Genomic DNA, 57,153 nt, shown 5'->3' with positions numbered 1-57,153 from the left:
GCAGCCGCTTCTTCGTCTCGCTCAACGAGGAAGAGATCCACATCAACGCCATCCCCGACAGCGAACGCAAGACGCAGGTGCTGGAGGAGGTGCAGGGAGTGCTGACCCGCAAGCTCTCCGACGCCATGGCGATCAAGGTGGATTTCTCCCGCCCCGACGACCTCCACGTCTTCAACAACGACACCTTGCTGGCGGATCTCCCCTCCTCCTGGGCCCGCTACACCCTGTCGCTGGAGCCGCTCAATCCACCGGTACTGGTGACCCAGATCGAGATTGAAAAGGGGGAGTGGCTCTATCTGGCGGCCCTGCTGCCCGCCCCCTACATGACCCTCGACGATACCGTGATGCCGAGCAACCAGGTGCGTTTCATCGCCCTGATGACTGTGTTCCTCTGCTTTTTCACCTTTATGCTGGTGCGCTGGCAGACCCGCCCGCTGCGCCGTCTCGCCAAGGCGGCGGTGAATCTGGGCAAGGATATCGATCAGCCTTCGCTCAAAGAGGAAGGAGCATCGGAAATCGTGGCGGCCACCCGCGCCTTCAACATCATGCAGCACCGCATTCGCCGCTATATCGACGATAGAGAGCGGCTGTTCAGCTCCATCTCACACGACCTCAAGACCCCCATCACCCGACTGCGACTGCGGGTCGAGCTGCTCGATGACGAGGTACAGATCGCCAAGTTCAACAAGGATCTCGACGAACTGGAGCTGATGGTGAAAGGAGCGTTGCAGACGGTCAAAGAGACCGACATTCACGAGAATATCGAGGAGATCGACATCAACGCCCTGCTTGAGCAGATGGCGGAGTCGATGAACCTGCACGACGAGCGGCTGACCATCGAAGGGCACTGCAAGTGGCCCTATCGCGGCAAGCTGCTGGCGCTCAAGCGCTGCATCGGCAATCTGGTAGACAACGGCATCAAGTACGGTCAGAAGGTGCGCATCATCATCATGGATGACGAGGAGATGCTGATTCTCTTTATCATGGATGAGGGCCCCGGCCTGCCAGACGATCAGTTTGAGCGCATCTTCGAACCCTATTACCGGCTCAGTACCGATCAGGCCGGCACCGGCCTCGGTCTTGGCATCGCCCGCAACATCGCCCACGCCCACGGCGGCGATCTGGTGCTGGAAAACCGTCCGCAAGGTGGCCTGCAGGCCACGCTCTCCCTACCAAGGCAGTAACCTTATGAAGTGGTTGTCTTTTTCTGTCATCGCCCTGCTCTCTGCTCCCGTTGCCGCCTCCCAGGTGGAGGTACTGCACTGGTGGACGTCCGGCGGCGAAGCGAAAGCGGTCGAAGTGCTCAAATCCGAGTGGACCAAACAGGGCAACCAGTGGAACGACTTTGCAGTGCAGGGCGGCGGCGGCAAGAGTGCCATGACGGTATTGAAGAGCCGGGCACTGGCGGCCAACCCGCCCGAAGCGGCCCACCTCAAGGGCTACGAGCTCAAGGAGTGGGCCGGGCTCGGCTTCCTGCGCGATCTTACCCCCATGGCCGAACACCTCGGCTGGTACAGTCAGATGCCGCCCATGGTGCGCGCAACCCTCAGCCAGAATGGCGCCCTGATGGCGGTGCCCACCGGCATCCACCGGGTCAACTGGCTGTGGCTCAACCGCAAGGTGTTCGAGCGCAACAAGCTGACTCCGCCCACCGACTGGGCCCAGTTTGTCATCGTCGCCGACCAGCTTAAAAAACGGGGCATCACTCCGCTCGCCATCGGCAACGAGCCCTGGCAGCTGGCAGTGTTGTTTGAAACGGTGGCGCTCGGTGAGGGGGGTAAAGAATTCTATCGCAAGGCGTTCCTCGAGCAGGACAGCGCCACCCTGACCGGCCCCGACATGGTGCGGGTGTTGACCCGCTTCCAGCAGCTGCGCGCCTACGTGCCGCAAAAATACGCCGGTCTGAAGTGGCATCAGGCCACCAATCTGCTGGAGAGCGGTGGCGCCGCCATGCAGGTGATGGGGGACTGGGTGAAGGGGGAGCTGAGCGCGGGCAACTACCGGCCGGGGGAGGATATCGCCTGTCTGCCGAGCCCGGGCAGCGCCGGACTGTTCAGCTACAACCTCGACTCCATCGCCATGTTCAAACAGCGGGATCCGGCCCAGCTGCAGGCGCAGGGGGATCTGGCCCAGCTGCTGATGACGCCGCAATTCCAGGAGGAGTTCAATCGGGTGAAGGGGTCGATCCCGGCTCTGACCAATCCCGACATGAGCAAGTTCGACCGCTGCGCCGTCCGCTCCTATCAGGATTTCCTGCTGGCGGAAAAGCAGGACAACCTGCTGCCCAGCATGGCGGAAGGGATGGCGACACCGACCAATATGCGGCAGGCAATCCTCGATGTGCTGAGCAACTTCTTCAACGACCCCAAGGCCAACCCGGAGCAGACGGCGCTGCATCTGGAGCGGGCGATGCGCTCGACCCGCTGATCCGGGCACATTGCCAAACGGCAGACATGACAAAGGCGGAATTACTCCGCCTTTGTTGTTGAATCGTCATCCGATTCAGGATTGATCGTTCTCGTCCTCATCCTCGTCATAGTAATCGCTGAGCTCGATCCAGAGCCCCAACCCGACCATCACCATGGAGCCGAACCAGGTACCGGTATTCCCGATCGGGCTGCCCATCACTATCATGGCGAAGGACAAGAACCCCATGCCTGCATAGGCTTGTAATCTGCCGTAGGAGACCTGCATATTCACCTCCTTGTTGAATATGGTTCAATTTTTATATTACTCGTCCGGCGCAAGCTGGATAGGGTTGAATAACATTTCGGTTACATATGCTGGTGAATGGGTCGTTTGTTTGATTATTTTTTAGCCCTGAGTATCATTGGCAGCCGAATAGGTTGAAGGTTGATAATAGATGAGTGATTTATTCTGCGAGGCGACCCACGAGTTGGACGCAATCGGGCTTCGTTGCCCGGAACCCGTTATGATGGTTCGCAAGAAAGTGCGGCTGATGGCGGATGGCGAGACCCTGCTGGTCAGCGCCGACGATCCTTCAACCACCCGCGACATCCCCAGTTTCTGCCGCTTTATGGATCATACCCTGGTCGCCAGCGAGACAGAGCAGGCCCCCTACCGCTATCTGATCCGCAAGGGTCAATAAGCCCCCCGTACCGGAGCACTCCATGACAACCATTACCCGAATCGGCACCACCCAGCGTTGGTCAGACGTGGTCATCCACAATGGCACCCTCTACGTGGTGGAAGTGCCCGTCAGCGAAGAGGCCGACATCCACCAGCAGACCCGCGAAGTGCTGGCAAGCCTGCAGCGCCTGCTGGAAGCCAACGGTTCCGGCGTCGACAAAATTCTGATGGCCAATATCTATCTGAAAGACATTCAGGACATCGCCGCCTTCAACGAGCAGTGGGATGCCTGGATCCCGGCTGGCACCGCCCCCGTGCGCGCCTGTGTACAGGCCCGTCTGGCCCACGAAGGCTACAAGGTGGAAGTGCAGCTGACTGCAGCTGTCTAAGCCTTTCCCGGCTTGAGCTTGAGATAGCAAAAGGCCCCGCCATCACTGGTGGGGCCTTTTCGTTACCGAAACCTGAGCGACTTAGGCGGTCGGGGTCAGGGTAATGGTCACGCGGCGGTTCTGGGCTTTGCCAGCGGCGGTGCTGTTGGTAGCAACCGGCTGATCCGGGCCCACGCCGGTGGTGGAGATGCGGCTACCTGCTACGCCCTGACCAATCAGCTGAGCGGCAACGGCATCGGCACGATCGCGGGAGAGCTTCATGTTCAGGTCGCGGGAACCTGTGCTGTCGGTGTGACCGACCACGTTCAGGCGGGTCTTGTCGAACTCGGCAACCACCATGGCCACACCGGAGAGGGTGTTGGCACCGGCCGCTTTCAGCTGGGAGCTGGAGCTGTCGAAGGTGACGTTGTTCGGCATGTTGAGGATCAGCTCATTGCCATTGCGGGTCACGCTGACGCCGGTGCCCTGCAGCTTCTCGCGCAGCTTGGCTTCCTGCACGTCCATGTAGTAGCCGATACCGCCACCCAGCGCCGCGCCAGCAGCAACGCCGGTCAGGATGCCCTTCTTGCGGTCACCCTTGCTGGAGGAGAGCGCACCTACGGCCGCACCGGCAGCGGCGCCAGCCAGCGCGCCCCAGGCACCTTTGGAGGTCTGGGATTCACCTGTGTAGGGGTTGGTGGTACAGCCGCTCAGGGCAACGGTCAGTGCCAGAGCAGGCACCAGGATCTTGGCTCGCATGAAAAAACCTCTGTGAAAACAATCCGGCACCATGCCGGGGGCCGGATTGTAACGCGCTGGCACGCCATTGTCTGACGCAAGCCTGAACAGATGGCGAGAGTGGTGTTTTTTTGGGCAACCGGCGGGTTGTCAGCGCGGTAACTGACACTCGGCGTGGCAAGGACAGCTGACCAGATGATCGTTCACCATCCCCACCGCCTGCATAAAGGCGTAACAGATGGTGCTGCCGACGAAGTTGAAGCCGAGCTTCTTGAGCGCTTTCGACATGGCATCCGACTCCGGCGAGGTCGCCGGAATATCGCCGTTGCCCTGCCGCTGGTTGACGATGGGGGCGCCGCCGACAAAGCCCCACAGGTAGTCGGCGAAGTCGATCCCCTGCTCCTGCAACGCCAGATAAGCGCGGGCATTTCTGATGATCGACTGCACCTTGAGCCGGTTGCGGATAATGCCGCTGTCCTGCATCAACCGCTCCACATCCTGCTCGTCGAAGCGGGCAATCTGCACCGGATCAAAGTCCGCATAGGCGCGGTAGTAGCTCTCGGTGCGCTTGAGGATGGTGATCCACGACAGCCCCGCCTGCTGGCCGTCGAGGCAGAGCTTGGCAAACAGCTCGCGCGAGTCATAGACCGGCCTGCCCCACTGTTTGTCATGGTATTCAATGTATTCCGGGTCCTTGGTCACCCAGGCGCAGCGCAGTTCCATTTCCTCTCCCTCGTTATTTCAGCGGTTTGCCCAACCCTGCCCACTCTGCAGGCGGCACTGCTCACATCATATACCGGACATCCCGCCCGACCAGCCATGGCACAGCACCATCCCGCGAATCCGCTGCAATTTCGCCTATTATCCGACCATGCCAGACGGTATACTCCCTCGGTTCACATTCAGTAAATCTTGCTCTGATTTTCACTTCGCGCGAAAAAAATTATGCAAAAATTCGATGTCAAAACCTTTCAGGGCCTGATCCTGCAGCTGCAGGACTATTGGTCCCGCCAGGGCTGTACCATCATTCAGCCGCTGGATATGGAAGTGGGTGCCGGTACTTCCCACCCCATGACCTGTCTGCGTGCCCTGGGCCCGGAGCCCATCGCCTGCGCCTACGTGCAACCGTCCCGCCGTCCGACCGACGGCCGCTACGGTGAAAACCCGAACCGCCTGCAGCACTACTACCAGTTCCAGGTGATCATCAAGCCTTCCCCCGACAACATTCAGGAACTCTATCTGGGCTCCCTGAAAGAGCTGGGCATGGATCCTGAAATCCACGACATCCGCTTCGTGGAAGACAACTGGGAAAACCCGACCTTGGGTGCCTGGGGTCTGGGTTGGGAAGTGTGGCTGAACGGCATGGAAGTGACCCAGTTCACCTACTTCCAGCAAGTGGGCGGCCTCGAGTGCAAGCCGGTCACCGGCGAGATCACCTACGGTCTCGAGCGTCTGGCCATGTACATTCAGGGCGTAGACAGCGTCTACGATCTGGTCTGGTCTGACGGCCCGCTGGGCAAAACCACCTACGGCGACGTGTTCCACCAGAACGAAGTGGAGCAATCCACCTACAACTTCGAACACGCAGATGTGGAGTTCCTGTTCCACTGCTTCGAGCAGTACGAGAAGGAAGCCCAGAATCTGCTGGCACTGGAAAAACCGCTGCCGCTACCTGCCTACGAGCGCATCCTCAAAGCCGCTCACTCCTTCAACCTGCTGGATGCCCGCAAGGCCATCTCGGTCACCGAGCGTCAGCGCTACATCCTGCGCATTCGCACCCTGACCAAGGCCGTGGCAGAGGCATACTACGCCTCCCGCGAAGCGCTGGGCTTCCCTATGTGTCAGCGCAGTGAGAACAAGCAAGGTTAAGGAACGGACATGGCACAACATACATTTCTGGTAGAGATCGGTACTGCTGAGCTGCCGCCCAAAGCCCTGCGCTCCCTGGCCGAAGCCTTTGCCGACAACTTCAAAGCCGAACTGACCAAGGCCGATCTGGCCTTCGGCGACGTCGAGTGGTTTGCCTCACCGCGCCGTCTGGCGCTGAAGGTGAGCGAGCTGGCCGGCGAACAGCCGAGCAAGAGCGTCGAGAAGCGCGGCCCGGCCGTAGCGCAGGCGTTCGATGCCGAAGGCAAGCCGACCAAGGCTGCCGAAGGCTGGGCCCGTGGCAACGGCATCACAGTTGAGCAGGCCGAGCGTCTGGTCACCGACAAGGGCGAGTGGCTGGTTCACACCGCCAAGGTCGAAGGCCGTCCGGCCGTCGATCTGCTGGGTGAGCTGGTTAGCCAGGCGCTGGCCAAGCTGCCGATCCCGAAAATGATGCGCTGGGGCGACAAGACCATCCAGTTCGTGCGTCCGGTCTTCACCGTGACCCTGCTGCTGGATGGCGAGCTGGTCCCCGCCCACATTCTGGGTATCGACTCTGCCCGCACCATCCGCGGTCACCGCTTTATGGGCGAGAGCGAATTCACCATCGACAACGCCAGCCAGTACCCGCAGATCCTGCAGGAGCGCGGCATGGTGATTGCCGACTTCATGGCGCGCAAGGCCAAGATCAAGGCTGACGTCGAAGCGGCCGCTGCCGCCTTCGGTGGCGTGGCCGATCTGGACGACGCCCTGCTGGAAGAAGTGACCGCACTGGTCGAGTGGCCTGTGGTGCTGACCGCCAACTTCGAAGAGAAGTTCCTGGCCGTGCCGGCTGAAGCGCTGGTTCACACCATGAAGGGTGACCAGAAGTACTTCCCGGTCTACGACAAGAACGGCAAGCTGCTGCCGAAGTTCATCTTCGTCACCAACATCGAGTCCAAAGACCCGAGCCAGATCATCAGCGGCAACGAGAAGGTGGTTCGCCCCCGTCTCTCTGACGCCGAGTTCTTCTTCAAGACCGACCTCAAGCAGACCCTGGCCTCCCGCCTGCCGCGCCTTGAAACCGTGCTGTTCCAGCAACAGCTGGGCACCGTCAAGGCCAAGGTCGAGCGTATCGAGACCGTCGCCGGCTTTATCGCCGAGCGCATCGGCGCCGACGTGGCTCAGGCCAAGCGTGCCGGTCTGCTCTCCAAGTGTGACCTGATGACCAACATGGTCGGCGAGTTCACCGACACCCAGGGTGTCATGGGGATGCACTACGCCCGTCACGATGGCGAAGACGAAGCAGTAGCTGTGGCCCTCAACGAGCAGTACATGCCGCGCTTTGCCGGTGATGCCCTGCCGTCCGGTCTGGTTGCCTGCGCCGTCGCGCTGGCCGACAAGTTCGACACTCTGGCCGGTATCTTCGGCATCGGCATGCTGCCGAAGGGTGACAAGGACCCGTTCGCCCTGCGTCGCGCCGCCATCGGTGCCCTGCGCATCATGACCGAGAAGCAGCTGGATCTGGATCTGGTTGAACTGGTTGAAGAAGCGGTACGCGTCTACGGCGACAAGCTGACCAACAAAACCGTCGTCACCGACGTGGTCGACTTTATGCTGGGCCGCTTCCGCGCCGCCTATCAGGACGAAGGCATCGGTGCCGACGTGGTGCTGGCCGTACTGGCCCGCCGCCCGACCCGTCCGCTCGACTTCGATCGTCGCGTCAAGGCCGTCAGCCACTTCCGCACGCTGGATGCCGCCCTGGCATTGGCTGCCGCCAACAAGCGCGTGAGCAACATTCTGGCCAAGGTTGAAGGCGAGTTGCCGACTGCCGTCAAACCGGAACTGCTGGTCGATGCCGCCGAGAAGGCGCTGGCCACCCAGGTTGCCGAACTGCAAGCCGAACTGGCCCCGCTGTTCGCTGCCGGTGACTATCAGGCGGCCCTCACCCATCTGGCCGCCCTGCGCGAGCCGGTCGATACCTTCTTCAACGAGGTAATGGTGATGGCCGACGACGACGCCCTCAAGGCCAACCGTCTGGCACTGCTGAACAACCTGCGCAACCTGTTCCTGCAAGTCGCGGATATCTCCCTGCTGCAGTGATCTTGGTTGGGTTGAGTGATAGTAAAAACGGCGCCGTAAGGCGCCTTTTTTATTTTGACGTATGTCATACATATAGAACTACATTATTGACACATCAAACACCTAGTGTTTATTTAAAAAACACCATGATTTTAGGGGTATGTTCACGTGTCCAAAATAAAAGCTCAAGAAAAATTCTATGAATTTTTAAAGGAGAAGCAAAAAGCCAACCTTTATTTTTCTAAGGAAGATGTAATATCTGCTACTGGTTGGAAATCTTCAACATTTAAATCATATTTAGGAAAGGGGTGGATAAGCAGTTTTATTGTTCAAGTAGAAAAGGATTTATTTGAAGCACAGAATACATTAAATATAAACTTCACCGAATTTAGAAAAAAGCAGTCTCAAAGTAAAAACTATAGGGAACTGGGTCATAATTGTAAAAACAATCTTGCGAGAGCATTACTGAAAAAATCTCGAGACAATATGATGCTAGCCCTAGAGTTATACAACAGGCCTTCACTAGAAAATAAATTAGATGGTTTTGTAATGCTCTTTTCAACTGCTTGGGAACAATTACTAAAAGCTATCATCATCGAACGCCAAGGTGAAAAAGGAATTTATACCACGGTGAGTAAAAAAGGGATTAAGCAAACTATATCTCTGCGCCAATCATTAGATAAAATATTTCCTAGCACCGAAAATAAAACCAGGAAAAATATCGAAAGAATTTCTGATTGGCGTGACAATGCTGTTCACCTTTTAATGCCAGAGATTCAAGGCTTAGCATCGAGAGTTTTTCAGGCCGGCGTTATTAATTACTCAACTCAATTCGAAGAATTTTCTGAGGTTCCCTTTCTATCTTATCAGCATGCTGGAATGCTATCTCTTGTTGGAGACTTCAATATTCCTCCTATATCTATCCTCAGAGATCAATATGGTGACTCTTGTGATGAAATTTTATCACTAGCAAGAACATTACAAGATGAGATTGAGGAAAATAATGATATTGATTTTGCGATACCAATAAATGTTTCCCTCGTCTATGCAAAAAAAGATAGCACAGGTCTTAAGATACTTGCTAACGCAAATGGTAGTAAAGAAGATTTAGAGAATTTAAGAAATGCATTAATTGTAGAAAAAGCTGTAGACCCAGAGAAAACACATCCATATCCTCAAGGCGTAGCAATCAAAGAAATAAACAAAATATTGCAAGAAAGCTACTCTACAGAAAAGCTGTTTGCTTGTTTACCTGCACGAGATAAGAATGATAAACCAACACTAAATAATCACTGCTTTTTATCATTGGTAGAAAAAACAGGATGGAAGAAAAACAATAACGACTTCCACCATTACCAAGCTATTTCGAATAGACATTTATACTCTGATTTATGTATACAAGAATCAGTGAAGAAAATAACTGAAAACGATTCTTTCCTAAAAAATGCAAAAAAAGAAAAAGGAAAATAACCTAGTTCTCTAATCTCTAGCCCGTAGGTTCGATTAGCCGTCAGGCGTAATCGGACGTTAGCGTAAATGGATTCTCCCACCATCACGGCCAGCCGAATTTCCCCTCCGGCTGGCCACCCCTGTTGCACGGCAACAACCGCAATCAAAGCTTCTCGTTCGTCCGATTACGCTTCGCTAATCGAACCTACAGGGGGTAATGAGCTGTTATCATTTGAGACAGATCCCAGCGCCGCCACGGCCAATCAGAGGAACGTCATGGACATACCAGCCGCCCCATCCCCCGCCATCTGCCAACAGTGTCAGGAGCAGGCGGATCTCGACTTCGACTTCACCATGGCCTTTCAGCCCATCGTCGATTGCAGCAAGCGCACCCTCTTCGGCTACGAGGCGCTGGTGCGGGGGCTCAACAACGAGCCGGCGCAGAGCGTGATTGCCAGGGTCAACGACGACAATCGCTACCGCTTCGACCAGCTGTGCCGGATCAAGGCCATCGCGCTGGCGGCACGGCTCGGTATGAAGGGGATGCTGAGCATCAACTTTCTGCCCAATGCGGTCTATCGCCCGGAGCGCTGCATTCGCACCACCCTGCAGGCGGCCCGCGAGCACCTCTTCCCCATCGAGCAGATCATGTTCGAGCTGACCGAGGTGGAGCAGGTGCAGAATAGCCAGCATCTTCGCGGCATCGTCGATCACTATCAGGCGCTCGGCTTCAAGACGGCGATCGATGACTTTGGCGCCGGTTACTCGGGCCTCAACCTGCTGGCCGATTTTCATCCCAACATCGTCAAACTCGATATGCACCTGCTGCGCGGCATCGACCAGGACCCGACCCAGCAAGCCATAGTGCGCCACTGTCTGGCCCTGTTTGCCGAGTTGCAGATCACCCCGCTGGCGGAGGGGGTCGAGACCCGCGAAGAGATGGCCTGCCTGCGGGAGATGGGCATCAGCCTGATGCAGGGCTACCTGTTCGCCCGCCCCGGCTTCGAAATCCTGCCCGAAGTAGATTTCGCCAGCCTGTAAGCCATATCAACCGCGGCTGCGTAAACATCCGGCTCCATAGCGCTGGATGACAAGCGGTTTAGCCAGCACCACTGCTATGATGCTGGCACCTGTTCATCAACGACCGAGATATCATGAAACGCAAAACCATGGCCCTGCTGCTGGGCACCCATCTGCTGGTCGCGGCGGCAGGCTTTGCCGCCGGTGTCTACACCCTGCCGATCCTGATCGCGCCACCCGCCCCTGATACCGAGCAGGTAGCGGCCAGCCAGCAGCAAGCGAGTTTCCACGGCACCTTTCGCCGGGATCTGAAAGACAGCGATCGGCTGCACTGGGGAGAAGGCAAGGTGAGCATAGGGCAGGATGCCATCAGTCTGATGGGCAAGCTGGCCCCCGGGCCGGACTACCAGCTCTACCTCTCCCCCGAGTTTGTCGAGACCGAAGCCGATTTTGCCCGCCTCAAGGATCAGATGGTGCGAGTCGGGCCAGTGAAGACCTTCGACAACTTTATCGTGCCGCTGCCCGCCACGATCGATCCGGCCCGCTACAGCAGCGTGATCGTCTGGTGTGAAACCTTCAGCCAGTTCATCACCGCCGCCCGTTATCAGGATCTGCGCCCGGAGCAGTAACCTCGCCCCAGACCCGCACCATGAAAAAGGGCTGACATCGCTGTCAGCCCTTTGGCTATCCGCCCCTTCGTCATTAACGCTCCGGCTTGGTCATCTCCTGCAGCAGCTGATCGATGCAGCCCACTACCTGTTCTGAGTTCTGCTCGATTTCGCGGTAGAGCGCCTCCGCCTCTTCATGCTTGTGCTGATTTTTCAGCTCGATAACCTGCTGGATCACCTGATGCAGTCTGGCGTGGGGGGCGGCCATCGCCCTGAAGGCGGGTTGATCGCCGCAGCATGCCAGCCCTTCGCTGAAGTACCAGTGGCCAAGGCGGCACTCCTTGTCACTGACCGCCTCGCTGCGCGACAGCCCCTCCTGCCCATCCAGATAGGCACGCACCCGGGTCTTCCAGCCCATGTGAGCGGCGCGGGCGCGACTCAGCACCATCCGCACGTTGGAACCATCCTGGAACTGCCCGGCCAGATCCCCCAGCTTGTCCACCAGGGTCGCCACATGGCTGGCGATATGGGCGGTATCCCGCGCCACCAGAGTGGTGGCCTGGGAGATCTCGTGGACGCTGACGATATTGCGGGTGATCTCGTCGCTCACCGAGGACTGCTCCTCCGAAGCGGCGGCGATCTGGGTATTCATGTCGCGAATGCTGTTGACCGCCCCCTTGATCCGGCCGAGGGCTTCTCCCGCCTGATTGGCCCGCTCCACCGACTCCCCCGCCCGCGAGACACTGTGTTCGATCATGGTCACCGTGGTGCCCACCGCCCGTTGCAACTGCTCTATGGTGCCGCGGATCTCGGCAGTGGAGTGCTGGGTGCGCCCGGCCAGCGAGCGCACCTCGTCGGCCACCACCGCAAAACCGCGCCCCTGTTCACCGGCCCGGGCCGCCTCGATGGCGGCGTTGAGAGCCAGCAGGTTGGTCTGCTCGGCGATGGACTGGATCACCGCCAGCACAGAGCCAATCTGCTCGCTGGCCTTGGCGACCTCTTTCACCGTGTTGCCCGCGCTGGCGATCTCCTCGGCCAGCTGTTCGATCATGTTGACGCTCTGCTGCACCACCTCATCGCCGGTGACCGCCTGATTGTCCGCTTCGTTGGCCGCTTCGGCCGCCTGTGCCGTGTTGTTGGCTACCTCGTGTACCGTGCTGGTCATCTCGGTCATGGCGGTGGCGAGCTGGGTGGTCTGCTCCTGCTGGCGCGTCATGCTGCCAAGGTTGCCCGCCGCACTGCGCGACAGCCGCTCGCTCTCGCCAGCCAGTTCGCCCAGAGTCGCGGTGAGCTGGCTGATGGTGTCGCGGATCTTGGCAACAAAGCCATTGAACGCCGACCCGAGCCGGCGGATCTCCTCCGGCCCCGCCACCGGCAGCTTGCTGCCGAGATCGCCGGAGCCATTGGCCAGCGCCTCCAGCGCCTTGACGCTGTCGAGCAGCGGTCTATTGATACGACTGAGTGCGAACGCCATCACCATGGCAATCACCAAAGCCCCTACCAGAGAGATGATCGCCATCTGCCAGCCCTGACGAACCAGATCGGCCGCGACCAGGCTGTGATCCCGGGTCAACTCGATGATACCGACCGCCTTGCCGGAGTAATCACGCAGGGGCGCCGCCATCACCAGCAAATCACTCCCCTGCTGCGTCATATTGACGAAACGTTCCTCACCGGCCAGTACCGGCTGATACCACGCCATCGCCTCACCAAGCCGGGGTGTACCAACCAGCGTCACCAGCTTGCCCTGCTCAAACAGATAGATGGCGAGCTGCACCTGCTTGTTCAGCAGTTGACCAAACAGCTTTTCATCCAGGGCACGACCAAACTCCACCGAACCGACCGGCTGCCCGTTGAAGGTGACCGGTACCACCCCGCGCAAACCGGTACCAGCCACGCCAATCTCCAGCCCGCCAACGGCATGATGCTCGCGATTCGCCTCAACCACAGTGGGGCGGATGGCAGAGAGGTCATCACCGTGTTTTTCCGGCTTGTGTACCCGATAGAGGGAGGTGGCAGGCGGCAGGTGGAACTGGAACTGCTCGATCCCCTGCGCCTTGATAGCAGGCCAGAGCGGATCAAAGAGGTTGGCGAGGGTCTGCCAATCCTTGTCGGCCACCGCTTTGGCTGCATCCGGCCGCTGGGCGATCAGGGTCGCCGCCAGCACGGTTTCATGGCTGGTGTTTTTGATCACCGCTTCCACATTCTGGAGCTGGCTACGCAGTGCAGCCTGCTCGGCCGCGAGCGCCCGCTGGCGATTTTCAAACAGATTAAAGGTAAGCAGCACCACGGCGAGCAATACGATGCCGCCGATTGCCAGCAGCGTGATCTGGTGACCCAGCTTGCGAGGGGGGAACATAAGACACCATCCTTGACAGTCATATCCAACCTACAGGATGGAACGGTTAAGTCGGGAGTCCATCAGAACTTAACCCTTTGTTGATATTGATCAAACGATTAACAAGCAAAATGCGAGGCAGCTCAAACGGGGGGAATATTCACTCACAAGGCCGAGATCGGCACTGCGAGCCACAGGTTGAAAGTAAACCGCCCATAAACAAAAACCCCCTCGTGACAGAGGGGGTTTTTCGTTTTGGCAACGGGTGCGGATTAACGCAGCGGTTTGACCGAGCGACGGACGATCAGCTCGGGCTGTACCGTCATCGATTCCACTTCCAGCTCCTTGTTGCGGATCCGGCTGACCAGATGCTTCACCGCCAGCTGGCCCAGTTCGGCCTTAGGGTGACGGATGGTGGTCAGCGGCGGGCTGGAGAAGCGCGCCATCTCCACATCGTCGTAGCCGATGATGGAGATATCGTCCGGCACCTTGACTCCCGCTTCCCAGGCAGCGCAAATCGCGCCGATCGCCATGGGATCGTCGAAGGCAAAGACCGCGGTCGGACGAGGCTGCAGGGCCAGAATGCGCTGCATGGCATCGAAGCCACTCTGGCTCTCGTAATCCCCTTCAAAGACCTGTTCATCTTTGAGGGTCAGACCTTGTTCGCCCAGCGCATCACGTACTCCGTCCAGTCGCTGCTGGGTGGTCGGCTTGGAGAGCTGGCCAGTGATGCAGACGATGTCGCGGTGCCCCAGCTCCAGCAGATGGCGAACGGCCATGCGGGCGCCGATGCGGGCGTTGTCGTTGATGACGTTGGCGAAATCGCACTCCGTGCCCCAATCCAGTACCACCTGTGGCACGTTCTTGTGGATGCGCAGCATGTCGCGCAACGGGGTGTCGATATCGGTACCCAATACCAGCAGGCCATCCACCCGTTTTTCCATCAGCATTCTCAGGTAATGCTGTTGGCGAGGCGGCTGGTTTTCGGTGTTGCAGAGGATCAGGCTGTAGCCCTGTTCGAAGCAGTACGCTTCAACCCCTTGCACCACTTCTGCGAAGAAGGGGTTTACGCTGGTGGTGACCAGCATACCAATGGTCTTGGTCGAATTTATTTTAAGACTGCGCGCTACCGAGTTGGGCGCGTAGTTGAGTTCTGCCACCGCCTCAATCACTTTCTGGGTCGCGTCTTCGCTGACCCGCCGAGTGTGGTTGAGCACATGTGAGACGGTGGAGATGGATACGCCTGCGCGCGAGGCGACATCCTTGATAGTGGCCATCTCTGTCTCCTGACTGTCAAAGGCGGAACATTAGCAGATTTCCCGAATAAAGGCTTGGTTTTAACGAGCTCTGCCACGGAATTGTCAATGCCGGCTAATTTAGGCGCTCATTTCTGTTTGCGCAAATGGATTCTGGTCAAAATGGGAGCACTGTTAGAGTAAAATATCGCCAGATTAATCCTCTGGCGTTTGTCAGAACCGCCTCTCGTTACCAAGATGTTAAGTCAACAAATCAAAATTAAGCTCTGATTAGCCGAAAATAACAGGTCATTTATTTCAAAATCCACCCATCAAGCCCCCTCTGGTTAGTATCTTTAACAGCTTGTTATTGCCCCGTGAGGAATGATAGAACCATACCTATAGCCGGATGCACGGGATGTAGATCCGGAATGGCACACGGAAATGAAACAATCCACTGATTAAGGGACGAATCAATGCATAAGTTGAGCAAAATCACAGTTGGCGCAGCGGTTTCTTTGGCTCTGTTTGGATCGATCTCCATCGCCCACGCGGCAGACACCATCAAGATCGGTATCGCAGGCCCGGTCACCGGTCCGGTAGCCCAGTACGGGGACATGCAGTTCACCGGCGGCAAGATGGCGGTCGAGCAGATCAACAAGGCTGGCGGCATCAATGGCAAGCAGATCGAAGCGGTCGTCTATGACGATGCCTGCGATCCCAAGCAGGCGGTGGCCGTTGCCAACAAGGTGGTGAACGATGGCGTCAAGTTCGTGGTCGGCCACCTCTGCTCCGACAACACCCTGCCTGCCTCCGACATCTATGAAGACGAGGGGATCCTGATGGTCACCCCCGCCTCCACCAACCCCAAGATCACCGAGCGCGGTTACCAGCTGACCCTGCGCACCATCGGCCTGGATAGCGATCAGGGCCCGACTGCCGCCAAATACATCATCGAGCAGGTCAAACCCCAGCGCGTGGCCGTTATCCACGACAAGAAGCAGTATGGCGAAGGGATCGCTTCCAGCGTCAAAGCAGCGCTCGACAAGGCTGGCGTGAAAGTAGTGGCCTTTGAAGGGATCACCGCCGGTGACAAGGACTTCTCCGCCCTGATCGCCAAACTGCAGAAAGAGAACGTCGATTTCGTCTACTACGGCGGCTATCACCCTGAGCTGGGTCTGATCCTGCGTCAGGCTGGCGAGAAGGGGCTGAAAGCCAAGTTCATGGGCCCGGAAGGGGTGGGTAACAAGGATATCTCCGCCATCGGCGGCCCGGCTTCCGAAGGCCTGCTGGTGACCCTGCCGAACAAATACGATCTGGTTCCTGCCAACGCCCCGCTGGTGGCGGCGTTCAAGGCCAAGGGTCAGGACTCCTCCGGCCCGTTCGTCTGGACTACCTATGCCGCGGTGCAAACCCTGGCCGCCGGTATCGCCAAGGCGGGTGAAGATGACCCGGCCGCCGTTGCCGCCGCCATCAAGGCTGCGCCGATCGATACCGTGATGGGCCCCCTGACCTGGGCACCGAACGGTGACCTGAAAGGCTTCGAATTCGGTGTGTTCCAGTGGCACGCTGACGGTACTTCCAGCCAAGTCAAATAATCTGCCGATCGGGGGTGAGTACGCTCACCCCCTCCTCTCTTTGCGGGCAAGTACAGGGAACGCAGTATGTCCGAACACCTCCTCTATCTGGTTCAGCAACTGCTGAACGGATTAACCATAGGCAGCACCTATGCGTTGATCGCCATTGGCTACACCATGGTCTATGGCATCATCGGCATGATCAACTTCGCCCACGGCGAGGTGTACATGATCGGCTCCTATGTCGCTTTTATGGTGATGGCGGGGCTCATGATGATGGGCATCGACAGCACCTTTCTACTGCTGGGAGGCGCCTTCCTGGTCAGTATCATCATCACCGGCACCTACGGCTGGAGCATCGAGCGGGTCGCCTACCGGCCACTGCGCGGTGGCAACCGGCTGATCCCCCTTATCTCCGCCATCGGCATGTCGATCTTCCTGCAGAACATGATGCGGATGGCGCAGGGCTCGCGGGATATCGCCATGCCCAGCCTGATCTCCGGTGGCTGGACCCTGGGGGGGGAGGATGGTTTTCAGGCCAGCCTCTCCTATATGCAGCTGATCATTTTCGTGGTGACTTTCATCACCATGCTGGCGCTGACCCAGTTCATCGGCCGCTCCCGCATGGGCCGCGCCTGCCGCGCCTGTTCGGAAGATATCAAGATGGCCAACCTGTTAGGGATAGACACCCATGTAGTCATCTCCATCACCTTCGTACTGGGGGCTGCGCTGGCCGCCGTCGCCGGGGTGCTACTCGGCATGTATTACGGCGTCATCAACCCCTACCTCGGCTTTATGGCCGGTCTGAAGGCCTTCACTGCCGCTGTATTGGGCGGTATCGGCAGCATTCCGGGCGCCGTACTGGGCGGCCTGCTGCTCGGTGTGGTTGAAGCCCTCACCGCCGGTTATCTCAGCACCGAGTACAAGGATGTGATGGCGTTTGCCCTGCTCATTTTTGTGCTGCTCTTTATGCCGACCGGCATCCTGGGTCGTCCGGAAGTGGAGAAAGTGTGATGAAACATCAATTTATCCACGCCTGTATCGCCAGCCTGGTGTTGCTGGTGCTCTCTTTCTGGCTGCTCGGCTTCAAGCTGGAGACCGATGGCTCCAGCCTGCAGGTAGTGAGCCGCCTCGATGTGTCGCTGGCCTGGCTACTGGGGGGAGCCACCATTGTTTTCTGGTTCCAGATGCTGCGCGGCCAGATCGCCAAGCTGTTTCAGGCCTCCATCAGCGGCTTCTCGGTCGGCTTCACCAAGCTGGTGCTGCCGAGCCCGGAAGAGGCGCCCAAGCTCTATAACCTCACCGCCGTGCTGGTGCTGCTGTTTGCGGTGAGCTGGCCCTTTATGGCCTCTCGCGGCGCCATCGATCTCGCCACCCTCACCCTGATTTACATCATGCTGGGGCTGGGGCTGAACGTGGTGGTCGGCCTCGCCGGTCTGCTCGATCTCGGCTATGTCGGCTTCTATGCGGTCGGCGCCTACAGCTATGCCCTGCTCAACACCTACTTCGGACTGAGCTTCTGGGAGTGCCTGCCCATCGCCGGGCTGATGGCCGCTACCTTCGGCTTCCTGCTCGGGTTCCCGGTATTGCGGCTGCGGGGGGACTATCTGGCCATCGTCACTCTGGGTTTTGGCGAGATCATCCGCATCCTGCTCAACAACATGACCACCCTGACCGGCGGCCCGAACGGCATATCCGGCATTCCCAAGCCGACGCTGGGGGGTCTGGAGTTCAACCGCACCGTCAAGGATGGGGGCTTTGATACCTTCCACAACTTCTTCGGCATTACCTACAACGCCAACCACAAGGTGATCTTCCTATACCTGATGGCGCTGGTGCTGGTGGTGGTGACCCTGTTCGTCATCAACCGCCTGCTGCGGATGCCACTGGGCCGCGCCTGGGAAGCGCTGCGGGAAGACGAGATCGCCTGCAAATCGCTGGGGCTCAACCCCACCATCATCAAGCTGACCGCCTTCACCATAGGCGCCACCTTTGCCGGTTTCGCAGGCAGCTTCTTTGCCTCGCGGCAGGGCTTTATCAGCCCGGAATCCTTCGTCTTTATCGAGTCGGCCATAGTGCTGGCGATTGTGGTGCTGGGTGGCATGGGCTCCCAGATCGGGGTGGTGCTGGCTGCCATCGTGATGACGGTGCTGCCGGAGCTGGCCCGCGAATTCAACGAGTACCGCATGCTGATGTTCGGCCTCTTGATGGTGTTCATGATGATCTGGCGGCCACAGGGATTGCTGCCGATGACCCGTCCGCATCTGGAGTTGAAGAAATGAGTACACATCAGAAGTTAATGGAAGTCTCTGATTTGTCGATGCGCTTCGGGGGCCTGCTGGCCGTCAACGGGGTCAAGCTGGATATCGACAAGGGCGAGGTGATCTCCATCATCGGCCCCAACGGTGCGGGCAAGACCACCATCTTCAACTGCCTGACCGGCTTCTACAGCCCGAGCGGCGGCACCATCCGCTACAAAGGTGAGGAGATCCAGGGGCTGCCCGGCCACCTCATCGCCCGCAAGGGGATTGTGCGTACCTTCCAGCACGTGCGGCTGTTCAAGGAGATGACGGCGGTGGAGAACCTGCTGGTTGCCCAGCACCAGCACCTCAACACCAGCTTTATCGCCGGCCTGTTCAAGACCCCGGCCTTCCGCCGGGCGGAGCAGGAGGGGCTGGAGCGGGCCGCCTTCTGGCTGGATAAAGTGGGCCTCAAGGATCTCGCCAACCGCGCCGCCGGCAACCTGGCCTACGGTCAGCAGCGCCGACTCGAGATCGCCCGCTGCATGGCGACCCGTCCCGAGCTGCTGATGCTGGACGAACCGGCTGCCGGCCTCAACCCGAAGGAGACCGACGAGCTGGATGAGCTCATCATGAGCCTGCGGGACGAATTCGGGGTCTCGGTGCTGCTGATCGAGCACGATATGAAGCTGGTGATGGGCATCTCCAACCGCATCTTCGTGGTCAGCCAGGGCACCCCGCTGGCCCATGGCAAGCCGGATGAGATCCGTAACAACCCGGCAGTGATCAAGGCCTATCTGGGCGAGTCGTAAGGACAAAAAGATGTTAGAACTTCGCAACGTATCGACCCACTACGGCAAAATTCAGGCACTGCACGATGTCAGCGTCGAGGTGAAAGAGGGGGAAATCGTCACCCTGATCGGTGCCAACGGCGCTGGCAAAACCACCCTGCTGATGACCCTCTGCGGCGAACCCAAGCCCAGCAGCGGCTCCATCTGGTTTGAGGGGGAACAGATCAGCTCCCTCTCCACCGCCCGCATCATGCGCAAGGATATCGCCGTGGTGCCGGAGGGGCGTCGCATCTTCGCCCGCCTGACGGTGGAGGAGAACCTGCTGATGGGCGCCTTCTTCGTCGACAAGGCCGAGCAGCATGGCCTGCTGGATCAGGTGTTCACCCTGTTCCCGCGCCTGCACGAACGGCTGGAACAACGGGCAGGCACCATGTCCGGCGGCGAGCAGCAGATGCTGGCCATCGGCCGTGCCCTGATGAGCAAACCGCGCCTGCTGCTGCTGGATGAACCCTCGCTGGGGCTGGCCCCCATCGTCATCCAGCAGATCTTCGACACCATTGAGCAGTTGCGGCAGAAGGGGATGACCATCTTTCTGGTGGAGCAGAACGCCAACCAGGCGCTCAAGCTGGCCGACCGCGGCTATGTGCTGGAGAACGGCCACGTGGTGCTGCAAGACACGGGCGCCGCCCTGCTGGCCAACCCGGCAGTGCGGCAGGCCTATCTGGGCGGTTAACCCACTGACCCGCATGCCATATCAACAAGGGAGCCGCTGGCTCCCTTATCTTTTGTGGGGTTAGTTTGCGCCCAAGCTTGCGGTACACTGGCCCGTAATCAACCTATTCGCAGGACATCCCGATGGACCAGTTTGCCCATATCAATGCCCATGATGCCCACCAGAAACTGAGCGCGGGTGAAGCCCGTCTGGTGGATATTCGCGACCCGCAATCCTTTGAAGCGGCCCACGCGGTCGGCGCCTTCCACCTCACCAACGGCACCCTGGTGCGCTTTATGAATGAAGTGGATTTCGATACCCCGGTCATCGTGATGTGCTATCACGGCAACAGCAGTCAGGGGGCGGCCCAATACCTGCTGCAACAGGGTTATGACGAGGTCTACAGTCTGGATGGCGGCTTCGAGGCGTGGCGCCGGGAGTTTCCCATCGAGGCAGGCGAGGCATGATCCAGCTGCTGGTGCTCGACAACGCCCGCATGGCGCAGGCGCTGGTGGACTATCTGGCGACGCTGGGGATCTCCTGCGAGCTGACCCAGTCCGAGCTGGGGGTCACCATCTGGCTGGCGGACGAGCTACGCCTCGCCCAGGCCCAGCTGGAGGTGAAGCGCTTTCTGGCCGAGCCGGGCCACCCACGCTACATGGAGGCCTCCTGGCAATCAGGTAGCGCAGATGCCCGCATCGACTACAGCAAGGGGATGACGGATCCCATCACCGACTTCCTCCATCAGGCGGGGCCACTAACGCTGGTGGTGATCATCGCCTGTCTCGCCATCTACGGGATCGAGGCCATCGGCCTGCCCATTTTTGATCAACTGGCATTCCACCCGACGCTGGCCCAGTTCACCGACTGGCAGGCGTGGCGCTATTTCACCCCCGCCCTGATCCACTTCTCAGTGCTCCATCTGGTGTTCAATCTGCTCTGGTGGTGGTATCTGGGGGGCCAGATCGAGCAGCGCCTCGGCAGCGGCAAGCTGCTGATCCTGCTGCTGGTGGGCGCCGCCCTGCCCAATATCGCCGAGTTCTTCGCCAGCGGCCCGCTGTTTGGCGGCCTCTCCGGCGTGGTCTATGCCCTGCTCGGCTACTGCTGGCTGCGCAGCAAGCTGCAACCGGCCTGCGGCCTGACTCTGCCGCCGGCGCTGATGGGCTTTATGCTGTTCTGGATGGTGCTCGGCTTCTTCGACATGCTCGGCACCAGCACCGCCAACATCGCCCACCTGACCGGTCTGCTGGTCGGCCTGCTGCAAGGCTGGCTGGATCGCAACCACCAGCCGGGCTGATTTTTCAGCAGCCGCAGAAACGAGAACGCCGCCCCGAAGGGCGGCGTTTTTTTACGCGATAGGCAGTTACTGCTTGATCAGGGTGTCATCGGTTACCTTGACCGCCGCACCGCCACTCATAAAGAAGCTGGCGAACTGGGTCTGGATCTCGGTGGTGACCGCGCCAACCTGATCGAAGTTCTCGTCAGGAGCCAGCAGCGAGCTATGGCCCCCTTTCAGGAAGCGCGCAGCATGGTGACCCGCCGGGAGCACGCCGGACCCTTTCAGCTCTTGCAAACCCAACACCCGGAACAGCGGCTCGGTGCCACCCAGCGGCGCAGAGGCGATGCTGTTGGGGATCACCTGATCCGGCAGATTGAGGGCGCCATCACCCACAATTTCGGTGGCGAACAGCGGGAAGCTCTTGGCGACGCCACTGCCCAGATTGATCGGGTCGGCAGAGTCCAGCACTGACTGGGCGGCAAAGGTATAGCTCTGCAAGGTGCTCGCCGCACCCGCCTGCGTGGCCGCATCCAGACTGGGCAGGTACTCGTTGACGAAGCAAGTGGCGGCAGCCGTTTTGCAATTCGGTGCATAGGCGGTAAAGCCCGCTTTCAGCGCCGGACTGCCCGAGGTAAGCACGCTCATCTTGATGGTCGGCCCGAAGCTCGGCGAGTTGAGCAACAACGGCGCGATGCCGCCACCCGGCATAGCCAGACCACCGGTATCGAACTTGAACAGGGCATCAGCCTGAGCACTGCCGGTGGTCTGGTTGGCGACAGCCAGCAGATTGGCCCCGGTAATGGCACCGAGTGAGTGACCGAGGAAGTGAACTTTCAGACCGGCACCACCCAATTGGCCACCCAATCCCTGGGTGTTGGCCAGACCGACAGCCAGTCGCAGTCCCAGCAGATCGGCCACGCTCTGTTTCAGATTGTCCCGCGCCACCGTCAGATAGTTGAGGTTCAGATAGGGGAGCGGGTTCTCCGATGTGGTCACCGTCGCCATGCTGTTGCTCAGGGCATAACCACGCTCGCCGTGCAGCGGATGATCGATCACCACCACAGCGACATTTTTGGCTGTTGGTGTGACTTGCAGACCAGCACCAATCTGGCTCAGCGCCAGCGCATAGGCGTTCTCCTTGATGGAGGTGACCCCGTGCTGATAGATGATCACATCAGTGACAGTGCTCAAGTTGATCGTCGGTGCAAAGATCCGCAGCGGTACCGATTGTACTTCGGTCAGAGTCGGCAACGGGTTGAAACGACCGATATTGCGCTCGGCATCCAGCGGCTTGCCACCGGAGGTGAGGGTCACCCCGATCAGCTTGCTCGCCTCGGTCAGCAGTTCACTCTGACGGCTCGGGTCGGCGATCAGCTCACCCAGCAATGCTGGGTCCACGCCCGCTCCGACCAGTCCACCGATCACCTCGGTATCGCCCGCTTTCAGCGCGTTGGCGATGGCATAGAGGCTGGGAATGACGCCGTGCCAGGATTGGGTCTTGGCCTTGTCCCAGGAGCCGGCTATCGCTGGAGTAGAGAGGAAGTAAGGGAGCTTGACGGTACCGGTATACACCTTGGTCACCGCTGCAACTCCGTTTAGGGTGGTATTAGCCGCCACAGCGGCAGCAATCGCATCACGATCTTTCTGCGGCAAAAATGGCTCATTCGCCAGCTGGGTCAGAAAATCCACCCCGCCATTAAGACCATTGATGGTATAGGTTGCTGGCAGGCTGGTGTTGCCCTTGGCATCCTGTTTCCACAGCGCCGCGGCGTCCAGGCTCGGGCTCTTCAGCACGGAAGCGGCGGCACTCTTCACCGCCAGCAGCACATCGGCACCAGATTGGGTGGCAAACCAGTCGGAGAAGATCACCCGATCGCTGGTGATCCCGGTGGCCGCCTTGAACAGACCTTCCTGCAGCGAGATCAGGCCGTTAATGGTCTGCTCCTGGGTGGTTGCGCCAGCTGTCGATTTGAAGCTGCTGTAATCGCCGCCCGCCTTGAGCGGTGTGCCACGACTGTCCTTGAGGGCATCGGTCGCCACGATCATGTAGTAAGAAGAGGGATTGAGCGGCTTGAGCGGAACCAGATTGAGCTTGCCGTCCCCGCCAGTGACCACAAAGTCGGTCCCATAAACCAGTGGCTTGCCGCCCTTGACTCCGTTGGGTTGCAGAGTGACCGGATCCAGCGTGAGCTCGAGCAGGTAGAGGGGCGCAACGGCAGAAGCATACTCGCTGGCCGCCGGTGCCGGCACAGAGACACCGGTCACGGTCGCCGGTACCAGCTGGACAGGTTGGGTGGTTGACCAGCCATCCAGGGTGGAGAGGGCAGATACCGGGTTCGACAAATCAGCCGTTTCTGTCGAAAACTTCAGGGTACCATCGCTAGCACGGGGGGCCAGCACGCTCGGGCGCACCCCGTTGGCGCCACTCAGGACGTAGTCGAGGGAGCTGGTGGTGTCTCCCTTGTTGTCATCTCCACCACATCCGGCCAGCAGGGCGCTGACAACAGCTGCATAAATTAGCTTCTTCTTCATTTTTTATTCTCTTTTTATAAGGTTGTTATCCATCACAAGCCAACGGGGTCATCACGACCTCGACTGCAAAACGTTAACATAAAACCAACACAAAATAAGACTCATGCCGGACAGTTCTGGCTCAGCTTTGTGGTGCATGTCATGGTTTCAGGTTAACAAAGGGGCGCAAGGGTAGCAGTTGTGGCCCCATCACCAGACCCGACCAGCCAGCGGGCACCATCACGACTAAAAAGCCGCCGCGATCTCGGCAAAGTGAGGGAATTGTCGGTAGAATGTCCGCCAACGCTTAAGGAGGACATCATGATCGACCCGAAGAAACTGGAAGAGATCGCCAAGCAGGTGCACAACTCCCTGCCGCCCGGCATTCGCAGCATGGGTGAAGAGGCCGAGAAGAAGATGCGTCAGGTACTGCAAGCCCAGCTGGGCAAGCTGGACCTGGTCAGCCGCGAAGAGTTCGACGTGCAGACCAAGGTGCTGCTGCGTACCCGTGAAAAACTGGCCGCCCTCGAAAGCAAGCTGGCTCAGCTAGAGCAGCAGCTCGGCGCCAAAGGCGAATAACGAAAACCCCAGCTCGGCTGGGGTTTTTGCTTTGTATTGAACCTGTAAAAAACATCACACCTGAAGCAGATACCAGGCCCGCTTGCCGCGTGCCTTGGCCTCATACATGGCACGGTCGGCCACCTCCAATGCCTGCCGGAAGCTCAATGGCTCCTCCTCCCACAGGGCGATGCCGATACTCAGCCCCACCCGTTGCGGGCAACCGGGTTTGGGCACATAGCCGTGCATCCGGCTGATCAGGGCGTCAGCCAGTTGCGCCAGGCCATGGCTCGACACATCCCGGTGCAGATGCACCACAAACTCGTCGCCGCCGTAACGGCCACATAGCGCCGAGCCCGGCATAATGAGGCGCAGCCAATCCGCCATCTGCTGCAACACCAGATCGCCGCAGGCGTGGCCCAGCTGGTCGTTGATCCCCTTGAAATCATCCAGATCGATAAAGAGCAGCGCCCCCGCTCCTTGCGGCTGCAGCTGGGCAAACGCCTTGCCAAACCCCTGCCGGTTGAGCAAACCGGTCAGCGCGTCGCTGTTGGCACGCTCCGCCAGTCGCTGCTCATAAGCCTTGCGCTGGGTGATATCGATATGGGAGCCCATGATCCGCAGCGGCTTGCCATCGCCATCCCGATCGACGACCCGTCCCCTATCCCACAGCCAGGTGACCTCGCCTTGCGGATTGATGGTGCGGTATTCGGCTTCATAGAAGGGGGTTTTGCCCTCAAGGTGGGCAAAGTAGCTGCCCATGGCATGGGCGCGATCGTCGGGATGGAGCTTGGCGCTCCACTGATCGAAATGAGGGGCCATGTCACCGGCCTGAAAGTTCTGCAGATTGAAGACGCGCAGCTCGCCGGTGGGAATAGTGCCCTGCCAGAGACAGATGCCGGTGCCATCGAGGGCGGCATTGAGCTTCTCCTGCAACAGGCCGTTTTCATGCTGCAAAGCGGCGATCTCTGCCTGCAAACGAGCCATTTCACCGCCATGAGGGGACGGGATCAGCGTTGCGACCCGCTCGACAGAGCCGGTCTCTCCCCTGTCATCCTCCGCAGATGCCCTGCCCTCTTCACTCAACACTGCGCCTCCTTGTGCTTGCTCTATGGATGATCTTGTCAATCCCTCACAAAGATGCCATCAGCTAGGCTCGATTAGTAGCCATTCATAGCCAAAATATTGAAAAATAATGGGATAACGCCGTGATAATCCAACCATTCGGTACGATCAGGTACTGCGGCAGCCACAAAAACAAAAGCCCCCGGCAAAACCGGGGGCTGCGTCATCCAAGCGGGGATCCCGTCAGATAAATTCGTAGGCATCACCAAAGATGCGCTCCGGCTCGGCGCCAAGGATCTTGAACTCCTCCCGCGCGGCACCCGCCATCTCGAAACGGCCGGCGACATAGATGTCGTAGTCGTGGAGACTGACGAAATCATCCATGATCGCCTTGTGCACCAGCCCGCTCTTGCCGGTCCAGTCAGCCTCAGGCTCCTGCACCACCGGGATAAAGGTGAGCGGCGCATAGTCACGCTCCCACTGCTGCATCTGCTCCAGCTCATAGAGCCAGTGAGCCTGACGCACACCCCAGTAGAAGAACACCGGACGCTTGCTGCCCGTGTCGATCAGGTACTCCAGAATGGAGCGGGCGTAAGAGAAGCCGGTGCCGCCCGCCATCAGGATCAGCGGACGGGGGGATTCATCGCGCAGGAACGCCTTGCCAGCCGGCAATTCGACCTCGATCTCCCCCTGCTCGCGCATGCGGGCCAGCACCTGACCGGCGTAGGCGTTCTCGGGAGTAGCACCGATTTGCAGCTCCAGCACGCCCGGGCGGGTCGGCGAGTTGGCGATGGAGAAGGGGCGCTTGTCCGAATCGCTCATCACCACCAGCAGATACTGGCCCGGCTTGAAGCTGATCGCTTGCTGCGGCGTCAGGGCCACATGCCAGATGGTGTCGACATATTCGCGCAGTTCCTCTACGCGGCATTTGATACGTTGCATTCTTGTCCTTGTGGCGGGCTCGCTCGGCCCGCTTCGCTCATTGTTTCACTATGGAGTGACGACCAGCAGCCCTGGCCCCGTCAGTCGAGAATACTCAAATCAGTGCGGATCGCATCACTTTTTGCAGCAAAGCTGTCATGTTTGCCTCATCCGAGGATATTGAGCTCATCCCAGATGGCATCGACCTTCTGCTTTACCGCCTCATCCTGCACTATGGGCTGACCCCACTCCCGATTGGTCTCGCCCGGCCACTTGTTGGTAGCATCCAGCCCCATCTTAGAGCCGAGTCCGGAGACCGGCGAGGCGAAGTCCAGATAGTCGATCGGGGTGTGCTCGATCAAGGTGGTGTCCCGTGCCGGATCCATCCGGGTGGTGATGGCCCAGATCACATCCTTCCAGTCGCGGGCGTTGACGTCATCGTCACACACCACCACGAACTTGGTGTACATGAACTGGCGCAGGAAGGACCAGACCCCAAGCATCACCCGCTTGGCGTGGCCCGGGTAGCGTTTCTTGATGGTCACCACCGCCATCCGGTAGGAGCACCCCTCCGGCGGTAGATAGAAGTCCACAATCTCGGGGAACTGCTTCTGCAGCAGCGGCACGAACACCTCGTTCAGCGCCAGACCCAGCACCGCCGGTTCATCGGGCGGACGGCCAGTGTAGGTGCTGTGATAGATGGCATCGCGCCGCTTGGTGATGTGGGTGATGGTGAAGACCGGGAACTCGTCCACCTCGTTGTAGTAGCCGGTGTGGTCGCCATAAGGACCTTCCGGCGCCATCTCACCCGGCTCAAGATAGCCTTCCAGCACGATCTCGGCGCTGGCGGGCACCTCCAAATCGCAGCTGATGGCCTTGATCACTTCGGTACGGCTGCCGCGCAGCAGACCGGCAAAGGCATATTCGGAGAGAGTATCCGGCACCGGCGTCACCGCGCCGAGAATGGTCGCGGGATCGGCACCGAGCGCCACCACCACCGGGAATCGCTCGCCCGGGTGGGCCTCCTGCCACTCGCGAAAATCGATGGCACCGCCACGATGATCCAGCCAGCGCATGATCAGCTTGTTTTTGGCGATCTTCTGCTGGCGATAGATGCCGAGGTTCTGGCGCTTCTTGTAGGGGCCACGGGTGATGGTGAGGCCCCAGGTGACCAGCGGTGCCACATCGCCGGGCCAGCAGTGCTGGATCGGGATCTGGTCGAGATCGACCGCATCTCCCTCCTGCACCACCTGCTGGCAGGGGGCAGAAGAGAGGCGTTTGGTCGGCATGTTGAGCACCTGCTTGAAGATCGGCAGCTTCTCCATCAGCTCCTTGAATCCCTTGGGCGGCTCGGGCTCCTTGAGATAGGAGAGCCAGACCCCGACCTGACGCAGGGCGCCCACATCGGGCTGGCCCATGCCCATGGCAACCCGATCAGGTGTACCGAACAGGTTGGTCAGCACCGGCATGGTGTAGCCTTTGGGATTTTCGAACAGCAGAGCCGGGCCACCCGCACGCAGGGTGCGGTCGCTGATCTCGGTCATCTCCAGATAGGGATCTATCTCGCGGGTAATGCGCTTGAGTTGTCCGTTTTGTTCCAGCTGCGCGATGAAATCACGCAAATCCTTGTATTTCATGCAAGTTCCCAACCGGGTTCAGGAGGTCACGCATTATAACCCTGGCTGCCCATCGGGTGTACCCGAATCGGGCAGAAGACTCGGTGCAATGGGTGGCATGTCACGCTGGCCGAGGCGTCTGGCCAGTGCAGAGAGCAGCTGGGGCTCGTCCACCTCCATCAACAGACCGGCCACCAGCGCCCCGTATTGACGGTTGGAGAGTTCCGCCAGCAGGTATTTCTGGGCTTGCGGCGGCAAGGGGGAGAGCGCGCTCAGCTGCCGCAGGGCGGCTCCCTTCAATCCCTCATTGCCACTGGCGGCAATCAGCAGATCGCTGGCAGCACTGCCGTGATGAAAGCGATTGATGGTGGAGAGTGCGCGCAGCGCATCCTGATCTGCCGGCCGCCGCCACAGCATGCTATAGAGCGCCGGTTCGCCAGTGCGCTGCAACAGATGGAACAACAGATGATTGTCGGGCAGATAGATATTCTGGCTGGCCAGCGCTTGCGCCTCCCGCATCCAGATCGGTTGCGGCAAGGTGTCGAGAGCCAGCAACAGGGCTTGCTGCTGCATGGCGAGATCGGGGTTACTGCTGTAGTAGATGGACTTTAGCTGGAAGCTGCCCTGGGCAAGCTGCTGCCGATAGCGCTGCATCAATGATTGCAGCTGCCACTCCCCCAGCAACTGACGGGCCTGCGCGGCAAAATCATAGACAGGTTGCTGCACCAGAAAACCGTCGACCTGCTGCTCCATGAGCCACTCGGGGGCCTTGTCGGCCTGAGCCTCGACCCACTGTTGCAACGCAGGGGATGCAGGGGTGGTCGCGGGAATATCCCGCAGCAGCTGCAACAGCAGGAACTCCCGCCGCTCGCGACTCAGGGTCGCCAGCAGAGAGTCAATGGCGGCAAATTGCCCCTCCTGCAGACGGCCCGCCAGATAGAGCTGGTGAGTCTGCAACGTCTCGGCTGTCACCGCGACCGGAGCACTCTGCGCATAGACTGGCATTGCACTCAGCAACCCCAGCAATAACCAGAAAACAGGCTTCATGACGTCTCCATCCATGTGACATCGGGATCTCATACTACTAGGGCGACCGGAAAACAGATAAACAAAAACCGCGACCAGGGCCGCGGTTTCGTCATTTTCTGACCGGACTTACTTCTGCTGGCGCCGCATGGCGTCGAAGAACTCGTCGTTGGTCTTGGTCATCGCCAGCTTGTCGATGAGGAACTCGATACCGTCGATCTCGCCCATCGGGTGGACAATCTTGCGCAGGATCCACATTTTCTGCAGCTCGTCACCGGAGGTGAGCAGCTCTTCCTTACGGGTGCCTGAGCGAGTGATGTCGATGGCCGGGTAGACACGCTTCTCGGCAATCTTGCGCGAGAGGTGCAATTCCATGTTGCCGGTACCCTTGAACTCTTCGTAGATAACCTCGTCCATTTTGGAACCGGTATCGATCAGCGCGGTGGCGATGATGGTCAGGCTGCCGCCCTCTTCAACATTACGCGCGGCGCCGAAGAAGCGCTTGGGACGGTGCAGGGCGTTGGCATCCACACCACCGGTCAGTACCTTGCCGGATGACGGGATAACGGTGTTGTAGGCACGGGCCAGACGGGTAATGGAGTCCAGCAGGATCACCACATCTTTCTTGTGCTCGACCAGACGCTTGGCCTTCTCGATCACCATTTCGGCAACCTGAACGTGACGGGAAGCAGGTTCGTCAAAGGTGGAAGCGATCACTTCACCTTTCACCATCCGCTGCATCTCGGTTACTTCTTCCGGACGCTCGTCGATCAGCAGAACGATCAGTTCACAGTCCGGGTGGTTGTAAGCGATGCTCTGGGCGATGTTCTGCAGCAGCATGGTCTTACCGGCCTTGGGCGGCGCCACGATCAGGCCACGCTGGCCTTTACCGATGGGGGAAGCCAGGTCCAGTACACGGGCGGTGATATCTTCGGTAGAGCCATTACCCCGTTCCATACGCAGACGTTCGTTGGCATGCAGGGGGGTAAGGTTTTCAAACAGGATCTTGTTGCGGGAGTTTTCCGGACGGTCGTAGTTGACCTCATTGACCTTGAGCAGTGCGAAGTAGCGTTCGCCCTCTTTCGGTGGCCGGATCTTGCCGGAGATGGTATCGCCGGTACGCAGGTTAAAGCGGCGGATCTGGCTCGGGGAGACGTAGATATCGTCAGGGCCTGCCAGATAGGAGCCGTCTGCACTGCGCAGGAAGCCGAAACCATCGGTCAGGATTTCCAGCACACCGTCGCCAAAGATATCTTCACCACCCTTGGCGTGCGCCTTGAGGATTGCAAAAATAATATCTTTCTTGTGCGCCCGAGCCAGATTTTCCAACCCCATGGATTCGCCAAGCTTGACCAGCTCGGACACAGGAGTGTTCTTTAATTCAGTCAGATTCATAGTGGTGAAAGTCTGTAAGCAAGGATTGAAATGAGGAGACAGTCTGCTGGATTGATGCTGATCGGATTTGATTGCCAGGCTGTGGTTAGCAAAGAGTCAGGCAAAAAGGTTAGCAAACGAGCGATAAACTAGCACCAATCGGGATGAGCGTCTAGGTGATAAAACACAAGGAGCGCATTATTGCAATGCGCTCCTCTTTAATTATTACAGGTTGCCGTCCAGGAACTCTTTCAGCTGAGTCTTGGACAGTGCACCGACCTTGGTCGCTGCCACTTCGCCATTCTTGAACAGCAAGAGGGTCGGGATACCACGAATGCCGTACTTGGGCGGAGTATCAGAGTTATGGTCGATGTTCAGTTTGGCTACGGTCACGCGACCTTCGTACTCTTGGGCAACTTCTTCCAGGATCGGGGCAATCATCTTGCACGGACCACACCACTCGGCCCAGAAGTCGACCAGAACGGCGCCATCGGCTTTGATTACATCTGCCTCGAAGCTGGCATCGCTCAGCTGAACAATCTTGTCACTCATCTCCAACTCCAGTCAGTAATTAAGGCTTTATTGACATATCAACAAAGGCAATAGTTGCCCTATTTGAAATGATCCTGTTTATTATTGCAAGCCTAACCTGATAACCTACCGCCATGAGCAAAACACACTTAACGACCGACAAATTCGCCCAAATGGGCCTCGAACCCGAAGTTCTGGCTGGTCTGGAATCAAAGGGATTTCACTATTGCACGCCCATCCAGGCACTGTCTCTGCCACTGCTGGTAGAAGGTCATGACCTCGCCGGTCAGGCCCAGACAGGAACCGGCAAGACCATTGCCTTCCTGGCCGCGACATTCAACTATTTGCTGACTCACCCGCTGACCAAGCCCCGTCTGGTTAACCAACCCAGAGCCATCATCATGGCACCCACCCGGGAACTGGCAGTACAGATCTATAACGATGCCGACAGCATCGCCGCTTCTACCGGCCTGAAACTCGGCCTCGCCTACGGTGGCGAAGGTTACGACAAGCAGCTGGCCGTGCTGGAGCAGGGCGTCGACATCCTGATCGGCACCACTGGCCGCATCATCGACTACTTCAAGTCCAAGGTGATCGATCTGAGCAACATTCAGGTCGTGGTACTGGACGAAGCGGATCGCATGTTCGATCTGGGCTTCATCAAGGACATCCGCTTCCTGTTCCGCCGCATGCCGCCCGCGACCGAGCGTCTGAGCATGCTGTTCTCCGCCACCCTCTCCCTACGTGTGCAGGAGCTGGCCTACGAACACATGAACCACCCGGAACATGTGCAGGTAGAGCCGGAGCAGATGACCGGCGTGCGGATCAAGGAGGAGCTGTTCTACCCCTCCAATGAAGACAAGATGTTGCTGCTGCTCTCCCTGATGGAAGAGGAGTGGCCGGAAAAAGCGATCGTCTTCGCCAACACCAAGCATGTCTGTGAAGACGTCCATGCCTGGCTGGAAAACGACGGCCACCGCGTCGGTCTGCTGACCGGTGATGTGCCACAGAAGAAGCGGATGAAGATCCTCGAGGATTTCACCAAGGGTGCGCTCGATATTCTGGTCGCCACCGACGTGGCCGCCCGTGGTCTGCACATCCCTGACGTGACCCACGTTTTCAACTATGACCTGCCCGACGACGCCGAAGACTATGTACACCGTATCGGTCGTACCGGTCGTGCCGGCAAGAGCGGTCACTCCATCAGCCTGGCCTGTGAAGACTATGCCTTCAACCTGCCGGCCATCGAGGAGTACATCCACCACGCCATTCCGGTCAGCAAGTACGACCGTGAAGCGCTGCTGGATGACGTGACCCCGCCGAAACGGGTGTTCCGCAACCGTCAGCCGGTGAACCGCAACATGCGGGATCGCCAGGGCGGTGGCAACAGCAACAACCGTCGTCGTCCGCCGCGCAAGAGCTAAGGACAGGCCCGTTGCACAACTCGCCTCTCTATGCCGCTATCGACCTCGGCTCCAACAGCTTTCATATGCTGGTGGTGCGCGAAGTCGCCGGTGCCCTGCGCACCGTCGCCAAGGTCAAGCGCAAGGTTCGCCTCGCAGCCGGGCTCGATCCGGAATTTCGTCTCAGCCGTGCCGCCATGGAGCGGGGCTGGGACTGTTTGCGTCTCTTCTCCGAACAGTTGCAGGACATTCCGGCCGACAACATCCGGGTGGTGGGTACCGCCACCTTGCGGCTTGCCACCAACGTCGATGAGTTCCTCAGCGAAGCGGAACGGGTTCTCAACCACAGCATCGAGATCATCTCGGGCGAGGAAGAGGCCAAGACCATCTATGAAGGGGTCTCCTGGACCTCTGCCGGGGAAGGCAACCGGCTGGTGATCGACATCGGCGGTGCCAGTACCGAACTGGTGATCGGCGAACATAGCGAAGCAAAACTGCTCAATAGCCTGCACATGGGCTGCGTCACCTGGCTCAATAATCACTTCGGTGATGGCGAGCTCTCCGAAGCCCGTTTCGAGCAGGCGATTGCTGCCGCCAAGGCGGTGCTGGAGAAGGTGGCGGAAGATTACCGCGCCCTCGGCTGGCGCACCTGCGTCGGCGCCTCCGGCACGGTACAGGCGCTGCAAGAGATCATGCTGGCGCAAGGGAAGAGCGAACGGGTCACTCTGCCGAAGTTGCAGGAGCTGATGGGTCAGGCCATCGCCTGCGGCAAGCTCGACCGGCTGCAACTGGAAGGGCTGGCGGCCGAGCGGCTGACCGTGTTCCCCTCCGGCCTCGCCATCCTGATCGCCATCTTCGAAACCCTCGATATCGAGAGCATGACCCTCGCGGGGGGCGCCCTGCGCGAAGGACTGATCTACGGTCTGCTGGGCAACAATCACGACTGTGATGCCCGGGATCGCACCGCCGACAGCCTGATCAGCCGCTATCAGCTGGATAAAGAGCACGCCGAACGGGTGCGCGATACCGCCGTCGAGGCGTTCAACCAGCTGCAACCGGCCTGGCGACTCTCCAAACGCTACGGTCGCCCGATCTTGCGTTATGCCGCCCTGCTGCACGAGATCGGCCTCTGTATCGAATACAAGAAGGCGCCGCAACACGCCGCCTACATCATCGACAACATCGACATGCCGGGCTTTACCCCTGCGCAAAAGAAGCTGTTGTCGGCCCTGCTGTTCAACCAGCGGGACGAATTCAAGCTGGAACCGCTGGAGAAACAGGGTGCCGTCACCGGTCGTCAGGCGATCCGCCTGGCCCGTATCCTGCGCATCGCGCTGATCCTCTGCATGCGCCGCACCCAGGGCACAGTGCCCAGCTTCACCCTGCAGGCAGAAGAGGAGTCACTGACCCTGACCCTGCCCAAGGGCTGGATGGATGAACACTACCTGCGCGCCAGCGAGCTGCGGCTCGAGGTGGAACGCCAGCAGAAGATGGGCTGGCCGACCCGCGTACAGGAAGCCTGACTCAGCAACCTGCCTGTTTTGGAGCCGATCATGCCGGATTATCAACCCATCAGCTGCGATCTCTACGACTGGCTCGAAATTGCTGCCAGCTGGCAACTGCCGGTGACCCTCACCAGCCGCGATAGTCGCCAGCGGGATGACAAGATCCGCACTATCGAAGCCAGCGAAGGGGTCGAGTATCTGCTGCTGCACAGTGGCGAGCGGCTCAGTCTGGCGGAACTGGCGACCCTGCGCCTGAACTGGCAAGGGGAAGAGAAGCTGATCCGCTTCGCGCCAACCAACTGAATCCAGTATGAAAAAGGAGGGCCAACATGACGTTGGCCCTCCTTTTTTGCATCCGCAACTCGCACCGGCTTTTAACCCGCAGCCAGCGCCGCCATCACATAGACATCGAAGCGGTTGCTCTTGGTTTCGATGGCCATGCTGGGTTTATGCTCGTTGAGCCAGCCGGCGTAATCCGGCCGCTTCACCACCACCCGCTTATCAGCCATCTTGAGCGCGGCAGGCAACAAGGCATCCGCATCGAGATCCGGCCCCACCAGCGACTGGAACACCCGCATCTCTTTTTTTACCAGCGCCGACTTCTGCTTGTGCGGGAACATGGGGTCGAGGTAGATCACCTCGGGCCGCTCCGGCAGCGCCAGCAGGTTGTCCACCGCCGGGCCTTGCAGCAGGTGCATCCGCTCGCTGACCCAGGGGCCAATCTCGGGATCCTGTGCCGCCCGCGCCAACCCGTCCTGCAATAGAGCAGCCACCACGGGACTGCGTTCGATCAGGGTCACCTTGCAACCGAGGGAGGCGAGCACGAAGGCATCGCGCCCCAGCCCGGCGGTAGCATCCACCACGGTCGGAGTGGCTCCGGCCTTGAGCCCCACCGCCTTGGCGATGGACTGACCGCGACCGCCGCCAAACTTGCGGCGATGCGCCACCGCCCCTTCCACGAAGTCCACATAGACAGCACCCAGCTTGGGCTCATCCAGCTTGCGCAGTTCCAACCGTTCCGGGGTAAACACTAGGGCAAACTGGGGAAGGTCGAGCTGGGCAAGCTGGCTGGCCAGCGCGTCTGCCTGCGCGGCCTTGGCGGGGTCTTCGAGGAGGATTTGCATGGTCTTTGGATGCGTTCTAAGTTCAGTGAACCGAGTGTACCACAGCCCCTTCAAGTCGCTGTAGGGAGGAAATCCCATGAACCTGTTCATTGCCCTGCTCCTCGCCGCCCAGAGCGGCACAAACCTGAAGGTCTGCGGCGTAGACTGGCCTCCCTTTTCCTATGCAGAACAGGGCAACCTGAAAGAGGGCATTTCGGTGGAGATCCATCAAGAGGTGGCGCGCCGCCTTGGCATGAACCTCACTCTGCTTGAGCTGCCTTGGGGACGCTGCGAGCAGTATGTCAGCACCCAGCTGGCGGATGGCATTCTCGACAATGCCCCTCTCCCCGGTTGCTATCACTCTGACCTTGCCACCGCCTTCTATCCTCTGGCCGCCTATGTGCGTACCGACAGTCCGTTACAGAACTTCTCGTGGGAGATGGCCAAGGGGCTGAAAGTAGGGATGGTCAGGGGGTATGACTACACGGCCAAGATCAGGAACTTCACCGGCTGGGAGCCCATCAAGGTTCACTCCGACAAACAGCTGCTACTGATGCTGGAAAAGAGCCGGGTCGATATGATCATCCTGGACTACTTCTCTGCCCCCATTCTGTCGAGGGAGCAGGACGTCAGGATCCGCGCCCTCACCCCCTTTATCGATTCCACGCCGCTCTACCTCTGTTTTGGCAAACAGAAGGCTGACCTGCTGCCTGCCTACAACAAGGCGCTGCAACAGATGCAGGATGAGGGAGTACTGGATCGCATCTATTTGCGCTATCTCGGCGAGGATTACCGGACATTGAAAACCAAACAGGAACAGATGACATCGAAGGAGTAAGCGCCACTAGCTGATCTGCAGAAACATCCCTTTGTCATTGAGCTGCAGATATTCGGTGAGATCGTCATAGGCCAGCGGGCGGCTGAGCAGATAACCCTGGGTGAAGGCACACCCCTTCTGGCAGAGGAAGTTGAGCTGCTCGCGGGTCTCTACCCCCTCGATCACCACCTGCATGCCGAGGTTGTGCACTATGTTGATGATGCCGTCGAGCAGCATCCGATCCTGCTCATTGAAGGGGATATGGCGCACGAAGGAGCGGTCGATCTTGACCAGATCGACCGGGAAAGTACGCAGATAGTTGAGGGCCGAGTAGCCGGTACCGAAATCGTCGATGGCCAGCTTGCAGCCCGCCTCGCGCAGGGCATCGATCCGCACTCTGTGCTGATCGCTGCTCTCCATCAGCAGAGATTCGGTGATTTCGATGACGATGTCGGCAGGATCGAGCTCGAAATGCTGGATCACCTTGAGCCACTCACTCGCCTCGGGGTCAATGGTCTGGAACTCCATGGTGGAGCGGTTGATCGACATCTGCAGATCCGGAAAACCGGACTGCTGCAACCGCGCCAGATCCCGGCACGACTGCCACAATACCAGCGCACCCAGCCCCTGAATCAACCCCGCCTCTTCCGCCAGCGGAATAAACTCGGCAGGGGATACCTGCCCCCAGTGGGGGTGATACCAGCGCACCAGCGCCTCCAGCTTGGCGACCCGTCCGCTGCGATTGTCCCAGATCGGCTGGTAGGCCATGGTCAGCTGCTCCAGCTTGATCGCTTCGGCCAAATCCTGCTGCATCTGGTGGCGCTGGCGCACCTCTTCTCGCATGGATGAGCAGTAGGCACCGAGCAACCGTCCCTGTCGCTTGGCCGCAAACAGCGCCTGTTCGGCATTGCGCAGCAGCTCGTCGCTCTCGCTGCCATCGACCGGACAGAGAGTCATGCCGATGGTCGCGGTCACATAGAGGTGCTGGTTGGCCAGCATAAAGGGCCGGGCGAAACTGCCGATCACCTGCTTGGCAAACACCTCGGCCTGACGGCGGGTGACGATTCCGGGCACCAGGAACGCGAACTCATCGCCACCGATGCGGGCCACCAGATCTTCGGTGCGCACCCGGCTAACCAGTCGATCCGACACCTCCCGCAGCAGGGCATCGCCAGCATGGTGGTCCATGCTGTTGTTGACCGCCTTGAAGTTGTTGAGGTCGAGCACCATGAGCGCGAAGCGCTCGCCCCGCTCGCAGAAGCGGGTGAGGCAGCGGCCAAACAGCCAGCGGTTGGGCAGGCTGGTAAGGTTGTCGTAGTTGGCCTGGGTCGCGATCTTCTGCTCGGCCACCTTGGTCTGGGAAAGATCGCTGAAAATGGCGATATATTGCTGAATTTTGCCAGCTTCGCGCAGGGTGCTGATCATCAGCTGCTGTGGATAGAGCTTGCCGTTCTTGCGCTTGTTCCACACCTCGCCACGCCACACCCCCACCCGCTCCAGCGCATGGTACATGTCGGCATAGAAGGTCTGATCGTGCAGCCCGGACTTGAGCATGCTGGGACGCTGGCCCCGCACCTCGTCGCTGCTGTAGCCGGTTATCTGCTCGAAGGCCGGGTTGACCGAGATGATGCGGCTGTCGGCATCGCACACCAGAATCGCTTCGGAGAGGTTGTCGTAGACCCGGTGAGAGAGCTTGAGCTGCTCCGCATGGCGCTTGAGGGGATCGATATTCTCCAGCAGCACCATCAGGTAGTCCGGCTGCTGCTGCTCGTCGCGGATCAGGGTGACCGTTACCCGCCCCCACAGGATCTCGCCCCCCTTGCAGAAGTAGCGCTTCTCCTGGGTGAAACTGCTGCGCTCGCCGCGCCGGATCTCTTCGTAGCACTCAAGGCTGCGCTGCCAATCCTCCGGGTGATTGATGTCGGAGATGGAGCGATGAAGCAGCTCGTCTAGGGGATAGCCCAACATCTTCTCGATAGCCGGATTGGCCCAGAGAATGCGGCCGGTGAGATCGAGCTTGCCGATCCCCACCGGGGCCTGAAACAGCATGCTCTGCAGCACATGAGGGGTATCAGGCAAGAGTTGCGGCAGCTGGCGTTGCAGCATCAGCGCCAGTTCGCGACCGGCCAGCGGCCCCAGCAACCGGAGCAACCCCATCACCTTGGTCATATTGGCCTGCGGCTGACGATAGAGCAGGCAGCAGATACCTATGGTCTCGCCATCCGCATCCTTGAGGGCGATCCCGGCGTAGGCCTGGGCTTGCCACGCATCGGCAAGCGGCATCGCGGGGAACAGCTGCAACAGACGATCGCTGAACCAGGCTTCCCCCTCCTGCCAGGTAATGGCATCGGGAGAGTCAGTCAGTGGCAGCGTCAGGGTATCGGGGTCAAGAGAGGAGGGATGGGCAGCCTGAACCGTAAGATGGGAAGCATTTGATTCCCTGCTGGCGATCAGGACGACATCAGCCATCACAGCAGCGGCGATTTCACTCACAAAGGTATCGAAATATCCCTGGCCGCTCGAATGAGCCAGACTGGAGATGATTTGATAGACGGAATCGAGTGCTCGCCTCATGGCAAGTGGCTTTCTCTCCTTGAAGGTTAGAACACGACTCTACTGAAGAGCTGTGAGCAGTGCAAATATGCAATCAGCAAGATATTAAAAAGCCTTGAAAAAAGGGACCAAAAGGTCCCTTTTTGTCGCAGAAATCACGACTCGATCCCACTATGCCGCAAAACAGTGTACCTGCTTGAAGCTCACACAGGCTGCGGGTCAAGAATCTCTGGCAGCGATCCCGCTGTGTCGCAACAGCGCATCCACCTTGGGCTCACGACCACGGAAGGCTCGGAACAGCTCCATCGGCTCCTTCGAGCCACCCTTCTCCAGAATATTCTTCAGGAAGGATTGGCCGGTCGCCGGGTTGAAGATCCCCTCCTCCTCGAAGCGGGAGAAGGCATCGGCAGAGAGCACCTCGGCCCACTTGTAGCTGTAGTAGCCCGCCGCATAGCCGCCCGCGAAGATGTGGGAGAAGCTGTGCTGGAAGCGGTTGAACGCTGGCGGCGTCATCACTGCTACCTGACTGCGCACCTCATCCAGCAGCGCCGGGAGCTGCGCCGGATTGGCCGGATCAAACTCCTGATGGAGACGGAAGTCGAACAGGGCGAACTCCAGCTGGCGCAGCATCTGCATCGCAGCCTGGAAGTTGCGGGCAGTCAGCATCTTCTCCAGCAGATCGGCAGGCAGCGGCTCGCCGGTCTCGTAGTGGCCGGAGATAAAGGCCAGTGCTTCGGACTCCCAGCACCAGTTCTCGAGGAACTGGCTCGGCAGCTCGACCGCATCCCAGGCCACGCCGTTGATACCGGCCACGCCGGCCACATCGATGCGGGTCAGCATGTGGTGGATGCCATGGCCAAACTCATGGAACAGGGTGACCACTTCGTTGTGGGTAAACAGCGCAGGCTTGCCATCCACCGGGCCGTTGAAGTTGCAGGTCAGGTAGGCCACCGGTTTTTGCAGCGAGCCATCCTGACGGTAGCGACGACCCAGACAGACATCCATCCAGGCCCCGCCCTGCTTGTGCTCGCGGGCGTAGAGGTCGAGGTAGAAGCTGCCGCGCAGCTCGTCGTCGGCATCGAAGATATCGTAGAAGCGCACGTCCGGGTGCCAGGTGTCGATGCCGAGACGCTCGCGCACCTTCATGCCGAACACCCGCTTCACCACCTCGAACAGCCCCTTCACCACCTTGCTGGCGGGGAAGTAGGGGCGCAGCTGCTCATCGGAGATGGAGAACTTGTGCTGCTTGAGCTTCTCGGCGTAGTAGGCGAGATCCCAGGCTGCCAGCTCGCTCTGACCATGCTGCTCGGCGGCGAAGGCGCGGATCTCCTCCAGCTCGGCCTTGCCTTGCGGCAGGGATTTGGCCGCCAGATCGGTGAGGAAGCTCACCACCTGTTCGGTCTTGTCCGCCATCTTGGTGGCCAGGGAGAGCTCGGCATAGTTGGCGAACCCCAGCAACTGAGCCAGTTCGCGGCGCAGGGTGAGCAGCTCGCTCATGATGGCGGAGTTGTCCCACTTGCCCGCATTGGGGCCCTGATCGGAGGCGCGGGTGGTGAAGGCCTCATACATCTCGGCGCGCAGCTCGCGGTTGTCGGCATACATCATCACCGGCAGATAAGAGGGGATATCCAGCGTGAACAGCCACCCCTCTTTGCCTTTAAGTTCAGCCATCTGACGGGCAGCGGCACGCACGCTGTCGGGCAGACCGGCCAGCTCGGCTTCATCGGCCACCAGCTTGTGCCAGCCCTGGGTCGCATCCAGCACGTTGTTGCTGAAACGGGAGGCCAACTCGGAGAGGCGGGCCTGAATTTCACCGTAGCGCTGCTGCGCCTCGGCAGGCAGACCGATGCCGGAGAGGCGGAAGTCACGCAGGGTATTCTGGATCTCCTTGCGCTGGGCGCCGCTCAGCAGCGGGAAATCATCGCTCTGGGAGAGGGCCAGATAGGCCTGATAGAGCCCTTCATGCTGACCGACATAGGTCTGGAATTCGGAGAGCAGCGGCAGGCAGGCGTCATGGGCCTCGCGCAGTGCTTCGCTGTTGAGTACGGAGTTGAGGTGGCTGACCGGTGACCAGATCCGTGACAGACGGTCATTTACCTCTTCCAGCGGGGCAATCAGGCTATCCCAGGTATGGGGATCACGCTGGGCCAGCACATCGCTGATCTTCTGCTTGCAGTCAGCAATCGCCTGAATCACTGCAGGCTGAACCTGCTCCGGCTTGATCTGGCTGAAAGGGGGCAGCGAATCCATTGTCAGCAAAGGGTTATTCATCCCGGTTACCTCTTGTTTGGTCTTGAACAGACCGCTTTAGCAGCTCTGTATGGCTTTCTAACATGTGGCCAAGCCACGCAATAATCAAGCGGGAATCCGCCGCAACCCTGTACTTTTCCAGCCATTGCGACCCGGATCTCTGCCGTTGCTGCAGTTTTGCCATCAACAGCCAGTAACAGGATGAATATGTGGGCCTTTTTTGGCTCTTACTGCTATTTTCAAGGGGCAAAAAATCGCCATTTACCGGCGCCACAGCTGCCAGCCAAGTACCGTCATGCTCAATCATGGAAACGGACAAAATGTGGTAGCTGTAACAAATTATCAATATTTTTCAGTCAATTAGAATCAAAACCAACTATTGATTAATTTATTTTCAAGCATCTATCATAGGCAACCTGCCATGCAGGTCACTTGATTCTCTGTGCTGCACAGAAATCGGGTGAAAAAGGCAAAGTGACCCGAAAGGGCGCGACGCAAAGCCACCGGTCTAAGGGAAAACACCTATGACAGCGGGGCTGCCCCCGGGGACGTCCGGTCACAACCGACGCCCCATTTGCACCGTACGGAGAGACGATGAACAAACTCAAATTATCCCTGCTTGGCAGCCTGCTCGGCATGGGTGCCCCCATGGCATATGCCGCCAGTGCCGGTCAGGCGATGGTCAACCCCCAGTCCGGCGTAGTAGTCGGCTATTGGCACAACTGGTGTGACGGCTCGGGCTACAAGGGCGGTATCGCCCCCTGCGTCAAGCTCGATCAGGTCAACCCGCAATACAACGTGGTCGATGTCTCCTTCATGAAGGTCTATGGCAGCGATCCCATCCCCACCTTCAAGCTCGACCCGGCCATCGGCATGAGCGAAAGCCAGTTTATCGAGCAGATCGCCGAGCTGAACCGTCAGGGCCGTGCCGTGCTGCTGGCGCTGGGCGGTGCCGATGCACACATCGAGCTGCGCAAGGGTCAGGAGCAGGCCTTTGCCGACGAGATCATCCGTCTGGTGGAGACCTATGGCTTCGACGGGCTGGATATCGATCTGGAACAGGCCGCCATCACCGCCGCCGACAACCAGACCGTGATCCCGGCGGCCCTGCGTCTGGTCAAGGATCACTACCGCGCCCAGGGGAAAAACTTCCTCATCAGCATGGCGCCGGAGTTCCCCTATCTGACCCAGACTGGCGCCTACATCCCCTATATCCGCAATCTGGAAGGCTACTACGACTGGATCAACCCTCAGTTCTACAACCAGGGTGGCGACGGTATCTACATCGATGGCATCGGCTGGATTGCCCAGAACAACGATGCCCTGAAAGAAGAGTTCATCTACTACATGGCGGATTCGCTGAGCAACGGTACCCGCGGCTTCTACAAGATCCCCCATGACAAGCTGGTGTTCGGCATTCCGACCAACATCGACGCCGCCGCCACCGGCTATGTGCAGGATCCGCAGAAGCTCTACAACGCCTTCAACCGCCTGAAGAGCGAGGGACAACCGCTGCGTGGCGTGATGACCTGGTCCATCAACTGGGACATGGGCCGCAACGCTGCCGGTCAGTCCTACAACGAATCCTTCATCAAGAGCTACGGCCCCTTCATCCACGATCAGGAGATCACGCCGCCGGTCGACAACGGCAAGCCGGTGTTCAGCGGCCTGAGCGATACCCGCATCAAGCAGGGTACCGCCTTTGATCCGCTGGCCGGTGTCAGCGCCAACGACAAGGAAGATGGCGACCTGACTGGCCAGATCCAGGTAGAAGGCTCGGTAGACAGCCAGCGCATCGGCCTATACCCCCTCACCTACAAGGTGAGCGATCGCGACAACAACGTCACCGAGCAGGTACGCACCATCGAGGTCTACAGCATGAAGCCGGTATTCAGTGGGGTCACCGACACCACGCTGGAACTGGGTACCCCCTTCGATCCGATGACCGGCGTCAGCGCCCATGATGAAGAAGATGGCGACCTGACCACCCAAATCAAGGTCAGCGGCAACGTCGACAGCAGCAAGGTCGGCCGCTACACCCTCACCTATCAGGTGAGCGACAGCGCCGGTCAGCAGGTAACCCAGCAGCGCAACGTGACCGTCAGGGAGCAGGGCGCCGTCTGTGAAAACAGCTGGGATGCCAAGAAGGTCTACGTGGGCGGCGACATCGTCAGCCACAACGGCAAGAACTGGCTGGCAGGCTGGTGGACCCAGAACGAAGAGCCGGGCACCACGGGTGACTGGGGCGTCTGGCGCGTACAGGGCGACAGCGACTGCGGCGGCACAACGCCACCCGCCGAAGGCAGCAGCGACTTCACCGTCAGCGCCATGGCGAGCGAGTACACCATAGTCAACGGTCAGGTCAGCATCCGCTTCAACCTGACCACCGCCAACCCGGTACAGATCACCGCAACTCTGGAGCAGAGCGGCCACAGCCACGGTACCACCAGCAGCCAGGTGAACGGCACCAGCACCCTGATGCTGCAGGGCAGCAATGTCACCGACGGTAGCTACGACGTGGTCATCACCGGCCTGGCTGACGGCCAGCAGCCGGTGGTGCAACGCTTCCCGGTCACCCTGACCGAAGAGAGCGACAACGGCGGCAGCGATGGCGACTACCCGGCCTATGCCCCCAACACCAGCTATCAGGCCGGTGATCGGGTCAGCAATGCCGGTGGCAACTACGAGTGCAAACCCTGGCCCTACAGCGGCTGGTGTGGCGGCTCGACCAGCCACTATGCACCGGGTACCGGCAGCGCCTGGAGTGATGCCTGGATCAAGCTCTGACCTTGCCCCAACCACTAACGGGGGCCGACAGGCCCCCGCCCATATCCTGCCCGTCGGCCACGCTGCCGATGGGCTGGATGCACTGACCCGGACGGGTTAGCCCCTCTCTTTTACATGCTTGCCAACCACCAAAAACGTCCAACAACAACCAAGATAAGGAAATCACCATGCCAAGAACCACCAAGCTTGCCACCCTGCTCGGTCTGCTGCTGTCGGCCCATGTCGTGGCCGATGAGCGCGAACAAGCCTATTTCAAACAAGCCTATCAGGAGCACTACGAACAGATGACGGCGCGCCTCGCCGCGCTGCATCAGAGTGCGGCTGACGAGCAGAACGTGATCATCAAGGATGGCAAGCGCCACCTTGCCATCAACGGCCTGCTCTACCCGCTGACGGCGGATAACCACATCCTGTTCGATCTGCCCAAACCCCACTTTTTCGACGAAACAGCCATTCGTAACGTCTTTGATTTCTTCGATGAGGAGTGGGAGCTGACCTGGTACGACGGTGGGGTCGTAGCGGTCAACAAACGCTTTGGCAACTATGACTACGGCAACGGCTGTCTGCTGGAGTACTTCCCCCACGGCCAGATCCAGAATGGCGAACGCACCCGGGTGGTGATGGAGACCAGCTCCTGCAGCGTCAACTCGTTTGCCACCTCGCTGCAATATCTGGACAAAGGCGAGGAGCTGACGGCCGACCAGCTGGGGCTGGACGCCAGCCTGATCACTGCGGTCGAGCGCTATCAGGATCGGCTCTATGTCAGCCAGAACGGCAATCCGGGCCATGTGGCCATTATCGATATCCCGAGCCGCCAGCAGATTGGCGAGATCCGCGGCACCGCAACCGGCAGTGCCACGGCCTACAACCAGGTCAGCGAACTGTTTGTCCGCAACAACCTGCTCTACGTGGTCTCGCGCTACTCGCACCGGGTCGATATCTTCGATCTGGCCGATGAACATCGCCATGTCACCACCCTGGGAACCGGTCGGGATTCCGGCAGCAACAGCCTGCACCGCGCCCAGGCCGTCTTTGCCAATCAGGATTACGTGCTGGTGGCCGATGCGCTGAGCGAGATCAAGGTCTACCGCCAGCAGGATGTGACGCCGGAGAACAGCCTCAAGACCCCCATCGCCGGTCGGCTCGCCTTTGAAGGAAAATACAGCCACCGTCTGGTGCAACTCCATCAGGTGGGTGACTATCTCCTGGCCCATACAGCCGGCAAAAACTACTACATCTATGACTTGCGCAAACTGGCTGATGCCATCGCCAGCAACACACCGCTGGCGCCTGAGCAGGTGATCGCCGACAGCAATCTGCAAAAAATCGACATGGATGGCGATCGGCTGGTGGTGAACTTCAAGGACCGCATCGAATGGCATGATGCCGATACCCTGATCGCCAACGACTTTCAGTTCAAGAACCCGACCTTTACTGTCCGGGAGATCAACCAGCAGCCCGTGGCGGCGCTGAAAGATCTCCAGCTGGCGGGCTCGGCGCTTGTCACCGCCAACGAGCGTGGCCTGGGTTTCAACCAGCTGCTGAGCAAGGAGATCAGCTTCACGGCCGACGAGCAGTTGCCGGCTCGCCCGCTGATCTTCGATCAGCTGATGCCGACCGCAGTCAGCTACATACTGCGCAATGACGAACCCTACGAGGTGCTGATCGATCGCGCCCAGCGTTCGGTCAACATCAATTCGCTGGTCAAGACCGAGCTGCTTGATAACGACACGGTGCGCATCACCAACTATGCCGCCAGAGAGCTGCATGACATCAATATCGAGTCACGCCTGAACGGTATCAACAAGTGGCTGATCCTGGGCAAGCTCGATCGCCTGCCCGCTTATGCCCAAATCACCCTGCCACTGAGCGCCTTTGGCGAGCAGGGACGCTTCAACAGCGCCAGCCGCGATGGCGTGTTTGATCTCAACAACTTGCTCGACAACAGCATCAATCTGCCTGCCCAGTTCGAGCACAGGTTTAGCTCCAACTCGGATCCGTTTGCCCAGAAGCTGGCACGCCTCAAGCCAAGCTGGAACGTGCGCTTCGCCACCAACACCAGCGGCTCCTGGCGCCCCATCAATGCCCTCTACGCCCGTGAGTGGCTGATCATCGCCACCAACCTGGCCTACATGGTCTCGACCGAGGAGTTCAAACACGTCTGGTACAACTTCAAGGCGGTGAACGGCTACGAGATGTTCGGCAATGGCGGCAACAGCTATGTGCCGAACGGGATCTTTACGGCGGCCGATTATGACTACTACTACCACAGCCTGATGAAGCGCCCCTACCTCAACCTGGGGATCACCGCCATGGGGGGCGGGCTGGGGAGTGGTGGCATCACCGGGGTCGATACCTTTAACTTTGTCAGCCACTACTACGGCGGCTGGGGCATCATTGCCCACGAATTTGGCCACGGCTTCGATGGGAAGTCCTACAGCCATGAGAGCGCGTTTGCCCGTGGCAGCCACGGCTGGCATCCCCTGATGACGGGCATGGCCAACTACCATATCCGCAAGGGCGACCTGCCCTATCTGGACGATGATCTCAACGGTTTCCACAAGCCGGAAAACGACATCTATCGCTACAACTCGGTCAGCCAGGGGGCTCGCAAGCACCGCGCTGACAGCCACATGTACTATACCGACCACTACTTCATGCAATTCTCCACCATGCCGCAAGGCTGGGTAGCCAACGGCAGCGACTTCAGTGCCGGGCAGCTGGCGGCCCTGAACAATCAGGAGCGACTGCTGATGGGCTGGATCCCCAAGGAGTCGGAGAAAGGCAATCTCTGCCGGTTCACCTTCCAGGATGGCGAGCAGTACTACGGCTACGTCGAACAGCAGGCTGATGGTCTGCTCTGTGATGCCGGATCCCTGATCCGTTATCGTCAGCCCGATGGCCAGTTTGTGCCGCTGGTCTCGGCCATCAACCAGTTTGACTGGCTGTCACTCCACCACAAGGGCAAGCTGGATCAACCAGTGCTGCACCAGAATGGTCGCCAGCTCTGCTACAAGAATGTGGCGGGCTTTTACGGTATCGGCTTCGTCAATGACAACAAACAGTGCACCCAGTTGCCCAACGTCTATCAGACCAATGGCAAGCACTGGCTGACCAGCTCCGGCTGGACCGGTCTGACCTACCTGAGCGGAGACTTCATCCTGCCCACTACCGGTAGCAGCAGTGACTTCACCGTCACCGATCTGGCGGCCGAATATCTCATCGTCAACGGCACGCTCGACTTCAGCCTGACGCTGACCACCGCCAACCCGGTGACCGTCACCGCGACCCTGTTGCAGGATGGCAATCCGGTCGCCATCGGCAGCGCCCTGATCGATGGTCAGGGTTCCCTGCAGCTGACGCAGTCGGGCCTTGCGGCCGGCAGTTACGAGCTGTTGCTGGCGGGCATGGCTGAGGGGAGCAAGCAGGGCTTCGAGCGCCGCTTCACCCTGGCATTGGTGGAACAGGCTCCGGGTGGTGACAGTGACGGTGGTAACGGCAGCTACCCGGCCTATGTTGCGGGCACCGCTTACCAGAGTGGCGAACGGGTCAGCAATGCCGGTGGCGACTACGAGTGCAAACCCTGGCCCTATAGTGGCTGGTGTGGCGGCTCGACCAGCCACTATGAACCGGGTACCGGCAGCCACTGGAGCGATGCCTGGACCAAACTGTAATCATCCGCTCGTGACCAAAAGAGGGCCATAACGACAGAGGGGGAGCCATCGGCTCCCCCTCTCGTTTCTCTCTTCAACCCGGCTTAACGGGCATCTTCCTTCAGCCACTGCGCTACGCGCTTGGCGAAGTAGGTAAGGATGCCGTCGGCCCCGGCTCGCTTGAAGCAGAGCAGAGACTCCATGATGGTCTCCTTCTCTTTCAGCCAGCCGTTCTGGATCGCCGCCATATGCATGGCGTACTCGCCGCTGACCTGATAGGCAAAGGTCGGCACGCCGAACTGATCCTTCACCTGACGAACCACGTCCAGATAGGGCATGCCCGGCTTGACCATCACGCTGTCGGCCCCTTCCTGAATATCCAGCGCCACTTCGTGCAGGGCTTCGTTGCTGTTGGCCGGATCCATCTGATAGGTGGCCTTGTTGCTCTTGCCGAGATTGCCGGCAGAGCCGACCGCATCGCGGAACGGGCCGTAGTAGCAGGAGGCGTACTTGGCGGAGTAGGCCATGATCTGGGTGTTGATGAAGCCGTTCTCTTCCAGTGCGGCACGGATGGCACTGATGCGGCCATCCATCATGTCGGACGGCGCGACTATATCGACCCCGGCTTCGGCGTGGGAGAGCGCCTGCTTGATCAGGATCTCGGTGGTGATGTCGTTCAGCACATAGCCTTCGTCATCGATGATGCCGTCCTGACCGTGGGTGGTGAACGGATCGAGCGCCACGTCGGTGATCACCCCGAGCTCCGGGAAGCGGGCCTTGAGGGCACGCACGGTGCGCTGGGCCAGCCCGTTCGGGTTGTAGGCCTCTTCCGCCATCAGGCTCTTGCTCTCCAGCGGAGTGACCGGGAACAGGGCAATAGCAGGTACGCCCAGCTCCACCAGTTCAGCGGCCTCCTCCAGCAGCAAATCGATGGAAAGACGCTCCACCCGCGGCATGGAGGGAACTGCTTCCCGACGGTTCTCCCCCTCCAGCACGAACACCGGATAGATGAGATCGTTGACGGTCAGTACGTTCTCGCGCACCAGACGACGGCTGAAATCATGTTTGCGCAGACGGCGCAGGCGGCGGCCCGGAAAGGCGCCCGGAAGAGTTGTAGCCATGAATCACTCCTGGAGAGGAAGTTGGAAGAACGCGGCGGAGGTGGCCCGGGTATGGGCCAACAAGGCCTCGGGCGCTTCACCACGACAGGCCGCCACCACCTGGGCGATGTGCGGCAAAAAAGCAGGTTCGTTGCGTTTTGGGCGCGGTTTCAGATCTCGCGGCACCAGATAGGGGGCATCGGTCTCGATCATCAGCCGACCGGCCGGAATACGCGCTACCTGTTCGCGCAGCAGCTGACCACGGCGCTCATCGCAGAGCCAGCCGGTCACCCCGATATGCAGCCCCAGCGCCAGACACTCGTCCAGCTCCTCGTCGGAACCGGTGAAGCAGTGCAGCACGGCTCCCGGTAGTCTGGGCAACCAGGGACGGAGGATCTCGATAAAACGGGCGTGTGCATCGCGACAGTGAAGGAACACCGGCATCCCGAGCTCGGCAGCCAGCGCCAGCTGGGCGTCGAATACCGCATCCTGCACCGGGCGGGGGGAGAAGTCGCGGTTGTAGTCGAGACCGCACTCGCCGATGGCCACCACCTGCGGCAGCGCCGCCAGCTCGCGCAGGGCTGGCAGGGTCGCCCCATCGACACTCTTGGCATCGTGGGGATGGACCCCGGCGGTGGAGAAGCAGTAGCCCGGCCAGCGGGCGGCCAACTCGGCGCTCTCGCGGCTACCAGCCAGATCGGTACCGGTGAGGATCAGCGCCTCCACTCCGGCGGCGCGGGCACGGGCCACCAGCTCAGGCTGTTCACCGGCGAACTGGCTGCTGGTCAGGTTTAAACCGATATCGATCATGGGATGAGGTGTTCCGAACAAAAGGAATACATATCAGGTATTTGAAAACCATCTACCGAATGGGGTCTTACCATACGCCTCGAACGAGAGCATGAAAAGAGGAAGGGAGCCTCAGCTCCCCTCGTTCTGCTATTCCTGCGGACTTCGTCATCCTCTCGCCGTCCGGCAAACAGGTGACGAACAGAGCCTCAGCTCTCCCCATCCGGTTGTTCCTGTTGCTCTTCATCCTCTTTCTTCACGTAGAAGCGGGCGAAGAACAGACCTATCTCCCACAGCGCCCACATCGGAATGGCGAGCAGGGTCTGGGAGAATACATCAGGAGGCGTCAGCAGCATGCCGACCACAAACACCCCGACGATGACGTAGGGACGCTTCTCCTTCAGGTTCTTGGGGGTGGTCACACCGGTCCAGCAGAGCAGTATGGTGGCCACCGGAATTTCGAACGCCACCCCGAACGCGAAGAACAGGGTCAGTACGAAGTCCAGATAGCTGGCGATGTCGGTCGCCACCGTCACCCCGGCAGGGGCGGTACTGGTGAAGAAACCGAACACCAGCGGGAACACCACGTAGTAGGCAAATGCCATCCCCGCATAGAACAGCAGGGCACTGGAGACCACCAACGGCATGATCAGGCGCCGCTCATGCTGGTACAGACCGGGGGCGATAAAGGCCCAGGCCTGATAGAGCAGATAGGGGATCGCCACGAAGAAGGAGACCACCAGGGTCAGCTTGATCGGCGTCAGGAAGGGGGTCGCCACATCCGTCGCGATCATGCTGGTCCCTTCCGGCAGCTGGCTGAGCAGCGGCTGGGCCACGAAGTCGTAGATGTTGTTGGAGAAGTAGATCAGCGCCAGAAACACCACGAGGATGGCGGTAATGGAGCGCAGCAAACGGGTTCTCAGCTCAACCAGATGGCTGATCAGGGGTTGTTCGGCCTGACTCATGGCTTCACCTCCCCTTTTGCTGCAGAATCGCTGACCGGCACCGGCTCGCTCTCCCGCTGGCTGTTGACCGGCGGCACGTCGTGGCTCAGCTGCACCGCAGGCTCCACCGGCGTGGCAGGCTCCGCCTGGGCGACCGGCTCGGGGCGCGGCGGACGGATCTCGTTCTCCACCTGATAGGGGCGATTGACCGACTGGGCCGCCGCCTTGAGCTGTTCGATGGACTCCTGCAGCTCGGGGCTCAGGTTGCTCATCTGCAACTGTTCGGCCTTCTTGAGGTCGTTATGCAGCTCTTGCAACTTGAGCTCCTGCTCCAGCTCGGACTTGACCGAGTTCGCGGTCGAACGAATGAGGCGGATCCAGTGGGTAGCCGTGCGGATGGCAACCGGCAGCCGCTCGGGCCCCAGTACCACCAGTGCTACCACACCGATAACGACCAGCTCCCAAAAACCGATATCGAACATGGCTTAGGCCTGGTCTTTGTCTTTCTGTTTGGCGGGCTCACTGCTCTGAGTGGCCGCTTCGTTCAGCTGTTTCGGGGGAAACTCGGCATCTTTCTGCTCGGCCTTGGCATCAGCCGGCTCGTCGGAGAGGGCTTTCTTGAACCCTTTGACCGCCGCACCCAGATCACCGCCGATCCCGCGCAGTTTCTTGGTACCGAACAGCAGCACGACGATGACTGCAATGATCAACAATTGCCAAATACTGATACCACCCATGATTTTCTCTCCAGAACAGGCGCCTGACGGCGCGGTTGTTGATTAATGGGAACGGGTTCGCAACCAGCCGACCAGCCAGCAGAGGGCTGCACCGGCGAGACTGGCTTGTCCCCACTCAATGTGTTGTTTTTGGGTCAGCAAGAATACACCCGCCAATAGCAGGCTGGCTCCAACCCCTAAGAGGTAGCGGGCCTGCCCCTGCCGACGGCTGTGACGGCGGAACTCGGCAAACATCTGGTCGAAATGACGCTGCTGATGACGGGTCTGGCGCAGGGTCTCATAGACCAGCTCCGGCAGCTCCGGCAGCTTCTCCGCCCAGAATGGCGCCTTCTCCTTGATGGCGTTCAATACCGACTTGGGCCCGACCTGTTCGTGCATCCAGTTTTCGAGGAACGGCTTGGCGGTCTGCCACAAATCGAGCTGCGGGTAGAGCTGACGCCCCAACCCTTCCACATAGAGCAGGGTCTTTTGCAGCAGCACCAGCTGCGGCTGCACCGTCATATGGAAGCGACGCGCGGTGTTGAACAGGTTGAGCAGCACGTGACCGAACGAGATCTCGGAGAGCGGCTTCTCGAAGATAGGCTCCAGCACGGTGCGGATGGCAAACTCGAACTCGTCCACCTTGGTGTCTGCCGGTACCCAGCCCGACTCCACGTGCAGCTCCGCCACCCGACGATAGTCTCGGTTGAAGAAGGCGAGGAAGTTCTCCGCCAGATAGCGTTTGTCTTCCCGATTGAGGGTACCGACGATGCCGCAGTCGATGCCGATCCAGAGCGGGTTTTCCGGATGTTCGTAAGAGACGAAGATGTTGCCCGGGTGCATGTCGGCATGGAAGAAGCTGTCGCGGAACACCTGGGTGAAGAAGACCTCTACCCCGCGCTCTGCCAGCAGCTTCATGTTGATACCGTTGGCCTCCAACGCCGGGATATCGGAGACCGGAATACCGTAGATCCGCTCCATCACCAGCACCTGCTCGCGGCAGAGGTCGGTGATGATTTCAGGCACATAGAGCGCCTCGGAGCCGGTGAAGTTGCGGCGTAGCTGGATAGCGTTGGCCGCTTCGCGCATCAGATTGAGCTCGTCGAGGATGGTCTTGCGATACTCCTCCACAACCTCGATGGGGCGCAGCCGCGCGCTCTGGGGCGCGAAACGGGCCACCAGACGGGCCAGCGTCTGCATCAGCCGCAGGTCGGCTTCGATGACCGGCTCGATATCGGGGCGGATCACCTTGATGACGATCTCGTGGCCACTCTCCTTCAGCCGGGCGGTATGCACCTGCGCGATCGAGGCCGACGCCAGCGGCGTCTCGTCGAAGTCGTCAAACAGGGTTTCGATGGGACAACCCAGGCTCAGCTCAATCTGCTGACGCGCCGCCTGACCACAGAAGGGGGGCACCCTGTCCTGCAGCAGGGCCAGCTCCTCGGCAATGTCCGGCGGCAACAGGTCGCGGCGGGTCGAGAGCATCTGGCCAAACTTGATGAAGATGGGGCCAAGGGCCTCGAAGGCGAGGCGAATGCGGGCACCGCGGCTGAGATCCGGTTGCTTGTTCTTGAGCCAGAACAGGGAGCGACGGGCCAGACGACCCGGCCAGGGTTGATAGCGGGCGGGCACCAGTTCGTCGATGCCCTGCTCCAGCAGGATGGTGATGATGCGATAGAGGCGTTTGAACTCCTTCGGGGTCATCAGGTCACCTGCTGTTCGAAGCGGGCCAGCCGCAGTTCGACGGCCTTGAGCTGCTGGGCCAGCACCTCGACGTCATCGTTGAAACTCGCCACCTCCAGCGGGCCGGGGGCGAGGCGGGCCTCTTCGGTCAGATATTCCGCCAGCTGGCTGCGGGTGCGGCACAGTTCGCGGCCGACCAGACGACGCGCCTGACGGGCACCGCTGAACAGGGTGTGGGCAACGACATCGCCGGTATAGCGCGACAGCTCCTCCTCCCAGTCGATATCCAGCTCGCCCAGCAGCACGCTGAATGCCTGTACCAGCTGGGGATCACCGCTCAGATCCAGCTTCTCCTCGCGGATATAGCGGGTCAGGGCGGAAGGGTCTTTCAGCAGACCGAGGGCGGTCAGGGAGAGACTGAGCACCGCATCCGCCTCCCCTTCATGCTGGGCCAGCACATCCAGCCGACGCTCGGAGAAGACAAACCAGAGCGGCTTGAGTTCACGCAGCTCCAGCTTGAGCACCTTGCCCACCAGTTTGCGCAGCCGCTCCGGGCTCTGTTTGTCCAGCGCCAGCAACTGGTTGAGGCTGGTTTCGATCACCGCGGTGACCATGGCATCCATCGGCATAGGCAACCTTAAAACTTGTAACCGCGGTGCAGGGCGACCACACCCTGAGTCAGATTGAAGTACTCCACCTGCTCGAACCCGACATTTTCCATCATGCCAGCCAGGGTCTGCTGATCCGGGTGCATGCGGATGGACTCTGCCAGATATTTGTAGCTTTCACTGTCGTTCGCGACGATTTCGCCCATTTTCGGCAGCAGTTTGAAGGAGTAGAGGTCATAGAGCTTGGCGATCACTTCGCTGACCGGCTTGGAGAACTCCAGCACCAGCAGACGGCCACCCGGCTTGAGCACCCGGAACATGGAGGCGAGCGCCTTGTCTTTGTCGGTGACGTTGCGCAGGCCGAAGCCGATGGTAATCACGTCGAAGTGGTTATCCGGGAAAGGGAGCGCCTCGGCATTGGCCTGCACGTAGGAGACGTTGTTGGCGACCCCCAGATTGCGCAGCTTGTCGCGGCCCACTTTCAGCATGGAGTCGTTGATATCCGCCAGCACCACCTGACCGGTCTCGCCGACGATGCGGGAGAACTTGGCGGTCAAGTCACCAGTACCACCGGCCAGATCCAGCACCTTCTGACCCTTGCGCACACCGGAACAGTCGATGGTGAAGCGCTTCCACAGGCGGTGGATGCCGAACGACATCAGATCGTTCATCAGATCATACTTGGCTGCCACCGAATGGAAGACACCTGCTACCAGAGTTTCCTTCTCGGTCGCGGCCACGGTTTTAAAGCCAAAATGCGTTGTCGTTGCTTGTTCTGACATCCCTTAAACACCCATAGAGCAAAGAATGGCCGCCAGTTTACCAGAGCCACTGGCGTCCGGACACCTTAAACCCGGCTCGCAACCAACTGCATGCCCAGCACCACCATGGCCAGACAGAGGAAGAGATTGAGACCGATATTGAGCAGCGCTTTCAGATAGGCTCCATGTTGAGCCAGCACTACCGTATCGAGGGCAAAGGAAGAAAACGTGGTCAGGGCACCGAGGATCCCCACCATCAGCAGCGGCTTCATCGGGTGTTCTACCACATGACCATGACTGATGAGGGCGAATGCCACCCCCATGATGAAAGAGCCCACCACGTTGACCACCAGAGTCCCGTAAGGAAAGTGGCGCCCCAGCAGCAAGGCCATCAGTTCGGCAATCCCAAAACGAAGGCAGGCGCCGATGGCGCCCCCTGCAGCAACATAGAACCAGGTTTGCATGGTGTTACTCCCTCAGGGTCAGGGCGCCATTATGTCGCAATGGCGGCCCTTGTGCCCAGAGGCGGAACTAATCGTCATCCAGCCTGATTGAAATCTCAGCGGCGAAAATCGATGGGCTCTGGCTGACCCAGCACGATTTCGGTCTGGGCCGGGCGGGTCTGGGCAATCACCTTGCCGTGACGGATCGAGTAACGCACCGGCACCTGACGGCGCACCGCATCGAAGCCGTTGTCGGCAGGCAGGATCAACAGGTTGGCCGGTTTGCCCACCTCGATACCATAGCGATCCTGCACATTCAGGGTGCGGGCGCTGTGGCTGCTGATCAGCTTCAGACCATCGTTGATCTGCTCGTAACCCATGATCTGGCAGACATGCAGCCCCATGTGCAGCACCTGCAACATGTTGGCGGTGCCCATGGGATACCAGGGATCGAACACGTCGTCGTGACCGAAACAGACGTTGATGTTCGCCTCCAGCATCTCCTTCACCCGGGTAATACCGCGGCGTTTGGGATAGGTATCGAACCGCCCCTGCAGGTGAATGTTCACCAGCGGATTGGCCACGAAGTTGATATCTGCCATCTTCAGCAGCCGGAACAGGCGGGAAGCATAAGCGCCATTGTAGGAGTGCATGGCAGTGGTGTGGCTGGCCGTCACCCGATGGCCGATACCCCGCTCGTAGGCGAGAGTCGCCAGCGTCTCGATAAAGCGGGACTGCTCATCATCGATCTCGTCGCAGTGCACATCGACCAGAACCTGATACTTCTCGGCAAGATCGAAGATGTAGTGCAGACTTTCGACCCCATATTCCCGGGTGAACTCGAAATGGGGAATAGCACCGATCACATCGGCCCCCAGCTTGAGCGCCTCCTCCAGCAGTGCCTTGCCATTCGGGTAGGAGAGGATCCCCTCCTGCGGGAAGGCGACGATCTGCAGCTCCACCCACTCCTTCATCTCCTCCCGCACCTCCAGCATCGCCTTGAGCGCGACCAGATTGGGATCGGAGACATCGACGTGAGTACGGACAAACTGGATGCCGTTAGCGATCTGCCACTTCAGCGTCTGGATGGCACGCTGTTTCACATCCTCATGGGTCAGCAGCGCCTTGCGCTCGGCCCAGCGCTCGATCCCCTCGAACAGAGTGCCGGAGAGATTCCAGCTCGGCTCGCCCGCCGTCTGGGTGGTATCGAGGTGAATGTGGGGTTCGATAAAGGGGGCAATCGCCAGACCGCCCTCCCCGTCCAGCACCCGACCGGCGACGGCATGTTCGTCATGGGGTTCGATGGCGGTGATGACCCCATCCTGACAGCGGATCTGCCAAAACCCTTCCCGATCGGCCAAACGAATATGTTGAATCAGCATTTGTTAGCTTCCTGTACCAGAACCGGCCGCTGGGTGAGGCGAACCAGAATGAAATAGGTGAAGGCGGCGCCCAATACCGCGTTGAGTGGCACTATGCCCGGCAGCCACTTGCCGACAGCCACCCCGACTGCCGTGGCGACCAGCGCCTGCCAGCGCACCGTCTCGAACTGCTGATCGGCAAATTGACGGTAACGCTCACGATTGAGCAGGAAATCCATGATGATAATGCCACCGATCGGCGGAATTGCCGTACTCAAAAAGGCCAGCCAGCCGACAAAATTGTTGTAAAGCCAGAGGGCGCAAGCCGTACCGATAAGGCCGTTGATCACGCTGAGCGGCTTGCTCTTGAGGCCGGTAATGTTGGCAAAACCGAGGCCGGAGGCATAGAGCGCGTTGTCGTTGGTGGTCCAGATATTGAGGCCCAGCACCAGAATGGCGGGGATCAGCAGTCCCTGCATCAGCATCACTTCCGAGATATCGGCCTGACCGGTCACCGCCGCACCGGCTGCGCCGAAGACGAACATTAGCGTGTTGCCCAAAAAAAACGCCACCATGGTAATCATGACGGCGCCCCAGGGTTTGCGACCAAATCGGACAAAGTCGGCGGTCAGAGTTCCTGCACTGATAAAGGAACCGACCACCATGGTCAGCGCCGTGGTGAACTCGATAGGATTGCTTGGTTGCACCTGCTGCAACGCAGCCATGCCACCGGTCGAGGTCACCGCCAGCCAGACCGAGTAGCCGCCAAGCAGAGCGATAGCCGGTACGGCCACAAAGCTCAGCACCATCAGGGCGGAGATCCCGAAGTAGACGGTTACCGTCATTAAAATACCCGAAATGGCGATCAGCCAGTTCACATCGATCCCAGTCGCCTTCTGTACCGGCAGCGCAAACATCGCCACGCCAACGCCAAACCAGCCGACCTGAGTACCGCCGAGCAACAGAGATGGCAGCCAGGAACCTTTCACCCCAAAGGAGTAACGAGCCAGCAGATGGGTAGAGAGACCGGTTGAAGCACCGATATAACCGAGACAAGCGGTGTAGATACCCAACAACAAGTTGCCGATAAGTACCGCCTTGATGAAGTCATCGAATACCAGCCCGGTACCAAGCGCACCACCGGTCCACATGCTGGCAGAGAAGAAGGTCAGGCCGAGCATCACCAGCATCAGCGAAAGCACACCTTTGCGCCCTTTGGCGGGTACCGCCCCCAAACAGTATTCGTTATCCTGCGCCATGCTCTCTCTCCACGTAATAGGCAAAACGCGCCGGATTTTACATGTAAAACGTTTTACGTCAATCAATCATGGTTAAATCTCTGGATAAAACCATCAATAGCAGTCAAATGAGTAACACATTAGGACTCAAACCAGCAGATAAACAGTGTCGGCTGCAAGCAGAGGGGGTTGCGGGAATAGGGAATGTAAGGGGATATCACAAAAATGACAGATGCAAAAAAGCCTCCCTTTTCAGGGAGGCTTTCTATTTAATGGTGCTGATACCCAGAATCGAACTGGGGACCTCATCCTTACCAAGGATGCGCTCTACCGACTGAGCCATATCAGCACACTAACCGGTAAAGACCACGCTGGGCGTAATCTTGAAATTGGGTGCCTGGCAGTGTCCTACTCTCGCATGGCGAATGCCACACTACCATCGGCGCTACCGCGTTTCACTTCTGA

The 57,153-nt window shown here is 59.4% G+C and carries 49 protein-coding genes, 1 tRNA gene and 1 riboswitch (1 of these 51 only partly in view); of the genes, 23 read left to right on the top strand and 27 right to left on the bottom strand.

What is annotated here, in order from left to right; all coding sequences use genetic code 11:
• Both OKC43_RS19630 and OKC43_RS19625 read left to right on the top strand, forming a co-directional pair.
• Positions 1-1,184 carry the 3' portion of an ATP-binding protein gene (locus OKC43_RS19630; protein WP_005357365.1) on the top strand. The gene continues 262 nt to the left of window position 1, outside the view, so the window shows 1,184 of its 1,446 coding nt (coding positions 263-1,446); its start codon lies off the left edge, out of view; the stop codon is at positions 1,182-1,184.
• 4 nt (positions 1,185-1,188) lie between these two features.
• Positions 1,189-2,427: an ABC transporter substrate-binding protein gene (locus OKC43_RS19625; RefSeq protein WP_236272657.1), complete on the top strand. Its 1,239-nt coding sequence runs from the start codon at positions 1,189-1,191 to the stop codon at positions 2,425-2,427.
• 75 nt (positions 2,428-2,502) lie between these two features.
• Here the strand turns inward: OKC43_RS19625 and OKC43_RS19620 are convergent, their stop codons facing one another.
• On the bottom strand, positions 2,503-2,694 hold the full coding sequence (locus OKC43_RS19620) for a hypothetical protein (protein WP_005339471.1): 192 nt from the start codon (positions 2,692-2,694) through the stop codon (positions 2,503-2,505).
• A 169-nt stretch (positions 2,695-2,863) separates the two neighbouring features.
• On the opposite strand from OKC43_RS19620, the gene tusA reads away from it, so the two are divergent.
• On the top strand, positions 2,864-3,109 hold the full coding sequence (gene tusA / locus OKC43_RS19615) for a sulfurtransferase TusA (RefSeq protein ID WP_108613548.1): 246 nt from the start codon (positions 2,864-2,866) through the stop codon (positions 3,107-3,109).
• A 22-nt stretch (positions 3,110-3,131) separates the two neighbouring features.
• Complete coding sequence (locus OKC43_RS19610) at positions 3,132-3,479, top strand: RidA family protein (protein ID WP_005355943.1); 348 nt, start codon at positions 3,132-3,134, stop codon at positions 3,477-3,479.
• Positions 3,480-3,560: 81 nt separating this feature from the next.
• Here the strand turns inward: OKC43_RS19610 and OKC43_RS19605 are convergent, their stop codons facing one another.
• Positions 3,561-4,217: an OmpA family lipoprotein gene (locus tag OKC43_RS19605; protein ID WP_005339468.1), complete on the bottom strand. Its 657-nt coding sequence runs from the start codon at positions 4,215-4,217 to the stop codon at positions 3,561-3,563.
• A gap of 129 nt (positions 4,218-4,346) precedes the next feature.
• Positions 4,347-4,919, bottom strand: a complete 573-nt coding sequence (locus OKC43_RS19600) for a DNA-3-methyladenine glycosylase I (protein WP_047434822.1) — start codon at positions 4,917-4,919, stop codon at positions 4,347-4,349.
• A gap of 222 nt (positions 4,920-5,141) precedes the next feature.
• Between OKC43_RS19600 and glyQ the strand changes: the two genes are divergently transcribed.
• The 5 genes from glyQ (at position 5,142) to OKC43_RS19575 (ending at position 11,221) form a co-directional block, all read left to right on the top strand.
• Positions 5,142-6,065 carry a glycine--tRNA ligase subunit alpha gene (gene glyQ, locus OKC43_RS19595; protein WP_005339464.1) on the top strand — a complete coding sequence of 308 codons (924 nt, stop codon included), beginning with the start codon at positions 5,142-5,144 and terminating at the stop codon, positions 6,063-6,065.
• A 9-nt stretch (positions 6,066-6,074) separates the two neighbouring features.
• Positions 6,075-8,144, top strand: coding sequence for a glycine--tRNA ligase subunit beta (glyS, locus tag OKC43_RS19590; RefSeq protein WP_236272658.1), 2,070 nt, complete (start codon positions 6,075-6,077; stop codon positions 8,142-8,144).
• Between the two features lie 147 nt (positions 8,145-8,291).
• Positions 8,292-9,593, top strand: coding sequence for a DUF3644 domain-containing protein (locus OKC43_RS19585; protein ID WP_100647144.1), 1,302 nt, complete (start codon positions 8,292-8,294; stop codon positions 9,591-9,593).
• A 255-nt stretch (positions 9,594-9,848) separates the two neighbouring features.
• Positions 9,849-10,613 carry an EAL domain-containing protein gene (locus OKC43_RS19580; protein WP_236272659.1) on the top strand — a complete coding sequence of 255 codons (765 nt, stop codon included), beginning with the start codon at positions 9,849-9,851 and terminating at the stop codon, positions 10,611-10,613.
• Between the two features lie 113 nt (positions 10,614-10,726).
• Positions 10,727-11,221, top strand: a complete 495-nt coding sequence (locus tag OKC43_RS19575) for a DM13 domain-containing protein (RefSeq protein ID WP_236272660.1) — start codon at positions 10,727-10,729, stop codon at positions 11,219-11,221.
• Between the two features lie 73 nt (positions 11,222-11,294).
• Here OKC43_RS19575 and OKC43_RS19570 read toward each other — a convergent pair whose 3' ends face one another.
• The gene (locus OKC43_RS19570; RefSeq protein WP_236272662.1) at positions 11,295-13,559 is read right to left on the bottom strand and encodes a methyl-accepting chemotaxis protein; all 2,265 of its coding nucleotides are present in this window, start codon (positions 13,557-13,559) and stop codon (positions 11,295-11,297) included.
• Positions 13,560-13,810: 251 nt separating this feature from the next.
• Entirely contained in the window at positions 13,811-14,815 is a 1,005-nt protein-coding gene (locus OKC43_RS19565; protein WP_005357328.1) for a substrate-binding domain-containing protein, read from the bottom strand.
• Between the two features lie 434 nt (positions 14,816-15,249).
• On the opposite strand from OKC43_RS19565, the gene OKC43_RS19560 reads away from it, so the two are divergent.
• From OKC43_RS19560 to glpG, 7 genes are all read left to right on the top strand, one after another.
• Complete coding sequence (locus tag OKC43_RS19560; RefSeq protein ID WP_005339442.1) at positions 15,250-16,371, top strand: branched-chain amino acid ABC transporter substrate-binding protein; 1,122 nt, start codon at positions 15,250-15,252, stop codon at positions 16,369-16,371.
• A gap of 66 nt (positions 16,372-16,437) precedes the next feature.
• Positions 16,438-17,364, top strand: a complete 927-nt coding sequence (gene livH / locus OKC43_RS19555) for a high-affinity branched-chain amino acid ABC transporter permease LivH (RefSeq protein WP_005339439.1) — start codon at positions 16,438-16,440, stop codon at positions 17,362-17,364.
• On the top strand, positions 17,364-18,632 hold the full coding sequence (locus OKC43_RS19550) for a high-affinity branched-chain amino acid ABC transporter permease LivM (protein ID WP_043825923.1): 1,269 nt from the start codon (positions 17,364-17,366) through the stop codon (positions 18,630-18,632). The genes livH and OKC43_RS19550 overlap by 1 nt, the downstream gene beginning before the upstream one ends.
• Entirely contained in the window at positions 18,629-19,402 is a 774-nt protein-coding gene (livG, locus tag OKC43_RS19545; protein ID WP_005357323.1) for a high-affinity branched-chain amino acid ABC transporter ATP-binding protein LivG, read from the top strand. The genes OKC43_RS19550 and livG overlap by 4 nt, the downstream gene beginning before the upstream one ends.
• 10 nt (positions 19,403-19,412) lie before the next feature.
• On the top strand, positions 19,413-20,114 hold the full coding sequence (locus OKC43_RS19540) for an ABC transporter ATP-binding protein (protein ID WP_042032756.1): 702 nt from the start codon (positions 19,413-19,415) through the stop codon (positions 20,112-20,114).
• A 122-nt stretch (positions 20,115-20,236) separates the two neighbouring features.
• Positions 20,237-20,560, top strand: a complete 324-nt coding sequence (glpE, locus tag OKC43_RS19535; RefSeq protein WP_005355913.1) for a thiosulfate sulfurtransferase GlpE — start codon at positions 20,237-20,239, stop codon at positions 20,558-20,560.
• Positions 20,557-21,390 carry a rhomboid family intramembrane serine protease GlpG gene (gene glpG, locus OKC43_RS19530; protein WP_201954498.1) on the top strand — a complete coding sequence of 278 codons (834 nt, stop codon included), beginning with the start codon at positions 20,557-20,559 and terminating at the stop codon, positions 21,388-21,390. The genes glpE and glpG overlap by 4 nt, the downstream gene beginning before the upstream one ends.
• Before the next feature lie 66 nt (positions 21,391-21,456).
• Here the strand turns inward: glpG and OKC43_RS19525 are convergent, their stop codons facing one another.
• Positions 21,457-23,904 (bottom strand): VolA/Pla-1 family phospholipase, encoded by a 2,448-nt coding sequence (locus OKC43_RS19525; protein WP_236272663.1) that lies wholly within the window; start codon positions 23,902-23,904, stop codon positions 21,457-21,459.
• Positions 23,905-24,204: 300 nt separating this feature from the next.
• On the opposite strand from OKC43_RS19525, the gene ubiK reads away from it, so the two are divergent.
• Positions 24,205-24,462, top strand: a complete 258-nt coding sequence (ubiK, locus tag OKC43_RS19520; RefSeq protein ID WP_005339429.1) for a ubiquinone biosynthesis accessory factor UbiK — start codon at positions 24,205-24,207, stop codon at positions 24,460-24,462.
• Between the two features lie 54 nt (positions 24,463-24,516).
• On the opposite strand, the gene OKC43_RS19515 is transcribed toward ubiK, so the two are convergent.
• From OKC43_RS19515 to trxA, 6 genes are all read right to left on the bottom strand, one after another.
• Positions 24,517-25,530 carry a GGDEF domain-containing protein gene (locus tag OKC43_RS19515; protein WP_005355901.1) on the bottom strand — a complete coding sequence of 338 codons (1,014 nt, stop codon included), beginning with the start codon at positions 25,528-25,530 and terminating at the stop codon, positions 24,517-24,519.
• Positions 25,531-25,749: 219 nt separating this feature from the next.
• Entirely contained in the window at positions 25,750-26,448 is a 699-nt protein-coding gene (gene fre, locus OKC43_RS19510; protein WP_005339423.1) for an NAD(P)H-flavin reductase, read from the bottom strand.
• A 146-nt stretch (positions 26,449-26,594) separates the two neighbouring features.
• The gene (gene ubiD / locus OKC43_RS19505) at positions 26,595-28,064 is read right to left on the bottom strand and encodes a 4-hydroxy-3-polyprenylbenzoate decarboxylase (RefSeq protein WP_005339421.1); all 1,470 of its coding nucleotides are present in this window, start codon (positions 28,062-28,064) and stop codon (positions 26,595-26,597) included.
• A 33-nt stretch (positions 28,065-28,097) separates the two neighbouring features.
• A complete protein-coding gene (locus OKC43_RS19500; protein WP_236272664.1) occupies positions 28,098-29,090 on the bottom strand; it encodes a hypothetical protein in 993 nt (330 codons plus the stop codon).
• A gap of 108 nt (positions 29,091-29,198) precedes the next feature.
• Positions 29,199-30,464: a transcription termination factor Rho gene (gene rho / locus OKC43_RS19495; RefSeq protein WP_005339417.1), complete on the bottom strand. Its 1,266-nt coding sequence runs from the start codon at positions 30,462-30,464 to the stop codon at positions 29,199-29,201.
• Positions 30,465-30,668: 204 nt separating this feature from the next.
• Complete coding sequence (gene trxA, locus OKC43_RS19490) at positions 30,669-30,995, bottom strand: thioredoxin TrxA (protein ID WP_005339416.1); 327 nt, start codon at positions 30,993-30,995, stop codon at positions 30,669-30,671.
• A 113-nt stretch (positions 30,996-31,108) separates the two neighbouring features.
• On the opposite strand from trxA, the gene rhlB reads away from it, so the two are divergent.
• Genes rhlB through OKC43_RS19475 form a run of 3 tightly spaced genes read left to right on the top strand, consistent with a single transcriptional unit; the run spans position 31,109 to position 34,185 of the window.
• Positions 31,109-32,398: an ATP-dependent RNA helicase RhlB gene (gene rhlB, locus OKC43_RS19485; protein WP_005339414.1), complete on the top strand. Its 1,290-nt coding sequence runs from the start codon at positions 31,109-31,111 to the stop codon at positions 32,396-32,398.
• Positions 32,399-32,409: 11 nt separating this feature from the next.
• Positions 32,410-33,900, top strand: coding sequence for a guanosine-5'-triphosphate,3'-diphosphate diphosphatase (gene gppA / locus OKC43_RS19480; protein ID WP_113740666.1), 1,491 nt, complete (start codon positions 32,410-32,412; stop codon positions 33,898-33,900).
• 30 nt (positions 33,901-33,930) lie between these two features.
• Positions 33,931-34,185, top strand: coding sequence for a Rho-binding antiterminator (locus tag OKC43_RS19475; protein ID WP_167558439.1), 255 nt, complete (start codon positions 33,931-33,933; stop codon positions 34,183-34,185).
• Between the two features lie 71 nt (positions 34,186-34,256).
• Here OKC43_RS19475 and OKC43_RS19470 read toward each other — a convergent pair whose 3' ends face one another.
• A complete protein-coding gene (locus OKC43_RS19470) occupies positions 34,257-35,006 on the bottom strand; it encodes a class I SAM-dependent methyltransferase (RefSeq protein WP_005357289.1) in 750 nt (249 codons plus the stop codon).
• A gap of 76 nt (positions 35,007-35,082) precedes the next feature.
• Between OKC43_RS19470 and OKC43_RS19465 the strand changes: the two genes are divergently transcribed.
• A complete protein-coding gene (locus OKC43_RS19465; RefSeq protein ID WP_042081324.1) occupies positions 35,083-35,823 on the top strand; it encodes a substrate-binding periplasmic protein in 741 nt (246 codons plus the stop codon).
• A 6-nt stretch (positions 35,824-35,829) separates the two neighbouring features.
• On the opposite strand, the gene OKC43_RS19460 is transcribed toward OKC43_RS19465, so the two are convergent.
• Both OKC43_RS19460 and prlC read right to left on the bottom strand, forming a co-directional pair.
• Positions 35,830-38,376: a putative bifunctional diguanylate cyclase/phosphodiesterase gene (locus OKC43_RS19460; RefSeq protein ID WP_236272666.1), complete on the bottom strand. Its 2,547-nt coding sequence runs from the start codon at positions 38,374-38,376 to the stop codon at positions 35,830-35,832.
• 198 nt (positions 38,377-38,574) lie between these two features.
• Positions 38,575-40,626: an oligopeptidase A gene (gene prlC / locus OKC43_RS19455; protein ID WP_236272667.1), complete on the bottom strand. Its 2,052-nt coding sequence runs from the start codon at positions 40,624-40,626 to the stop codon at positions 38,575-38,577.
• Between the two features lie 437 nt (positions 40,627-41,063).
• A riboswitch (cyclic di-GMP riboswitch) is annotated at positions 41,064-41,149 on the top strand.
• A gap of 50 nt (positions 41,150-41,199) precedes the next feature.
• Between prlC and OKC43_RS19450 the strand changes: the two genes are divergently transcribed.
• Positions 41,200-43,392: an immunoglobulin-like domain-containing protein gene (locus OKC43_RS19450; RefSeq protein WP_270660554.1), complete on the top strand. Its 2,193-nt coding sequence runs from the start codon at positions 41,200-41,202 to the stop codon at positions 43,390-43,392.
• 167 nt (positions 43,393-43,559) lie between these two features.
• Positions 43,560-47,066 carry a hypothetical protein gene (locus tag OKC43_RS19445; RefSeq protein WP_236272669.1) on the top strand — a complete coding sequence of 1,169 codons (3,507 nt, stop codon included), beginning with the start codon at positions 43,560-43,562 and terminating at the stop codon, positions 47,064-47,066.
• A gap of 83 nt (positions 47,067-47,149) precedes the next feature.
• On the opposite strand, the gene hemB is transcribed toward OKC43_RS19445, so the two are convergent.
• The 12 genes from hemB to OKC43_RS19385 all read right to left on the bottom strand — a co-directional run bounded on the left by hemB (position 47,150) and on the right by OKC43_RS19385 (position 57,037).
• Positions 47,150-48,166: a porphobilinogen synthase gene (gene hemB, locus OKC43_RS19440; RefSeq protein ID WP_236272671.1), complete on the bottom strand. Its 1,017-nt coding sequence runs from the start codon at positions 48,164-48,166 to the stop codon at positions 47,150-47,152.
• Between the two features lie 3 nt (positions 48,167-48,169).
• The gene (locus OKC43_RS19435; protein ID WP_236272672.1) at positions 48,170-48,955 is read right to left on the bottom strand and encodes a TatD family hydrolase; all 786 of its coding nucleotides are present in this window, start codon (positions 48,953-48,955) and stop codon (positions 48,170-48,172) included.
• Between the two features lie 188 nt (positions 48,956-49,143).
• Positions 49,144-49,899: a twin-arginine translocase subunit TatC gene (tatC, locus tag OKC43_RS19430; protein ID WP_128815125.1), complete on the bottom strand. Its 756-nt coding sequence runs from the start codon at positions 49,897-49,899 to the stop codon at positions 49,144-49,146.
• Positions 49,896-50,360 (bottom strand): Sec-independent protein translocase protein TatB, encoded by a 465-nt coding sequence (tatB, locus tag OKC43_RS19425; RefSeq protein ID WP_058056816.1) that lies wholly within the window; start codon positions 50,358-50,360, stop codon positions 49,896-49,898. Before tatB ends, tatC begins: the two co-directional genes overlap by 4 nt.
• A 3-nt stretch (positions 50,361-50,363) precedes the next feature.
• Positions 50,364-50,615, bottom strand: a complete 252-nt coding sequence (gene tatA / locus OKC43_RS19420) for a Sec-independent protein translocase subunit TatA (RefSeq protein WP_069528561.1) — start codon at positions 50,613-50,615, stop codon at positions 50,364-50,366.
• A gap of 42 nt (positions 50,616-50,657) precedes the next feature.
• Positions 50,658-52,298 carry a ubiquinone biosynthesis regulatory protein kinase UbiB gene (ubiB, locus tag OKC43_RS19415; RefSeq protein ID WP_236272673.1) on the bottom strand — a complete coding sequence of 547 codons (1,641 nt, stop codon included), beginning with the start codon at positions 52,296-52,298 and terminating at the stop codon, positions 50,658-50,660.
• Positions 52,298-52,906: a ubiquinone biosynthesis accessory factor UbiJ gene (locus OKC43_RS19410; protein ID WP_021230987.1), complete on the bottom strand. Its 609-nt coding sequence runs from the start codon at positions 52,904-52,906 to the stop codon at positions 52,298-52,300. The genes ubiB and OKC43_RS19410 overlap by 1 nt, the downstream gene beginning before the upstream one ends.
• A gap of 8 nt (positions 52,907-52,914) precedes the next feature.
• Positions 52,915-53,667: a bifunctional demethylmenaquinone methyltransferase/2-methoxy-6-polyprenyl-1,4-benzoquinol methylase UbiE gene (gene ubiE / locus OKC43_RS19405; RefSeq protein WP_005342396.1), complete on the bottom strand. Its 753-nt coding sequence runs from the start codon at positions 53,665-53,667 to the stop codon at positions 52,915-52,917.
• Positions 53,668-53,732: 65 nt separating this feature from the next.
• The gene (crcB, locus tag OKC43_RS19400; protein ID WP_005339378.1) at positions 53,733-54,110 is read right to left on the bottom strand and encodes a fluoride efflux transporter CrcB; all 378 of its coding nucleotides are present in this window, start codon (positions 54,108-54,110) and stop codon (positions 53,733-53,735) included.
• A gap of 95 nt (positions 54,111-54,205) precedes the next feature.
• Entirely contained in the window at positions 54,206-55,471 is a 1,266-nt protein-coding gene (locus OKC43_RS19395; RefSeq protein WP_042080005.1) for a cytosine deaminase, read from the bottom strand.
• Positions 55,465-56,709, bottom strand: a complete 1,245-nt coding sequence (gene codB, locus OKC43_RS19390) for a cytosine permease (RefSeq protein ID WP_005342374.1) — start codon at positions 56,707-56,709, stop codon at positions 55,465-55,467. The genes OKC43_RS19395 and codB overlap by 7 nt, the downstream gene beginning before the upstream one ends.
• Positions 56,710-56,961: 252 nt before the next feature.
• Positions 56,962-57,037, bottom strand: a tRNA-Thr gene (locus OKC43_RS19385).
• Between the last annotated feature and the right edge of the window lie 116 nt (positions 57,038-57,153).

The sequence above is a fragment of the Aeromonas sp. Y289-2 genome, from assembly GCF_027705925.1.
Taxonomy (GTDB): Bacteria; Pseudomonadota; Gammaproteobacteria; order Enterobacterales; family Aeromonadaceae; genus Aeromonas; species Aeromonas veronii.
This window is presented reverse-complemented; position numbering and strand designations above follow the sequence as displayed.

What these genes read in the sequence shown, in the direction of transcription:
- OKC43_RS19625 (WP_236272657.1), top strand. Translation starts at nt 1,189, where the DNA reads ATGAAGTGGTTGTCTTTTTCTGTCATCGCCCTGCTCTCTGCTCCCGTT.
- OKC43_RS19620 (WP_005339471.1), bottom strand. Translation starts at nt 2,694, where the DNA reads ATGCAGGTCTCCTACGGCAGATTACAAGCCTATGCAGGCATGGGGTTC.
- tusA (WP_108613548.1), top strand. Translation starts at nt 2,864, where the DNA reads ATGAGTGATTTATTCTGCGAGGCGACCCACGAGTTGGACGCAATCGGG.
- OKC43_RS19610 (WP_005355943.1), top strand. Translation starts at nt 3,132, where the DNA reads ATGACAACCATTACCCGAATCGGCACCACCCAGCGTTGGTCAGACGTG.
- OKC43_RS19605 (WP_005339468.1), bottom strand. Translation starts at nt 4,217, where the DNA reads ATGCGAGCCAAGATCCTGGTGCCTGCTCTGGCACTGACCGTTGCCCTG.
- OKC43_RS19600 (WP_047434822.1), bottom strand. Translation starts at nt 4,919, where the DNA reads ATGGAACTGCGCTGCGCCTGGGTGACCAAGGACCCGGAATACATTGAA.
- glyQ (WP_005339464.1), top strand. Translation starts at nt 5,142, where the DNA reads ATGCAAAAATTCGATGTCAAAACCTTTCAGGGCCTGATCCTGCAGCTG.
- glyS (WP_236272658.1), top strand. Translation starts at nt 6,075, where the DNA reads ATGGCACAACATACATTTCTGGTAGAGATCGGTACTGCTGAGCTGCCG.
- OKC43_RS19580 (WP_236272659.1), top strand. Translation starts at nt 9,849, where the DNA reads ATGGACATACCAGCCGCCCCATCCCCCGCCATCTGCCAACAGTGTCAG.
- OKC43_RS19575 (WP_236272660.1), top strand. Translation starts at nt 10,727, where the DNA reads ATGAAACGCAAAACCATGGCCCTGCTGCTGGGCACCCATCTGCTGGTC.
- OKC43_RS19570 (WP_236272662.1), bottom strand. Translation starts at nt 13,559, where the DNA reads ATGTTCCCCCCTCGCAAGCTGGGTCACCAGATCACGCTGCTGGCAATC.
- OKC43_RS19565 (WP_005357328.1), bottom strand. Translation starts at nt 14,815, where the DNA reads ATGGCCACTATCAAGGATGTCGCCTCGCGCGCAGGCGTATCCATCTCC.
- OKC43_RS19560 (WP_005339442.1), top strand. Translation starts at nt 15,250, where the DNA reads ATGCATAAGTTGAGCAAAATCACAGTTGGCGCAGCGGTTTCTTTGGCT.
- livH (WP_005339439.1), top strand. Translation starts at nt 16,438, where the DNA reads ATGTCCGAACACCTCCTCTATCTGGTTCAGCAACTGCTGAACGGATTA.
- OKC43_RS19550 (WP_043825923.1), top strand. Translation starts at nt 17,364, where the DNA reads ATGAAACATCAATTTATCCACGCCTGTATCGCCAGCCTGGTGTTGCTG.
- livG (WP_005357323.1), top strand. Translation starts at nt 18,629, where the DNA reads ATGAGTACACATCAGAAGTTAATGGAAGTCTCTGATTTGTCGATGCGC.
- OKC43_RS19540 (WP_042032756.1), top strand. Translation starts at nt 19,413, where the DNA reads ATGTTAGAACTTCGCAACGTATCGACCCACTACGGCAAAATTCAGGCA.
- glpE (WP_005355913.1), top strand. Translation starts at nt 20,237, where the DNA reads ATGGACCAGTTTGCCCATATCAATGCCCATGATGCCCACCAGAAACTG.
- glpG (WP_201954498.1), top strand. Translation starts at nt 20,557, where the DNA reads ATGATCCAGCTGCTGGTGCTCGACAACGCCCGCATGGCGCAGGCGCTG.
- OKC43_RS19525 (WP_236272663.1), bottom strand. Translation starts at nt 23,904, where the DNA reads ATGAAGAAGAAGCTAATTTATGCAGCTGTTGTCAGCGCCCTGCTGGCC.
- ubiK (WP_005339429.1), top strand. Translation starts at nt 24,205, where the DNA reads ATGATCGACCCGAAGAAACTGGAAGAGATCGCCAAGCAGGTGCACAAC.
- fre (WP_005339423.1), bottom strand. Translation starts at nt 26,448, where the DNA reads ATGCAACGTATCAAATGCCGCGTAGAGGAACTGCGCGAATATGTCGAC.
- ubiD (WP_005339421.1), bottom strand. Translation starts at nt 28,064, where the DNA reads ATGAAATACAAGGATTTGCGTGATTTCATCGCGCAGCTGGAACAAAAC.
- OKC43_RS19500 (WP_236272664.1), bottom strand. Translation starts at nt 29,090, where the DNA reads ATGAAGCCTGTTTTCTGGTTATTGCTGGGGTTGCTGAGTGCAATGCCA.
- rho (WP_005339417.1), bottom strand. Translation starts at nt 30,464, where the DNA reads ATGAATCTGACTGAATTAAAGAACACTCCTGTGTCCGAGCTGGTCAAG.
- trxA (WP_005339416.1), bottom strand. Translation starts at nt 30,995, where the DNA reads ATGAGTGACAAGATTGTTCAGCTGAGCGATGCCAGCTTCGAGGCAGAT.
- rhlB (WP_005339414.1), top strand. Translation starts at nt 31,109, where the DNA reads ATGAGCAAAACACACTTAACGACCGACAAATTCGCCCAAATGGGCCTC.
- OKC43_RS19475 (WP_167558439.1), top strand. Translation starts at nt 33,931, where the DNA reads ATGCCGGATTATCAACCCATCAGCTGCGATCTCTACGACTGGCTCGAA.
- OKC43_RS19470 (WP_005357289.1), bottom strand. Translation starts at nt 35,006, where the DNA reads ATGCAAATCCTCCTCGAAGACCCCGCCAAGGCCGCGCAGGCAGACGCG.
- OKC43_RS19465 (WP_042081324.1), top strand. Translation starts at nt 35,083, where the DNA reads ATGAACCTGTTCATTGCCCTGCTCCTCGCCGCCCAGAGCGGCACAAAC.
- OKC43_RS19460 (WP_236272666.1), bottom strand. Translation starts at nt 38,376, where the DNA reads ATGAGGCGAGCACTCGATTCCGTCTATCAAATCATCTCCAGTCTGGCT.
- prlC (WP_236272667.1), bottom strand. Translation starts at nt 40,626, where the DNA reads ATGAATAACCCTTTGCTGACAATGGATTCGCTGCCCCCTTTCAGCCAG.
- OKC43_RS19450 (WP_270660554.1), top strand. Translation starts at nt 41,200, where the DNA reads ATGAACAAACTCAAATTATCCCTGCTTGGCAGCCTGCTCGGCATGGGT.
- OKC43_RS19445 (WP_236272669.1), top strand. Translation starts at nt 43,560, where the DNA reads ATGCCAAGAACCACCAAGCTTGCCACCCTGCTCGGTCTGCTGCTGTCG.
- hemB (WP_236272671.1), bottom strand. Translation starts at nt 48,166, where the DNA reads ATGGCTACAACTCTTCCGGGCGCCTTTCCGGGCCGCCGCCTGCGCCGT.
- OKC43_RS19435 (WP_236272672.1), bottom strand. Translation starts at nt 48,955, where the DNA reads ATGATCGATATCGGTTTAAACCTGACCAGCAGCCAGTTCGCCGGTGAA.
- tatC (WP_128815125.1), bottom strand. Translation starts at nt 49,899, where the DNA reads ATGAGTCAGGCCGAACAACCCCTGATCAGCCATCTGGTTGAGCTGAGA.
- tatB (WP_058056816.1), bottom strand. Translation starts at nt 50,360, where the DNA reads ATGTTCGATATCGGTTTTTGGGAGCTGGTCGTTATCGGTGTGGTAGCA.
- tatA (WP_069528561.1), bottom strand. Translation starts at nt 50,615, where the DNA reads ATGGGTGGTATCAGTATTTGGCAATTGTTGATCATTGCAGTCATCGTC.
- ubiB (WP_236272673.1), bottom strand. Translation starts at nt 52,298, where the DNA reads ATGACCCCGAAGGAGTTCAAACGCCTCTATCGCATCATCACCATCCTG.
- OKC43_RS19410 (WP_021230987.1), bottom strand. Translation starts at nt 52,906, where the DNA reads ATGCCGATGGATGCCATGGTCACCGCGGTGATCGAAACCAGCCTCAAC.
- ubiE (WP_005342396.1), bottom strand. Translation starts at nt 53,667, where the DNA reads ATGTCAGAACAAGCAACGACAACGCATTTTGGCTTTAAAACCGTGGCC.
- crcB (WP_005339378.1), bottom strand. Translation starts at nt 54,110, where the DNA reads ATGCAAACCTGGTTCTATGTTGCTGCAGGGGGCGCCATCGGCGCCTGC.
- OKC43_RS19395 (WP_042080005.1), bottom strand. Translation starts at nt 55,471, where the DNA reads ATGCTGATTCAACATATTCGTTTGGCCGATCGGGAAGGGTTTTGGCAG.
- codB (WP_005342374.1), bottom strand. Translation starts at nt 56,709, where the DNA reads ATGGCGCAGGATAACGAATACTGTTTGGGGGCGGTACCCGCCAAAGGG.